The sequence below is a fragment of the Paraburkholderia sp. genome, from assembly GCF_026225065.1.
Classification (GTDB): domain Bacteria; phylum Pseudomonadota; class Gammaproteobacteria; order Burkholderiales; family Burkholderiaceae; genus Paraburkholderia.
Window position 1 is genome coordinate 1 of record NZ_JAMFSB010000149.1, and the last position, 41,525, is coordinate 41,525.

General features: G+C 62.4%; 36 protein-coding genes and 1 tRNA gene. 19 read left to right on the forward strand and 18 right to left on the reverse strand.

Annotation, left to right across the window (positions count from 1 at the left end):
- Together M0954_RS11455 and M0954_RS11460 are read left to right on the forward strand one after the other, a co-directional pair.
- Positions 1–2,194: 3'-5' exonuclease (locus tag M0954_RS11455; RefSeq protein ID WP_297353271.1), on the forward strand; the 2,194-nt coding region annotated here is incomplete at its 5' end.
- Positions 2,191–2,976 (forward strand): 5'-methylthioadenosine/adenosylhomocysteine nucleosidase, encoded by a 786-nt coding sequence (locus M0954_RS11460; RefSeq protein WP_297353274.1) that lies wholly within the window; start codon positions 2,191–2,193, stop codon positions 2,974–2,976. The genes M0954_RS11455 and M0954_RS11460, both read left to right, overlap by 4 nt.
- On the opposite strand, the gene M0954_RS11465 is transcribed toward M0954_RS11460, so the two are convergent.
- Both M0954_RS11465 and M0954_RS11470 read right to left on the reverse strand, forming a co-directional pair.
- Positions 2,973–4,883 (reverse strand): propionate--CoA ligase, encoded by a 1,911-nt coding sequence (locus tag M0954_RS11465; protein WP_297353276.1) that lies wholly within the window; start codon positions 4,881–4,883, stop codon positions 2,973–2,975. The two genes, M0954_RS11460 and M0954_RS11465, sit on opposite strands and share 4 nt — an antisense overlap.
- A gap of 174 nt (positions 4,884–5,057) precedes the next feature.
- Positions 5,058–6,308: an MFS transporter gene (locus tag M0954_RS11470; protein ID WP_297353278.1), complete on the reverse strand. Its 1,251-nt coding sequence runs from the start codon at positions 6,306–6,308 to the stop codon at positions 5,058–5,060.
- 434 nt (positions 6,309–6,742) lie between these two features.
- Between M0954_RS11470 and M0954_RS11475 the strand changes: the two genes are divergently transcribed.
- Positions 6,743–8,413 (forward strand): methyl-accepting chemotaxis protein, encoded by a 1,671-nt coding sequence (locus M0954_RS11475; RefSeq protein WP_297353280.1) that lies wholly within the window; start codon positions 6,743–6,745, stop codon positions 8,411–8,413.
- 169 nt (positions 8,414–8,582) lie between these two features.
- Here the strand turns inward: M0954_RS11475 and M0954_RS11480 are convergent, their stop codons facing one another.
- The 7 genes from M0954_RS11480 to M0954_RS11510 all read right to left on the reverse strand — a co-directional run bounded on the left by M0954_RS11480 (position 8,583) and on the right by M0954_RS11510 (position 16,104).
- On the reverse strand, positions 8,583–9,068 hold the full coding sequence (locus M0954_RS11480; RefSeq protein WP_297353282.1) for a hypothetical protein: 486 nt from the start codon (positions 9,066–9,068) through the stop codon (positions 8,583–8,585).
- Positions 9,065–9,739, reverse strand: coding sequence for a M35 family metallo-endopeptidase (locus M0954_RS11485; RefSeq protein ID WP_297353284.1), 675 nt, complete (start codon positions 9,737–9,739; stop codon positions 9,065–9,067). The genes M0954_RS11480 and M0954_RS11485 overlap by 4 nt, the downstream gene beginning before the upstream one ends.
- Positions 9,740–9,741: 2 nt before the next feature.
- Positions 9,742–10,254, reverse strand: coding sequence for a PAAR domain-containing protein (locus M0954_RS11490; protein WP_297353286.1), 513 nt, complete (start codon positions 10,252–10,254; stop codon positions 9,742–9,744).
- Positions 10,255–11,144: 890 nt separating this feature from the next.
- Positions 11,145–12,005: an HlyD family secretion protein gene (locus M0954_RS11495; RefSeq protein ID WP_297353288.1), complete on the reverse strand. Its 861-nt coding sequence runs from the start codon at positions 12,003–12,005 to the stop codon at positions 11,145–11,147.
- A 13-nt stretch (positions 12,006–12,018) separates the two neighbouring features.
- On the reverse strand, positions 12,019–12,219 hold the full coding sequence (locus tag M0954_RS11500; RefSeq protein ID WP_074263943.1) for a DUF1656 domain-containing protein: 201 nt from the start codon (positions 12,217–12,219) through the stop codon (positions 12,019–12,021).
- Entirely contained in the window at positions 12,209–14,413 is a 2,205-nt protein-coding gene (locus M0954_RS11505) for an FUSC family protein (RefSeq protein ID WP_297353290.1), read from the reverse strand. Before M0954_RS11505 ends, M0954_RS11500 begins: the two co-directional genes overlap by 11 nt.
- Before the next feature lie 14 nt (positions 14,414–14,427).
- A complete protein-coding gene (locus M0954_RS11510) occupies positions 14,428–16,104 on the reverse strand; it encodes an efflux transporter outer membrane subunit (RefSeq protein ID WP_297353292.1) in 1,677 nt (558 codons plus the stop codon).
- Between the two features lie 155 nt (positions 16,105–16,259).
- On the opposite strand from M0954_RS11510, the gene M0954_RS11515 reads away from it, so the two are divergent.
- Both M0954_RS11515 and M0954_RS11520 read left to right on the forward strand, forming a co-directional pair.
- Entirely contained in the window at positions 16,260–17,198 is a 939-nt protein-coding gene (locus M0954_RS11515; protein ID WP_297353294.1) for a LysR family transcriptional regulator, read from the forward strand.
- A 203-nt stretch (positions 17,199–17,401) separates the two neighbouring features.
- Entirely contained in the window at positions 17,402–17,557 is a 156-nt protein-coding gene (locus M0954_RS11520) for a hypothetical protein (RefSeq protein ID WP_166660749.1), read from the forward strand.
- A 48-nt stretch (positions 17,558–17,605) separates the two neighbouring features.
- On the opposite strand, the gene M0954_RS11525 is transcribed toward M0954_RS11520, so the two are convergent.
- The 4 genes from M0954_RS11525 to wrbA form a co-directional block, all read right to left on the reverse strand.
- Positions 17,606–18,427 (reverse strand): metallophosphoesterase, encoded by an 822-nt coding sequence (locus tag M0954_RS11525; RefSeq protein ID WP_122155384.1) that lies wholly within the window; start codon positions 18,425–18,427, stop codon positions 17,606–17,608.
- Between the two features lie 36 nt (positions 18,428–18,463).
- Positions 18,464–19,930 carry an FAD-binding oxidoreductase gene (locus tag M0954_RS11530; RefSeq protein ID WP_297353296.1) on the reverse strand — a complete coding sequence of 489 codons (1,467 nt, stop codon included), beginning with the start codon at positions 19,928–19,930 and terminating at the stop codon, positions 18,464–18,466.
- Between the two features lie 112 nt (positions 19,931–20,042).
- Complete coding sequence (locus M0954_RS11535) at positions 20,043–20,438, reverse strand: DUF2069 domain-containing protein (RefSeq protein WP_123388535.1); 396 nt, start codon at positions 20,436–20,438, stop codon at positions 20,043–20,045.
- Positions 20,435–21,037: an NAD(P)H:quinone oxidoreductase gene (gene wrbA / locus M0954_RS11540; RefSeq protein ID WP_297353298.1), complete on the reverse strand. Its 603-nt coding sequence runs from the start codon at positions 21,035–21,037 to the stop codon at positions 20,435–20,437. The genes M0954_RS11535 and wrbA overlap by 4 nt, the downstream gene beginning before the upstream one ends.
- Before the next feature lie 107 nt (positions 21,038–21,144).
- On the opposite strand from wrbA, the gene M0954_RS11545 reads away from it, so the two are divergent.
- Positions 21,145–22,461 (forward strand): YihY family inner membrane protein, encoded by a 1,317-nt coding sequence (locus M0954_RS11545; RefSeq protein ID WP_122151906.1) that lies wholly within the window; start codon positions 21,145–21,147, stop codon positions 22,459–22,461.
- A gap of 16 nt (positions 22,462–22,477) precedes the next feature.
- Here the strand turns inward: M0954_RS11545 and M0954_RS11550 are convergent, their stop codons facing one another.
- The 3 genes from M0954_RS11550 to M0954_RS11560 all read right to left on the reverse strand — a co-directional run bounded on the left by M0954_RS11550 (position 22,478) and on the right by M0954_RS11560 (position 25,228).
- Positions 22,478–22,798, reverse strand: coding sequence for an Mpo1-like protein (locus M0954_RS11550; protein WP_123388533.1), 321 nt, complete (start codon positions 22,796–22,798; stop codon positions 22,478–22,480).
- 232 nt (positions 22,799–23,030) lie between these two features.
- Positions 23,031–23,864, reverse strand: coding sequence for an alpha/beta hydrolase (locus M0954_RS11555; RefSeq protein WP_297353300.1), 834 nt, complete (start codon positions 23,862–23,864; stop codon positions 23,031–23,033).
- Positions 23,861–25,228 carry an O-acetylhomoserine aminocarboxypropyltransferase gene (locus M0954_RS11560; RefSeq protein WP_133892126.1) on the reverse strand — a complete coding sequence of 456 codons (1,368 nt, stop codon included), beginning with the start codon at positions 25,226–25,228 and terminating at the stop codon, positions 23,861–23,863. The genes M0954_RS11555 and M0954_RS11560 overlap by 4 nt, the downstream gene beginning before the upstream one ends.
- A gap of 270 nt (positions 25,229–25,498) precedes the next feature.
- Here M0954_RS11560 and M0954_RS11565 point away from each other — a divergent pair, with 270 nt between their 5' ends.
- From M0954_RS11565 to M0954_RS11580, 4 genes are all read left to right on the forward strand, one after another.
- A complete protein-coding gene (locus M0954_RS11565) occupies positions 25,499–25,954 on the forward strand; it encodes a CBS domain-containing protein (protein ID WP_074263954.1) in 456 nt (151 codons plus the stop codon).
- 143 nt (positions 25,955–26,097) lie between these two features.
- The gene (locus M0954_RS11570) at positions 26,098–28,035 is read left to right on the forward strand and encodes an MFS transporter (protein ID WP_297353301.1); all 1,938 of its coding nucleotides are present in this window, start codon (positions 26,098–26,100) and stop codon (positions 28,033–28,035) included.
- A gap of 158 nt (positions 28,036–28,193) precedes the next feature.
- Positions 28,194–29,294, forward strand: coding sequence for a chorismate synthase (gene aroC / locus M0954_RS11575; RefSeq protein ID WP_297353303.1), 1,101 nt, complete (start codon positions 28,194–28,196; stop codon positions 29,292–29,294).
- Between the two features lie 42 nt (positions 29,295–29,336).
- Positions 29,337–30,812 (forward strand): tetratricopeptide repeat protein, encoded by a 1,476-nt coding sequence (locus M0954_RS11580; protein ID WP_297353305.1) that lies wholly within the window; start codon positions 29,337–29,339, stop codon positions 30,810–30,812.
- Between the two features lie 158 nt (positions 30,813–30,970).
- On the opposite strand, the gene M0954_RS11585 is transcribed toward M0954_RS11580, so the two are convergent.
- The gene (locus M0954_RS11585) at positions 30,971–32,644 is read right to left on the reverse strand and encodes an electron transfer flavoprotein-ubiquinone oxidoreductase (protein WP_297353307.1); all 1,674 of its coding nucleotides are present in this window, start codon (positions 32,642–32,644) and stop codon (positions 30,971–30,973) included.
- Positions 32,645–32,854: 210 nt separating this feature from the next.
- On the opposite strand from M0954_RS11585, the gene M0954_RS11590 reads away from it, so the two are divergent.
- Together M0954_RS11590 and M0954_RS11595 are read left to right on the forward strand one after the other, a co-directional pair.
- On the forward strand, positions 32,855–33,631 hold the full coding sequence (locus M0954_RS11590) for an SDR family oxidoreductase (protein ID WP_074263959.1): 777 nt from the start codon (positions 32,855–32,857) through the stop codon (positions 33,629–33,631).
- 57 nt (positions 33,632–33,688) lie between these two features.
- Positions 33,689–34,120 (forward strand): thioesterase family protein, encoded by a 432-nt coding sequence (locus M0954_RS11595; protein WP_122151898.1) that lies wholly within the window; start codon positions 33,689–33,691, stop codon positions 34,118–34,120.
- Positions 34,121–34,222: 102 nt separating this feature from the next.
- On the opposite strand, the gene M0954_RS11600 is transcribed toward M0954_RS11595, so the two are convergent.
- The gene (locus M0954_RS11600; RefSeq protein ID WP_122151897.1) at positions 34,223–34,768 is read right to left on the reverse strand and encodes a LuxR C-terminal-related transcriptional regulator; all 546 of its coding nucleotides are present in this window, start codon (positions 34,766–34,768) and stop codon (positions 34,223–34,225) included.
- A 277-nt stretch (positions 34,769–35,045) separates the two neighbouring features.
- On the opposite strand from M0954_RS11600, the gene M0954_RS11605 reads away from it, so the two are divergent.
- The 7 genes from M0954_RS11605 to M0954_RS11635 form a co-directional block, all read left to right on the forward strand.
- Positions 35,046–35,750, forward strand: a complete 705-nt coding sequence (locus tag M0954_RS11605) for a CoA transferase subunit A (protein WP_122151896.1) — start codon at positions 35,046–35,048, stop codon at positions 35,748–35,750.
- 2 nt (positions 35,751–35,752) lie between these two features.
- The gene (locus tag M0954_RS11610; RefSeq protein ID WP_297353309.1) at positions 35,753–36,394 is read left to right on the forward strand and encodes a CoA transferase subunit B; all 642 of its coding nucleotides are present in this window, start codon (positions 35,753–35,755) and stop codon (positions 36,392–36,394) included.
- Positions 36,395–36,623: 229 nt separating this feature from the next.
- Positions 36,624–37,544: an alpha/beta hydrolase gene (locus tag M0954_RS11615; protein WP_122151894.1), complete on the forward strand. Its 921-nt coding sequence runs from the start codon at positions 36,624–36,626 to the stop codon at positions 37,542–37,544.
- 96 nt (positions 37,545–37,640) lie between these two features.
- The gene (locus M0954_RS11620) at positions 37,641–37,994 is read left to right on the forward strand and encodes a RidA family protein (RefSeq protein WP_297353311.1); all 354 of its coding nucleotides are present in this window, start codon (positions 37,641–37,643) and stop codon (positions 37,992–37,994) included.
- Between the two features lie 63 nt (positions 37,995–38,057).
- Positions 38,058–40,301 carry a bifunctional (p)ppGpp synthetase/guanosine-3',5'-bis(diphosphate) 3'-pyrophosphohydrolase gene (locus tag M0954_RS11625; RefSeq protein WP_297353313.1) on the forward strand — a complete coding sequence of 748 codons (2,244 nt, stop codon included), beginning with the start codon at positions 38,058–38,060 and terminating at the stop codon, positions 40,299–40,301.
- Positions 40,302–40,432: 131 nt separating this feature from the next.
- A tRNA-Val gene (locus M0954_RS11630) sits at positions 40,433–40,509 on the forward strand.
- Positions 40,510–40,759: 250 nt separating this feature from the next.
- The coding region (locus tag M0954_RS11635; RefSeq protein WP_297353315.1) for a TGS domain-containing protein at positions 40,760–41,525 on the forward strand (766 nt) is incomplete at its 3' end.

The following is a 41,525-nucleotide window of genomic DNA, read 5'->3' on the forward strand; positions in this document are numbered from 1 at the left end:
AACGATCCTCGCGGTAACGTTCACCAACAAAGCCGCCCGCGAAATGATGACGCGCCTGCAAGCGCTCCTGCCCATCGACACTAGAGGCATGTGGATCGGCACCTTCCACGGCCTCTGTAACCGCATGCTGCGCGCCCATCATCGCGACGCCGCCTTGCCCGCTACCTTCCAGATTCTCGACACCGCCGATCAGCTCTCCGCGATCAAGCGTCTGATGAAGGGCCTGAACATCGACGATGAAAAGTACCCGGCGAAAAATCTCCAGTACTTCATCAACAACGCCAAAGAGCAGGGCCTGCGCCCCAAAGACGTCGACGCTACCGATAACTTCAACCGCAAATTCGTCGAGCTCTACGAGGCCTACGACCAGCAATGCCAACGCGAAGGCGTCGTCGATTTCCCCGAACTGCTGCTGCGTTGCTTCGAACTGCTCGCGCACAATCCGCCCTTGCGCGCCCACTATCAGGCGCGCTTTCGGCACGTCCTTGTCGACGAGTTTCAGGACACCAACAAGCTCCAGTATGCGTGGCTGAAACTGCTGGCCGGGCAGACCAATTCGATCTTTGCCGTCGGTGACGACGATCAGTCCATCTACGCGTTTCGCGGTGCAAACGTTGGCAACATGCGCGACTTCGAACAGGAGTTCAACGTCCAGCATCTGATCAAGCTCGAGCAGAACTACCGCTCGCACGGGCACATCCTCGATGCGGCCAATCAGTTGATCGCCAATAACTCGCGGCGTCTGGGCAAGAACCTGCGTACCGATGCGGGTCACGGCGAGCCGGTGCGCGTCTATGAAGCCGCCACCGATACGCAAGAGGCTGGCTGGATCGTCGAGGAGATCAAGGCGCTCATCAGCACCGGCACCTCGCGCAGCGAAGTCGCCGTGCTGTACCGGAGCAACGCCCAGTCGCGCACCATCGAACACACGCTGGTGAACGCGGGCATCGCCTACCGCGTGTATGGCGGTCTGCGCTTCTTCGAGCGTCAGGAAATCAAGCACGCGCTCGCCTATCTGCGCCTGATCGACAACCCCAACGACGACACCGCGCTTTCGCGGGTCGTCAACTTTCCGACTCGTGGAATCGGCGCGCGCTCGATCGAGCAGCTCGCGGACGCCGCGCGTCTCTACAACTGTTCCATGGCCGCGGCGGTTCCGTACGTCGCCGGCAAGGCGGGGTCGAGTCTCGCCAGCTTCGCCAATCTGATCGGCAAGATGCGCGCGGAAACGCAGCAGATGAGCTTGCCGGAAACGGTCGAATATGTCGTGCGTGCGAGCGGTCTGTCGGAGTTCTATCAGTCCGAGCGCGAAGGTCAGGATCGCCTCGAAAACTTGCAGGAACTGGTCAACGCGGCCGCAGCGTTCGTCAGTGAAGAAGGCTACGGTCTCGATACGCCCGCGCGCTCCATCCCGCTGCGCCCGGGTGCGACGTCCGCGCCGGAGCTCGTGTCGGAGGCGGATGATCCCAATACCGTCGTCCTCGATGCGCCGGACGTCACCGACCCCGCGCAAAACCCCGACACGATGACACCGCTCGCCGGCTTCCTGTCGCACGCGTCGCTGGAGGCGGGCGACAACCAGGCGCAGGCCGGCCAGGAAGCCGTGCAGCTGATGACGGTCCACGCGGCGAAGGGGCTCGAGTTCACCGCGGTGTTCATCACGGGCCTCGAAGAAGGTCTGTTCCCGCACGAGAACAGCGCGATGGAAACCGATGGCCTCGAAGAAGAGCGCCGCCTGATGTATGTCGCGATTACGCGTGCGAAGGAGCGCTTGTACCTGTCGTTCGCGCAGAGCCGGATGCTGCATGGCCAGACGCGCTACAACATCCGTTCGCGTTTCTTCGACGAGTTGCCGCAGGAAACGCTCAAGTGGCTTACGCCGAAGGTCGAGGCGGGTTCACGCTGGGGCGGCCGTTCCGATAACGCTGGCTATGGCCGCGACTGGTTTGCGCGGCCGGGTTACACGGGTCCGTCGTCGTCGACCTCGGCGCCGCTGCCGGCTTTCGCCAATGAAACACGCGCAGCCGAAAGCGGTTTCCGGGTCGGCCAGCAGGTGTTCCACACCAAGTTCGGCGAAGGCACGATCATCGCGCTCGAAGGTGGCGGCGCCGATGCGAAAGCACAGGTCAAATTCAAGCGGCACGGCGAAAAGTGGCTGGCGCTCGCCGTCGCCAAACTGCAGGCGGTCGAATGAGCACGACGCAAACCGGAGCGGCAGGCGGTCGTCGTCCGCTTGGGGTGATGGCGGCGTTGCCGCAGGAACTCGGCGATCTGGTCGATGCGATGCGTGCAGAGTCTGGTGTCCGTACGGTCACGCATGGCCGCCGCGATTATCACCTCGGCACTGTGCACGGCGCGCCGTGTGTCGTGACGCTGGCACGTATCGGCAAGGTGGCCGCCGCGGCGACGGTCAGCGCGCTGATTCATGTGTTCGATGTCGACGCGGTGGTGTTTACCGGGGTCGCCGGTGGCGTGGGGCGTGAAGTGCGGATTGGCGATGTGGTCGTCGCCGATACCCTGGTGCAGCACGATCTTGATGCGTCGCCGTTGTTTCCGCGTTTCGAGGTGCCGTTGCTTGGCATCGCACGTTTCGCTGCGGATCAGGTGCTGGCGGATCAACTCGCAGCGGCGACTGAACGCTTTGTCGCGGAAGAGGGCGAGGCGGTAGCGGCACGCTTCGGCACGCAATTGCCACAGGTGCACCGGGGCCTCATCATCAGCGGGGATCAGTTCGTTGCCAGCGCGGCGGCCGTCGAGGCGCTGCGCGAGGCGTTGCCGGATGCACTCGCGGTCGAAATGGAAGGCGCGGCGATCGCGCAGGTCTGTCACGAGTACGGCGTGCCGTGTGCGATCGTGCGCACGGTGTCCGATACGGCGGACGCGCATGCGCCCGCGTCGTTTGCTTCGTTTTTGACCGAGATCGCCGGGACCTATTCGAACGGCATTCTCAAGCGGTTCTTGCAGGCGCGAGCCTAGGTCTTGCCACCCGCGGCCGCCGCCAGCGCATCGCGCACCTGCTGCAACGCGCTCGCATCCTCGATGGTCGGCAGGTCACCCGGATCGCGGCCTTCCGCCAGCGCCGCGATCGCGCGGCGCAGTAGCTTGCCGGAACGCGTCTTCGGCAGCATCGCCACGAAATGCACCCGCGCCGGCCGTGCAATCGCACCGAGTTGGCGGTCGACCGTCGAAACCAGTTCGGCCTCGAGTTTCAGGCGCGCCTTGTCCGCCGCATAACGGTCCGCATCGCGCAGCACCACGAACGCCAGCGCGACCTGGCCCTTCAGCGGATCAGCAACACCCACCACCGCGACCTCGGCCACGGCCTTGTGGCTCGATATTGCTTCCTCGATCTCCCGCGTGCCGAGCCGGTGACCCGCAACGTTGATCACGTCGTCGGTGCGTCCGAGGATCGTCACGTAGCCGTCGTCATCCTGGATGCCCCAGTCGAAAGTCGAATAGAGCTGCTGGTCCGGCACGCTCGACCAATACGTACTGACGAAACGCCGGTCGTCGCCCCACACCGTCGACATGCAACCCGGCGGCAGCGGATAGCCGAGCGTGATCACGCCTTTCTCGCCCGCCGCGCACACCTCGCCGGTCTGCTCGTTGCGCAGCGTCAGGTCGTAGCCGTACACGGGCACGCCCGGCGAGCCGAGCTTGGCCGGTAACGCTTCGACGCCGCGCTGGATTGCGAGCATCGGCCAGCCGGTCTCGGTCTGCCAGTAGTTGTCTACGATTGGCTTGCCGAGCGCGTCGGAGATCCAAGAGGCTGTGGGTTCGTCCAGCGGCTCACCAGCGAGAAACAGAGTCCGCAAGCTGGACAGGTTGTACTTCTTCAGTAGCGCTGGATCCTGCTTCTTGAGCACACGCAAGCCGGTCGGCGCGGTGAACATCAGGTTGATCCGATGCTGCTCGACGAGTCGCCACCAGATGCCGCCGTCCGGACGGATCGGCGTGCCTTCGTACATGACCGTGGTCAGGCCCGCGATCAACGGTGCGTAGATGATGTAGCTGTGGCCGACCACCCAGCCGATATCCGACGCGGTGAACATCGTGTCGCCCGCGCGGCCCTCGTAGATGTACTCCATGGATGCCGCCAGAGCCACCGCATAGCCGCCCACGTCGCGCACGACGCCTTTCGGACGGCCGGTGGTGCCTGACGTGTAAAGGACATACGAAGGCTCGTTCGACTCCAGCCATTCGCATGGCACATGCGCGTCGAAGAACTGTTCGCGCAGCGGCTCGTAGTCGACCAGGTAGCTGGCGTTCAGCCGCTCGGGCGCGAGCTGCCGGTCAATCCGCAGCACATGCGGCGGCTTGTGCTTGGCGCGGGCGAGCGCCTCGTCGACGAGCGGCGTGTAGTCGATTACCTTGCCGCCGCGCGCGCCGGCGTCGGCGGTCACGATCAGCGCCGGGGTTGCGTCGTCGATGCGCGCCGCGAGACTCGGCGCCGCAAAACCGCCGAACACGACAGAGTGAATCGCGCCGAGCCGCGCGCAGGCGAGCATCGCAAACACCGCCTCGGGGATCATCGGCAGGTAGATCAGCACGCGGTCGCCCCGCTTGACGCCGAGCGAGCGCATGACCGCGGCCATCCGGTTGATTTCGGCGTACAACTCGGCGTACGTGTAGCGCCGTTCGATGCCAGTCTCCGTCGATACGTAGACGAGTGCGTTCTGCTGGGCGCGTTCGGCGAGATGCCGGTCCACCGCGTTATGGCACAGGTTGGTCCTACCGCCGACGAACCAGCGCGCAAACGGGGGATTCGAGCGGTCGAGCACCGTCTCGAACGGCGTCTCCCAATGGATGCGCCGCGCTTCGTCGCGCCAGAAGTCTTCAGGGGCTTCGATGGAACGGCGGTGGAACTCGCGGTAACGGGTCATCGGCGGCGATCCTTCCTGCGATATGTTGTGAGCGTGACGGTGCGCGTCCGCACAGCATAGAGCACGCGTGCCAGCGCGGACAACGCGGGTTCACCATAGGCTGCCCGGCTCGCCCCGCAAAACGAAAAAGGCGCCGCAGCGCCTTTCTCCGTCCATCTTCACGTCACACGAAACTCACGCCTTCGCGCGCTTTCCCTCGACATCCGGCAAGAACACCGTCAGCACGCCGATCAGCGGCAGGAACGAGCAGACCTTGTACACATAAGCGATGCTGGTCGCGTCCGCCAACTGGCCCAGCACCGCCGCACCGATCCCGCCCATGCCGAACGCGAGGCCGAAGAACAGGCCCGCGACCATCCCGACCTTGCCTGGAATCAGCTCCTGCGCATAGACGAGGATCGCCGAGAACGCCGACGCCAGCACCACGCCGATCACGACAGTGAGGACGCCGGTCCAGAACAGGTTGGCATACGGCATCAGCAGCGTGAAGGGCGCAACGCCGAGGATCGACACCCAGATCACATACTTGCGGCCAATCCGGTCACCCACCGGTCCACCGATCATCGTGCCTGCCGCGACGGCCGCGAGGAACACGAACAGGTGGATCTGCGCGGCCTGCACCGGCAGATGGAACTTGTCGATCAGATAGAACGTGAAGTAGCTGTTGATGCTGGCGAGATAGAAGTACTTCGAGAACACCAGTAACATCAGCACGCTCATCGCGAACAGCACCTTGTTGCGCGACAGCGTTGCATGGCCGGCCTGCGCGCCCTTGGCCTTTTTCGTGGCCGGATGATGCTTGTACCAGCGGCCGATCTGCGTGAGCACGACGATCGCGACCAGTGCCGCCACCGACACCCACGCAATGCTGCGCTGGCCGTGCGGAATGATGATCAGCGCGGCGAGCAGCGGCCCTAGCGACGAACCGGCGTTGCCGCCCACCTGGAACAGCGACTGCGCGAGACCATGCTGGCCGCCCGAGGCCATCCGCGCGACCCGCGACGATTCCGGATGAAACACCGACGAACCGCAGCCGACGAGTGCCGCGGCCACCAGCAGAATGCCGAAACTCGGCGCAACCGACATCAGCAGCAGGCCGGAAAGCGTAAAGCCCATACCGACGGGCAGGGAATACGGCTTCGGATGCTTGTCGGTGTAGATGCCAATCAGCGGTTGCAGCAGCGATGCCGTGATCTGGTAGGTCAGCGTGATCAGGCCGATCTGCCCAAACGACAGCGAAAAGTTGTCCTTCAGCATCGGATAGATCGCGAGGATCAGCGACTGGATCATGTCGTTGATCAGATGCGTGAAGCTGATTGCGCCGAGCACCGAGTACACCGTGCGTTGGGCCTTGGCGGCCAGAGGGGCAGCGGCGGTGCTGCTTGAGACGCCGGCGAGGGTGTTTTTATCGAGGCTCGTTTCCATGCGCGTGAGAGAAGGAGAGAAAGTGAGCGGGGCCGGATCCGCTGGGTGACGATACCGTCTGCGCCATATCGTCACACTACCCGGAACTATCTGACGTTTCACGAAGTGTAATGTGGCTTGCGTGAAATGTTCGGACAAGTTTTGTCGCGAATCAGACATCAAATAGGGTAATGCCGGCACCACGGAGGGGCGATCAGCCAAACGTCGGTCACAAAGACCGACTATTTGCGATGCCTCGGTGCCTTCTGTCAGGGGAATTTTGGCTGTGTATAAAGCCGTCGCGGGCGCGCTATTCACACGGTGGATGCGCGTTGGGGGCGGAACACTGCACGACGGCTGTACTAAAGATTGCTGCCACTGATGCCGTAGACCCGAAGAGATAACAAGGAATGCCGGAACCGACCTTTCCGGCTGGTCATACGTGAGGACCAAATATGAAAGCAGTTTCGCTGGGCAGCCAGCCGGGTGTGGGCTTCGTGGCGAGTGATGAACCGGCGGGCGGCCCGTCGGGTTCGCGCGCGCCGGTTGGGCGGCTCAAGGGTTTGTCCGTGAAGGCGACGCTCCGACTGGCTTTCGCCGCGGTGCTGATCGGCACGCTGGTGATCGGGGTGTTTTCGCTGACGCAGATCAGCCGGCTCAACGGTTCGGCGCAATCGATCTACGACCAGGGCCACGTTGCGAGCCGGGCGGCAGAAGAAGCACGAGGTTATGTACTGCGGGCGAGCCGTGCGCAGAAGATGCTGCTGACCGCGACGACGGCCAAGGAGCGCGACGAACTCGGCTCGGACATCGACAAGGGTCTCGCCGGCCTGTCGGCGCAGATGAACACGCTGCAGCAGTATGTCGACCCCGCCGATGCGGATCAGGTCTCGCAGCAGAAGAAATTCACCGCGGCGGTCGGGACATGGAGCGGTCATCTGCGCGATTTTGTGAAGCTGGTGAAGGCACAGCCGCTCGATCTGTCGCAGATGAACTGGCAGGTGGGCATGCAGGATGTGTCCTTGCTGGTGGAGACCGAAAAGCTCGAGAAGATGGTGGACGCGCTGGTGGAGCAACGCAGCGTGGCCGCAAAGGCGACCATCGACGCCTCGGCGTTCATTTACCGCTCGTCGTACGTGACGATGGCGGCGATGACGATTGGCCTGATCGTGCTGGCGTTTGTGATCAGCGAATGGGTGGTGCGACGGCTGGCGCGTCAACTGGGAGGCGAGCCGGTGTACGCAAAGGAGATTGCGAGCCGGATTGCGGCGGGGGATCTGTCGAACCAGATTGCGCTGGCACGCAACGATCATTCGAGTATGCTATCGGCGCTGCATGACATGCAGAGCGGGCTCTCGACGACGGTATCGGACATCGCGGCGAGCGCTGACGCGATTGCGACGGCATCGGGCGAGATTTCGATGGGCAACCAGGACCTGTCGCAACGCACCGAGCAACAGGCGATGGCGCTGGAGCGCACGGCGAGCAGCATGGAGCAGTTGACCTCGACGGTACGGCAGAACGCTGACAACGCGAAGCAGGCGAGCACGCTGGCGAATAATGCTTCGGAGATTGCGGAGAAGGGGGGCGCGGTGGTGAGCCGCGTGGTGTCGACGATGAACGAGATCAACGACAGCGCGAAGAGCATTGGCGACATCATTGGGGTGATTGAAGGGATTGCATTCCAGACGAACATTCTGGCGTTGAACGCGGCCGTTGAGGCGGCGCGCGCGGGGGAAGAGGGGCGTGGGTTTTCAGTGGTGGCGGCTGAGGTGCGGAATTTGGCGCAGCGCAGTGCTGGCGCGGCCAAGGAGATCAAGGGGTTGATCAGCACGTCGGTGGAGCGGGTGGGGAATGGCTCGGCGCTCGCTCAGGATGCCGGGAATACGATGGAGGAGGTGGTGAAAGCTGTGAAGCGCGTCACTGACATCATGGGGGAGATCTCGGCTGCTTCTGCTGAGCAGAGTTCTGGCATCGAGGAGGTTAACCTCGCGGTTACGCAGATGGATGCCGGGACTCAGCAGAATGCAGCGCTTGTTGAGCAGGCTACGGCTGCTGCTCGCGCGCTTGATGATCAGGCTAAGGCTTTGAAGGGGATGGTGGGGAGGTTTAGGTTGCAGGGGTGATGGCAGACAAACGAAGCCCCGCTGAAGCGGGGCTCGTTTAGTGCTGCTGGTTTGGTTCACTAGTGCCACACGGATTCTCGCGCCCATTGGGACCGCACGATCCGATTCCATGTTCCTCATTGACCTCGCAGCCCTGTCGAAGCTGGGCCGGAATCAAGCTGGTTTGGGCTTACTGGATTACCTTGCTCGTAGGCGTCACCCGCGGATCATTGCAAAGCCGCGCGCAACTACCCTCACATATCGGTGTCAACTCGACCACGATTTGATTGACAGTGAGTGAGCCGCCGGGGATTTTTACCACCATATCGTCTGTGAACGTCTTTTTGTCAGTTATTATATTTCCGCTCTTAATGCCAAGCTGCTGTAAATACGCTCTAACGTTCGCGGCTCGGGCATCCTTCAGCCTATCCAGGTCATCTTCGCCTTTATATGCGCCCGCAATCACAACTGCTTGTATTTGTACATCGGGCCACTTTTTGGCTTCAATGACAATGTCTGCAATTGCAAGCCTGTCCGCGTTAGAGATCTCGGTAGCGTTGAACGGCAACTGAGTCTGCATCTCCTCGCCGATAGTACATGCACGTGCTGCTCCAGAAAGCCAAGGCATAACGGCTGTTGTCGTGAAGAATAATAACGCAAAGAGTTTATTTTTCATCTGGCAACGGCTTTATCAAAGGTTGCAATATACCCCGCAATGCTATCGGCGTTTCGTATAGCCTTGTCTGGGTTGCCTAACGCAAATGCGTGCATTCCGCTGTCAGTATTGCCATACGCAATATCATCCGAATTAAAAGTGTCTGTATAATGTGTACATTCATGAATCAGCGTTTTCACCTTCGCTGCGTGCCACAATTCGCCATTAGAGTCTGTGCAGAATGCGGTATAGATCGCAATAATTCGCTTTGCTGAATCAGGTTTACACACGCTAGCGCGATTCTGCCCGCTATCGGGCGTGAGCGCGCACGTAAGATTTCTGTTCAAAGCATTATCCCATCGAACAATCTTCTCAGGCACAAGCTCCTGAAGTGCCGACAGCAATCTGGGCAGACCTGCCGCAAGCGCACCTCTAATTTCTTCGTCGGCTCGTCCAAAGTAATAGATGACGCGTGCTCTTTCCTGATCGTCCCATTTTGAGAATGCCGCAATACGTTCTTTCACTAGCAAAACTGCGGCGTCTCTGACTTTCATGACGATCTGCCTAAACTCCTGATTAGTCACATTTTGGCAGATCGGCGTCGTATTGATTGTGACATGCACCATTGAGTCGGGATTCGTGTTTGCCACCGCTGAGTCATGCACGGTTTCCCATTCCGTATTGTCGGACACTCTTATTTCCCCAATTGAAGTTTTAGACTTGATGCTGTGGGTGTAGCGACGCGCTCGATTTTCCCGTTCGCATCCGTAAGCCCCGCTATTACCCGTTCGCCGCCAACCACGATGCGGTATCGCACATTCTCGAGCGGCCGCCGTGCTTCATCGAGCAACGTAAATTGTTCGTCATATTGCGTGACTATCGGCGATTCGCGCGATGGCTCTGCCATGCTCGTCTTCGATGCGTCAGGGTGCTTGTGAATAAAGTATCGAGCGTCTGCACTGGCGATAACGCGGTTCTCGCCACACGGACATAGCACGTCATCACCGTCGATTACTACCTGAGTCCCTTGGTTGCTTATCCCGTTGCCGGTCCCAAACATCGGCCACGAACCTTTGCAGTTGCCGCACGTCGCATGCTCGCCGTCAAGCGCAAGTTTCTTGCCTTTGTCGTGCAGGCGCGCTTTGAACGCCAGTACCTCTCCTCCCGTAGTGGTGGAGTCGCCAAATTTGACTACAGGAATACGCATCAATAGCCTCCGATGATTTCGAGTGTTAGGCGGCGTGCGTCCTCGGTGGCGATGAGTTCTGTTTGGCCCCGCGAGTCTGTTACGCCGCTTGCAAGAACATCGCCGCCCATGCTTACCCGTTAGCGGACATTCCCGAGCGGTGAGCCGTCGCTATCTGTCAGCGTGTATTGCTGATCGTAGGTGAGAGTGTCGAACGGCAGCGCAGGCGTTGCCTGTACTTCGCTATCCCGTCGAGGTGATACGCCTGTCGCCCCGGTAGGGCTTGAAGTGCACCCAGCAGGTTTGCCATTGACCTCGCCTCCTTGCGATTGTTTGAGAGGTGCGGCCTGATTCAGCAGGACTACAAAGATTAGGAGGCCGCGATGCGGAGCTTATTATTTAGCTCCTGAAGGTTTTTACCCCGCATGCCATCCCAATTCGTGCGGAAGAGTCTGAAAATTGGTCGTAGAAAGTCGAGGCACAATTCGGCTGGCGAACAAACCACGCCTCCATGCAGACCGTGTGCGCAAAAACATCCGCAATGTCCACACTTCTGTTGGGATGCAGCGACTCTGGAACCCATCTGACGGGCTTCGCCGGTTCGAGGTGCGAACTGCTGACCCCGTTGCAGCCCCTCGGCCACGGCCACTTCGCGCTTATTCGCGTCCGCATGGGAACGGTCACGGGAAGAACCCGGACCTCTTGCGCAGGAGGCAACCGGTTTGCAGAGGGGGGGCATCTTCGGAGCTACGCCCGCGGCAGCTGCCAACAAGTACGAGGTGCAAAGTGCAAAGACCTTTTGGTCCCTCTGGCCAGGAAAACGTCGCGGTGCCGCCTCGCACGGGGGAGAAGCTAATAGACCGATAACAAATCAGGGAAAGGCCAACGGCGCGGGCATGCAGGCAAAAAAATCACCCAGCCTTAACAACAACAGTACAAGTAGTCCCAGCCGACAAAACAACCCCATCAGGGACGTGATCGATCTGAATCCTCACAGGCACCCGCTGTGCCAACCTGACCCAGTTAAAAGTTGGATTCACATCAGCCAGCAATTCGCGGCTCTGCGGATTATCGCGGTCATAAATCCCCCGCGAAATGCTCTCCACGTGACCCTGCAACACGCCACCACTCATCAACCGCATCTCGGCCTTATCGCCAACATTCACGTGCGGTAGCTTCGTCTCCTCAAAATACCCATACACCCAGAAGGAGTGACTATCCACAATAGCGAGCTTCGCCGAGCCCGCAATAGCAAAGTCCCCCTGGAACACGCTCAGATTCGTCACATAACCATCCACCGGCGACACCACGCGCGTGCGCTCCAGATTCAATTTCGCCGCATCTAGCGCGGCCAGCGCCTGCTCATAACCCGCTTCCGCAGCAGACGCCGTATGCGTCGCGTTTTCCTGGCTCTCCTTCGATACCACCTGGCTGTCCATGTCCGCGCGGCGTTGTGCGTCGTCGCGGCGCATCTGCAACTCGGCCTTGCGTGCTGCGACGGCAGCCTGTGCCTGCTCGACCGCGATCTGGTAATGCGAGGGGTCGATCTGCATCAGCAAATCGCCCTTCTTCACCAACTCGTTGTCGTGCACCGGCAGTGCCACCACCGCGCCCGAGACGTCCGGCGCAATGTTCACGACGTCCGCGCGCACCCGCCCGTCGCGTGTCCACGGCTCGTCCATGTAGTGAACCCATAAGGCACGGCCTATCAACAGCGCAACAATGAAGACGACGGCTGTTGCCACAAAACCCAGAATATTTCGGATGGTCATGATTCGACTCTGATCAACGATAAACGGCGAGACCCAGCACGCCGCACACACATACGAGCAAGCTGGCCCGGAACAGGTTCGGATGCCACACCACGCGATACAGTCCCGTATAGGCAATCGCACGATCCAACACCCATGTAAGCACAGCGCCGGCAATAAACATCAACACAATGGCCGGCACGTAAGCGTCAAGCACAGCAACTTCACGTGGCATGGCGAACTCCTTCTTGTCTCTCGATCCGCGTGCCCACCAGCGTCTCCAGCGGCGATTGCGGATCGAGCAGCGCAGTACGAATGAAATGCAAATGACTCAAGATGCGTTGCAGTTGATGACGCTCCTCACGCGGTGGTGTGAACGTCGACAGCAATTGCTGGACGGCGGCAGTGGCGTCGATCGTCGCTGCGAGCGCGGTGTCCATCCGTTGTACGCTCGGCCGGTCGAAGAGCGCCGCGAGCGCGTCGCGCATCTTGCGTTCGGCAACGCGCCACGGCATCGTTTTGGCGTAGTGGGCCTGCGGCGGTAACGTGGCGATTTCTCGCCGCATATCGATGATCGCGTTACCCACTTCGAGCACGGCGAACAGCCAGCGCAGGCTGTCGCGCTTGACCTCGGGTTCTGTCTCGGCGAGCGCGTTGATCTGGAACATCAGGTCGCGTGCGCCGCTTTCGAAGCGGGAGCGCAGCCGCGCCAGACGTGAGCTGCAGGCCGTCACGACATGGCGGCGCAGGTCGATCAACAGGCGGTTGCGCATCCACGGCAGCGACGGCGGCAGGAGCAGCGCGAATGCGACCGAACACGCGAGCATCGACAGAAACAGCGCCAGCCCATCGTTGATCACGCCGGTCGGATCGTAGTGAATCACGTTGTCCGGACCCGCGAGGAAGCAAAAGAAAATGCAGTACCCCACGCCGTAGCCGGCCAGCTTCGGGCGCGTCGTCATGAATACGCCGAGCAGCAGGAACGGCGCGAGTACGACGCAAAGCAAAGGAAAACCGTCGACGTGCGGATATAGCCCGAACACCACGACCATCCCCATCAGCGATGACAGGAGCGTGCCGCCCGCCATCTGGAATGCCATGCGGGTTGGGTTCGGCGATGTGGATGCCAGCGCGCAGGTCGCCGCGCCGACAGGCAGCAGCGTGACGCCGCTCGGCCACGCGCTCGCGATCCAGAACACGCCCAATAGCGCGATCACGATCGTCGCGCGCACGCCGGCGACACCTGCAAACAACGCGTTAGTCCTCGGCTCGTAGCGGTCGATCCAGCGCTCGCGCTCGTGCGTATCGCTCGCCAGCGATGCGTACGTGGCCGCATACGCGTGCAGATCGTCGATGAAGCGGTAGAGCAGTTCGGCGGCGGTGTCGAAATCGAGCAGCGGCACTTCGGGCCGGGCTTCCAGCGCTTCGCGCGTTGCACGCAGCCGGTTGGGCAACTCGGTCTTGTAGGCGTCCAGTTGCTCGGTTACGCGCACGGCATCGGCGGCGCTCAGAACCGGCTCGCCGGATTTGTCGAGGAGCGGCGCGATCTCCTTGAAGTACGGTTCGATGGCTTCGATAGCAGCGGAGGCGCCGGCTTCGTGCAGCCGGTTCATCAACTGATGCAAGGCGTGAAAGCGCGTCGACGCAGTCATGAACTCGCTGTTCAATCGCGACAGGCGGCCGCCTCTCATCCGCGAGGCGGGGGTTTCGAACACGGCGACACTGCGGATCGCTTCGAAGCCGACGATGTCAGCGACAAAGCGCGCATTGGTGGCCTCGATCTGCGCGCGATCGACCTGGCCTGACAGCGACGCCGAAACGTATTCGACAAACGCACTAAAACGGCGGCGTATCGTGGTGCGCATCTGTTCGCCGGTGAACTGCGGGAACACCAGCCCGCTCACCGCGCCAGAACAGACAATGCCGACCACGATTTCCGCGACGCGGGTCATTGCGGAAATGAACGCGCCGTCCGGATGTTGTGCTGCAGGAAATCCGATCAACGCGGCGGTGTAGCCGGCCAGCACGAAGCCATACGTGCGGAAATTGCGGTTGCGCGCGGCGCCCGCAGTGCAGATGCCGACCCAGATCGCCGTCGACGCGATGAAGAGTTCCGGTTGCTGGGCAAACAGCCCAATCAGAGCCAGCATGACGACGAGCCCGACCACCGTGCCGCAGATCCGGTAGAAGCTCTTGGCGAACACCATGCCGCTTTGCGGCTGCATCACGATGAAGACGGTCGTCATCGCAGTACGCGGCTGCGGCAGGTCGAGCTTCATTGCTACGTACAGGGAAAGAAACGCGGCAGCCAGCGCTTTGAAGAGATAGATCCAGGTAAGGCCGTCGGTGCGGGCCCAGTCGGCGGCTGCCGTGTAGAAGGCCGCCGGCGTGAGCGGCTGGCGCGGGGCGGAGGAAGGGGAGGCGGACATGGTCGGTTCGGCCCTTACTGCACTGCGGGCGCGTAGGCCGAGGCCTGAGCGCCTGCCGCTACCTTAGCGGTCGGAGGCATCGTCTTTGCCGTTTTGCTGTCATCAGCTGCCGCCCGTTCCGTCGTGCCACTGGCACTCGCCGGTGCCGCTGAGTTCGCCCCCTTGCCGTTGCTAGCTGTCTCGCCACCCGAGGACACCGTTTTGCCCTTCTCATGCGCCGGAAGCGTTTCATCAGTCTTCGGACCGTCGGCCGGATCGGCGAGTCCGCCACCCAGCGCCGTCATCAGAGAAGCATGCGCACCAAGCCGCTCGGCCTGCACGCGCGCGACGCCTTCCTGTGCGCGCAGCAACTGGTTCTGCGCCACCAGCACATTCAGATAGTCCGTCAGACCGCGCCGGTAGCCTTCCTTCGCAAGGTCATAGTTCTTGTGTGCCGCAGTGACCGAGCGATCGGCATCGTTGGCCTGCGTCTCCAGAGAACGGATCCGCACGACCTGGTCCGCCACGTCCTTCAGCGCGCTGACAATGGTCTGGTTGTACTGCTCGACCGCCGTGTCATAACCGGCATCCGCGGCGCCCAGTTGCGAGCGCAGCCGGCCGCCGTCGAAGATCGGCAGCGACATCGCCGGGCCGGCGATCCAGCCGCCGTTGGTCGATTTGAGGAACTGGAATAGCGGGCCTGCCGCGGCATAGCCGCCCAGCGATGCCAGCAGGTTGATGTCCGGATAGAAGTTGGCTTTGGCGACGTCGATACCGCGTGCCTGCGCCGCCACGGTCCAGCGCGCCGCGACGATGTCGGGCCGATGGCCAAGCAGCTCGGCAGGCAGCGTCGAAGGCAGGCCAGCGGGGGCGTTGAGAGACAGCGTCGGCCGCGTAATCGAATCGCCTGCGCCCGGACCCTTGCCGGCCAATGCCGCAAGCTGATTGCGGCCCAGCGCGATCAGCTCCTCTAGCGCGTCGATCTGGCGTTCGTACTCGGGCACCGGCGTTTCGGCCTGGCTCACTTCGAGCTGTGTGCCGAGACCGCCTTTGAGGCGGCGCGTGGCGAGATCGACGATCTGCTGTTGCTGTTGCAGCGTCGCCTGGGCGATGTCGAGCAGCGCGTAATTCATCGACATGCCGATATACGCACGCACTACGTTCGCTTCGAGTTCGAGCTGCGCGGCGCGTTCGTCGGCTGCGCTGGCGTGGGCGGCGTCGAGCGCTTGCTCGGCGGCGTTCTTGTCCTTGCCCCACAGATCGAGGTGATAGGACAGGCCGAGCGTGCCGGTGTTGTCGTAGGACGTGGTGTTGGAGAGGGGGCCCGGGCCGTAATAGATATTGTCCGGCCAGTGCTGACGCTCGAGCGACAGATTCCCGTTGACCTGCGGCGAGAGCGCCGCGTGCGCCACCCCGGCTAGCGACTGCGCCTCGCGCACCCGCGCCTGCGCAACGGCGAGCGCCGGATTGTCGGCCTGCGCCGCGTCGATCCACGCATTGAGCTGCGGATCGTTATTGATACGCCACCAGTCGGCAGCGGGCCACTGCGCCTCGGCATTGGCGGCACGAATCGCCGCGCCGGCATCGAGCGAGGACGGATTCACTCCACGTGCCTGAGGCGCGATGCCTCCGGTACTGGCGCAGCCGGCGATTATCATGGAGATCGTAAGAACCGCGATCGCGGCGATCCCTTTTTGTACCGGAGGCTGCACGATTTACTCCTTTATTGACTAAAGTACGCTGTGCGCCATTATATTTTTCGATGTATTCACGAATAACCCGTAAAGATGCAAGGCATTTTTACGGGAATTGAGATAATCGCTCTTGCGAAGCGTGTAACAATCGCTTCGTCTCAGTGAGGATAGGTATGGATACGCTTCAAAACATGCGTGTTTTCACCCGCGTCGTCGAAGCGGGCAGCTTCACCGGTGCCGCGCAGCACCTCAATACCACCACGGCGTACGCGTCGCGCGCGGTCTCCGATCTCGAGGCGCATCTGCGCACGCGTTTGCTCAATCGCACTACGCGCCGCATCGCGCTGACCGAAGCCGGCGAGCGTTATCTGCAGCGTTGCGAACAGATTCTGGCCTACGTCGATCAGGCGGAAGCCGAAGCCAGTGACGCTCACGCCAAGCCGTCCGGCAAGTTGAAAGTCCACGCCATGACGAGTTTCGGTCAGCACTATGTGGTGCCAGCCATCGGGCGTTATCAGCAGCGCTATCCGGAAGTGCAGGTTGAATTGACGCTGGCGCAACGGATGCCCGACCTGCTCGACGAGGGCTACGACGTGGCGCTCGTGCTGGCCCAGGATCTGCCCGACTCGGGCCTCGTGTCGCAGCGCCTGGGGAGTGCCTTTAGCGTTGCGTGCGCGTCGCCTGCTTACCTCGAGCGCAACGGCGTGCCGCAGACGCCATCGGATCTCAGCCGCCACACCTGTCTGCAGATGGTCATGCCGGTATTTCCGAAAAACGAATGGACTTTCGATGGCCCTAATGGTCAGGAGACCTTGGCGCTAGGCGCGGCGACGTTTCAGGTGAATGTCGCGGAAGCGCTGGCGGTGGCGGTGCGCGAGGGTATGGGTATCGGCCTCATTCCGATCTATTCGGCGATCAGCGGCCTGCGCAGCGGTCAGTTGATGTGGGTGTTGCCGGAATACACGTCGCAGGAAATGAACATATACGCGCTGTACCCGTCGCGCCAGTATCTCGATGCGAAGATCCGTACCTGGGTTGAATTTCTGCGTGACGAACTACCCTCGACGCTCGCCACCGATCAGGCCGAACTGCGCAAATTCGCCCGCACGTGAGCGCGGGTTCCGGCGGACGCCGTCCGCCGGTTCGCGTTGACACATCGTTCCCGGCGCGCATCACAGGCTGTTACAGATCTACGGCATCGCAACATTTCCTTACTTCTCCCGCCGATTTGATTTGATAACGTTGGGTCAACGCGCTGGCCGACCGAGCTGGGTTGCAGTCAGGAATCTGAATTTACTGGAACGAAGAGGGACTCATGGATACGCATCTGCTGATCGGCGTGGCCGTCATGCTGGGACTGATTGGAATTGCCGCCTCGCGCGACCTGCTTCGCAATCTGCGCGCACAGCCGCAACTGGTGCCGATCCGCGCCGAGCGTCGCGACGCAGCTGGATATCCGCGCCGCCGCTGAGCGCGTGCGGGTAGCGTCAATGACGCTGCCCGTGTCGGTTCAAACATCCTATATTTCGACCACCCTGTCCCACGCAAACTGCGGATTTTCCGGCTGCCCGGTGCGACGGTCGAGATAGCCGCGCGGGTTGCATATGACCCGCGTGCCATCGACGGCGTAATCGAACGCCGTGTGCGTATGGCCGTGAATCCACAGTGCAACCGGTGAGCGCACCAGCGTCGGCAGATGGCTAATGAAGCCGGCCGAGACGCGGTCATCCGCATAGCGCTCGGCGAGACTCAACCGGTGCGGCGCGTGATGCGTGACCACGATGGTTTTCCCCGCGAATGGCTTGCTCAATTCCTGCTCTAGCCACGCGCGCGCCTGCGCGTGCAGCGCGAGGGAGTCAGCAGGGGTGAAATCGCGTGTAGCAGCGGTGTTCGCTGCGGCTGAGCCGTCGTGCGGCCACGTGAGCTGAATCAGCCCTTTGAAGTCGAGCATGACGCGCTGGGCTGCGGCCGTCGAGATAGCGAGGGCTTCTTCGTCGGCGCCATAGAGCGTGAAGTCGGTCCACAAGGTGGTGCCGAGCACGCGCCACTCGCCGGCGGGATCCACCAGCGCCGCGTTATTCAGAAAGTGCACGTTCTCGACCGATGCCGCCGCATCACGCATGGCCGCTTCCAGCGCGCCGAATTCGCCGTCGTAGTATTCGTGATTGCCCGGTACGTAGACGACGGGCGCAGCCCCGTCGAACGTCTCAGCGGCCCAGCGAGGAGCGGCGGCGTGATTGTGGATATCGCCGGCAAGCACGATCAGATCCGCTTGCGCATGCGGAATCACTTCCGGCTCGTGGCACTCCAGATGCAGGTCGGACAGCACACGGATCTTCACGAACGGCACTCCTCGGTGGATGGAAAGCCCGTACTCCTAGCGTAGCACCTTGCCGGGATTCATCAGGTTAAGCGGGTCGAGCGCGCGTTTGACAGCGCGCATCAATTCCACTTCCACGTCCTGCTTGTAGTGCATCGCCTCGTCGATCTTCAACTGGCCGAGCCCGTGTTCCGCGCTGATGCTGCCGCGATGCCGATGCACGTTGTCGTAGACGATCTGGTTGATCGGACTCTGGTACTGCGCGAGAAACGCTTTCGCATCGACGCCTTCTGGGGCTTGCACGTTGTAGTGCAGATTGCCGTCCCCGAGGTGGCCGAACGTCACCATGCGTACGCCCGGCATGGCTTGCGCAATCGCTGCGTCCGTTTCGGTGATGAAGTGTCCGATGCGCGAGATCGGCACGGCGATGTCGTGCTTGATGTTGAGACCTTCTTCAGCCTGTGCAAGCGGAATGTGTTCGCGCAGATTCCAGAAAGCCTGCGATTGCGCGAGGTTTTCCGCCACTACCGCGTCTTCCACCAGTCCTTCCTCGAGCGCTGTTTCCATCAGTCGTTCGAAGAGGGCGCGTGCGTGTTCTTCGCTTTCGCTGTCCGATAGTTCGAGCAGCACGACCTGCGCGTGAGACTCGGCGAACGGATAGCGCATCTGCGCGAAATGCCGGTTGACGAGCCGCAAGCAGAAATCGGACATCAACTCGAAACCGGTCAGAAGCGGACCGGCAAAGCGCTGCGTGAGCGTGAGAAAGTCGAGCGCCGCGTGCGGCGAGGCGAGCGCGGCAAGCGCCGTGACGCGCGCCGCGGGCTGCGGATGCAGTTTCAGCACAGCCGCGGTGATGATGCCGAGCGTGCCTTCCGCGCCGATGAACAGGTCGCGCAGATCGTAGCCGGTGTTGTCCTTGCGCAGGCCACGCAGGCCGTCCCACAACTCGCCCTGCGGGGTCACCACTTCGAGACCGAGGCAGAGTTCGCGCGTATTGCCATAGCGCAGCACACCCGTGCCGCCGGCGTTGGCAGCGAGATTGCCGCCGATCGTGCAACTTCCTTCGGCGGCCAGACTCAGCGGGAACAGGCGGCCGGCTTCTTCTGCGCGGGCCTGAACGTCGGCGAGGATAACGCCAGCTTCGACGGTGATCGTGTTGTTGTGCGGGTCGATATCGCGGACGCGGTTTAGACGGCGCAGACTGAGCACCGCTTGCGTGCCACTGGCATCCGGCGTGGCGCCGCCGACCAGCCCCGTGTTGCCGCCTTGCGGCACTAGCGCGATGCGGTACTCCACCGCCAGTTTCACCAGAGCGGCAACTTCGTCGGGTGTCGCCGGACACAGCACCGCGCAGGCCGCACCGGTGTAACGGCGGCGCCAGTCGGTGAGGTAGGAAGCGGTGTCGTGGGAATCGGTCAGAACGTGTGCTGCACCGATAGCATCGCGGCAAGCCGCAATAAAGGCGGCGCTTGGGGCCACGTTCGATGCCGGTTGAGAAGCGGGTTGAGAAGCGGGTTGGGTCATGATGGTCGGTCAGAAGAGGGAGGCGAACACGTGACGGCGCCTCGTCTACGGTTGATCTGTGGGAGCTGCGCGTTGCGAGCCGCAATCCGACAGGCGGCATAAGCGCATAACTTCACGCGGCCCGCTTCGCGCGCCGTGCCGCGCGCTTGAACGGGCCGACATACGCCAGTGCGCAGACGAAGAAAACGACAGCAAGCAGTGTTTCGAGCCAGCCGAGCTGCGCGGACAGGCCGCGATCGCTCCAGCCGCGCACAATGCCTTCGGCGAAATACAGCAGGATCAGCATCGACGCCCATTGCAGCGTATAGAGCCGTTGGCGCAGCACGCCGGGCAGGGCGAGCAGCAGCGGCACGGCTTTGAGAACGAGCGCGGTGCCGCCCGGACGCAGCGGCGCGAGCCACCACTCCCAGACAACCGAGAGCACGATCAGCGCGATCAGCGCCGCGGCTGCGCCGAGCGCGGCGCCGCGTCGTCGTGGGGGCGACGAAACCGAATCGGGCGTGCTCACGGACGTTCGCTCATGGCGGCAGCCGTGCGTGCGACGCGTGCGCCGAGCGCGACGGCAAGTGTCTTCTCATCTGCGGAAATACCCTGTTCCGCAGAATCGGCCCGCGCGAAATGCGATGCTCCGTAAGGCGTGCCGCCTGTCAGCGTGGTAGTCAGCGTGGTCTCGGTGTACGGGATGCCGACGATCAGCATGCCGTGATGCAGGAGCGGCAGCATCATCGACAGCAGCGTGGATTCCTGGCCGCCGTGCAGGCTGCCGGTGGACGTGAACACGCAAGCCGGCTTGCCGGCGAGCGCGCCGGACAGCCACTGCGGCGTGGTGCCGTCGAGAAAGTATTTGAGCGCAGCGGCCATGTTGCCGAAGCGGGTCGGCGAACCGAGCGCCAGGCCCACGCATTCTTCCAGATCGCGCAGCTCGACGTAGGGCGGTCCTTCCGCCGGAATATCGGGCTGGGTCGCCTCGCAGACGGTCGAGACGGGCGGCACGGTGCGCACACGCGCCTGCATGCCGGGGACGCTGTCGACACCGTGCGCGATCGCCAGCGCGAGCTCCCGCGTGGCGCCGTAACGGCTGTAGTAGAGCACGAGAATGTCTTTCATAGGCCTGATCGAGTGAGCAGGTATTATAGGGGTTGGGTCCGCAGCACAGGCGGCTCGCGGGCAACTGGCGCGAGCCCTACACGGTTCATGAAGCAAGGAGGCAGGGTTTGTTGTCCAGGGTGCGTTTCGACCTCGATACGCTTAAACGTCTCGCGCAATTCGCCGCGAAGCGCAGCAGCGAAGATCGCATTCCCCAGGTGGCCGGCAGTCTGACGTTCACCACCATGCTCTCGCTCGTGCCGCTTGCGACGGTGGCGTTCGCCTTGTTCACCGCGTTCCCGATCTTCGGTTCGTTCCAGATGTCGCTACAGGGTTTTCTGGCCGACCATCTGATGCCGTCGCAGATCAACGACCAGATTTTCAAATACCTGAACGAGTTCGCGGCCAAGGCCAAAGGCCTGACGACGATGGGCATGATCGTCCTGTTCGTCACCTCGGTGATGACGATGATGACCGTCGAATCTGCGTTCAATGTGATCTGGCGGGTGCGCAAGCCGCGACCCTTCGCGCAGCGCGTGCTGGTCTATTGGGCCATCATCACGCTGGGACCGATTCTGATCGGCGTCAGCCTGTCGATTTCTTCGTATCTGTTCACACGCTCGATGGCGTTCAGCGCCGCGCAGCACATCACGCCGGTGATCGATTGGGCGCTGACCGGCGCGGCGCTGCCGCTCACGGCGCTCGCTTTCACGATGCTCTACGTGTATCTGCCGAATTGCCGGGTGGAGTGGCGCGATGCGGTAGTGGGCGGCGTGGGCGCGGCCATTGCGTTCGAACTGGCGAAACGCGGCTTCGGCTATTACATCCGGCGCATTCCGACTTATACGGCGGTGTACGGCGCGTTTGCGGCGGTGCCGATGTTCCTGCTGTGGATGTACTTGAGCTGGTTTATCACGCTGGCGGGCGCGATGGTGGCTTCGGCGTTGCCAGCGATCCGCATAGGGCAGTTTCACCGGCCGCGCTTTGCGGGCAGCAATCTGTTCGATGCACTCGAAATGCTCGCGCGCCTCTCCGAGGCACGCGAAGCGGGCAAGCCTGGGTACACGCTGCAGGATCTCGCGCGCATGTTGCGCCGGGATATGGATACGACCACTCACTTGCTTGATACGCTCGAGGAGATCGAGTGGATCGCGCGTCTGCAGGAAGACGGCTCGCGCCCGCGTTTCCTGCTGCTGGCCAATCCTGCCCAGGTGACGGTGGAGCGGCTCTTCGACCTGTTCGTGATCGACCGCGCGGAGCTCGAATATCAGCTCAATCTGGAGTCCACCCGGGTCGACGGCGCGACGTTGCTGGCGGCGCTCGAGAACGACAAGCTGAGTGTCTCGCTCGCGTCGCTGCTCGCCCTGCGGGCGTCGGCGCGTGCCATGCGGGCGGCGGCCGAAGCCGAGGGACGCAGTTCGGCAATGCCGCCTCAGACGGCGTGAGCGGCGTGCCTTCGCGCTAGAGGGAAATCTTCCCGACGCAGATATCCTTGAACATCACCCAGTCACCCATCAAGCTATAGACGGGGTGCCGGAATGTGGCGGGGCGGTTCTTCTCGAAGAAGAAATGCCCGATCCACGCACACCCATAGCCACTGACAAGCGCAGCCGGCAGCCACAGCCAGTCGCCGGTGGCGAGCGCCATGGCCAGACAGCCAATCACGCCCAGCGAGCCGACAAAGTGCAGCCGCCGCGACACAACGTTGCGATGCTCTTCGAGGTAAAACGGATAAAACTCCGCGAAACTCGCGAAGCGTTCGGTATGAGCGGGTTGAGACATCTTGGCCTCCGTTTCGCAGCTCTCTTGTGGTCCATCCCCCGCCATGCCCATTTGTGCTGCATGGCGAACCCGGTCGGGGACAAGTGCTTCTATCAGTGTCTGAAACCGGATGGGCCTGAACCATTGTGCGGCCATCGGCGGATGCGCGCAACCTGGCCATTCGGCCGATGGTGCGCGCCGCCGGGCGGCGCTATTGTTGAGCTTACAGAAGCGATTGCGCGGACTGCGCGACTTATGCGGATTGAGCGCCAAGACCCGACGCAAAACTGAACAGTGCGTCCAGCGTGGCATCCGGTTGCTCGGTCATCAGCGCGTGGCCGGCGTCGAGCATCACCGTGTCGACTGTTGCGCCGGCTTGTGCGAACGCTTGGGCGAGCGCTTTCGTGGCGCGCGGCGGCGTCATGGCGTCACGCCGTCCCACGATCAGCTGGACGGGGCAGCGCACCTGGGCTGCGCGGGCAAGCCCATCGGCGTAGGCGTTGCAGGCCGTGAAGTCGGTGTGGAAGAGGCCCGGTTCACCTTTGGCCGAGACCCGCTCCATCAGCCGCTGGTTCATGCCATGCAGCCAGAAGCCCGGGCCGGGGCACGATGGTTTCGCGGCCAGCGTCGAATGCGACCATTGATTGACCATACCGATCGCCTCCGGCTCGCGGTTGAGCGCGGCGTCGAGCAGGGCGTCGGAGACGGCCATCGGCACGGCAGTGGCGACCAGCGCGACGCCGCTCGCACGCTCCGGGTAGCGCGCGGCAAACTCAAGCGCGACAAGCGAGCCCATGCTGTGGCCAATCACGCAAGCGCGCGCCACGCCAGGAGCGTCCAGCAGCGCGGCCAGCCAGTCGGCCATGGAGGCGATGTCGGTGAGCGCTGGACCGGCGCTCCGATGATGGCCGGGTAAGTCGACGGCCAGCACGCTGAAGCCGTGATGCGCGAAGTAGCGGGTTTGCAACGCCCAGACGCTGTGGTCGTGCTCGGCGCCATGGATGAACGCGGCGCAAGGCAGGCTGGGGTCAAACGGTTTGCCGCCGGTGTAAGCGTAGGCTGCCTTGTTCTGGGCCTCGAGGATCATGCGGACTCCTTGGGTGCGCTGCCGCTGGGGTTGCCCGAGCCCTCGGGAGTGTCCTTCGGTTTGGCGGCGCTCCCGCCGGCCGGCTTCTGCGCGGCCTTGAGCGCGCGTTTGAGGTCGTCGATCAGATCGTCCGGATCCTCGAGACCGATCGACAGGCGGATGGTGCCCTCGGCAATGCCCGCCGCGGCGAGTGCGGCGGCGTCCATGCGGAAATGGGTGGTCGAGGCGGGATGGATCACCAGCGAACGGGCGTCGCCGACGTTCGCCAGATGCGAGAACAGCGAGAGTGCCTCGATGAAGCGCCGTCCGGCGGCACGGTCGCCGCGCAGGTTGAAGCTGAACACGGCCCCGGCGCCGCGCGGCAGCAGGCGCATGGCGAGCGCGTGATCCGGGTGCGAGTCCAGTTCGGGATACGCGACAGACTCAACCGCGGCGTGGGCAGCGAGAAACTCGACTACCTTGCGGGTGTTCGAAACGTGCCGGTCCATGCGCAGCGGCAGGGTTTCGATCCCCTGCAGCAGTTGCCACGCGGCTTGCGGATGAAGGCACGCGCCAAAGTCGCGCAGTCCCTCGCGGCGGGCGCGCAGCAGGAAGGGTGCAACGGTGCTTTCCTCGGCGAACACCATGCCGTGAAAACCCTCATACGGCTCGGTGAACTCGGGAAAGCGCCCGGACGCGACGAAGTCGAAGGTCCCGCCGTCGACCAGCACGCCGCCGATGGTGGTGCCGTGACCGCCGAGGAACTTGGTCGCCGAGTGGTAGACGAAATCCGCGCCATGCTCGAAGGGCCTGAGCAGGTACGGCGTCGTGAAGGTCGAATCGACCAGCAGCGGTACGCGGTGGCTATGCGCGATTCCGGCGACCGCAGCAATATCCAGCACGTCGAGCCCGGGATTGCCGAGCGTTTCGCCGAACAGCAGGCGGGTGTTCGGGCGTAGCGCAGCGCGCCAGGCGTCGAGATCGCCGGGTTTGACGAAGGTCGTCTCAATGCCGAAGCGGCGCAGCGTGTAATTCAGCAGATTGTGCGAGCCGCCATACAGGGCGCCAGACGCGACGATATGGGAGCCGGCCCCCATCAGCGTGGCGATCGCCAGATGCAGCGCGGCCTGGCCGCTGGCCGTGCCGATCGCGCCGGCGCCGTTCTCCAGTGCGGCGACGCGCTCTTCGAAGACGGCCACGGTCGGGTTCGAAATCCGCGAATACACGTGGCCGGCGCGTTCCATGTTGAACAGGGCGGCGGCGTGGTCGGTGTCGCGAAACGAGAAAGAGGTGGTCTGGTAGATCGGCGTGGCGCGCGCGCCGGTCGTGGGATCGGGGGCTGCGCCGGCATGCAGCGCGAGCGTATCGAAACGGTTGGCGGACATCCTGGGCGGCGGAGCCACGGGCAGCTCCGCGAAGGGTGAAGGTGGAGGCATCGTATCATCGGGACTATCGGCTTCAAGTCCGGTTTTCCCGGTGTCGGGCGCTGCCACGCCCGTCCCGCCTTGGTGCGGCGCCCGCTTTCCTTTTACAGGCCTTTCCGCTAGGATCGAAATCAGTCATGTATTAACGGCTTCACCAGATTCTGCAATCACCATGCATGGGACCGCGAGTCGGCGCCACAGCGCGAACCCCGGTCGACAAAGGAGACAATCATGCGAGTCAGCGACATTCTCAAGGTCAAGGGCAATACCCTGTTTACCGTCACGCCGGACACGCCGCTGCTCGACGCAGTCAATGCGATGGCCGAGCACGACATCGGCTCGCTGGTTGTCATGGAATATGGCGATCTGGTCGGCATGCTGACGTTCCGGGAAATCATCCTGACGCTCAGCAAACATCACGGCAGCGTGGGTACGGCAACCATCCGTAAGGTCATGGACGACCACCCGCTCACGTGCACGCCGGAAACGGACGTGAACGAAGTGCGCCGCATGATGCTCGAGCACCACGTGCGCTATCTGCCGGTCATGGAGAGCCGCACGCTGATGGGCGTGATCTCGTTCTACGACGTGGCAAAGGCCGTGGTCGAGGAGCAGGGCTTCGAAAACCGCATGCTCAAGGCCTATATCCGCGACTGGCCGGAAGAGCGGGAGCAGCAAACGGGCTAATTGTCCGGCGATGCCCATGTTGGCCGGGTCGGACTGCAGCGGCCATCAAGTTGCCACAAGCCTGAGGTATTGATCCAGGGGCGTGCGCGAAAGCGTGCGCCTTTTTTGTATCCGCGCGGTCCTTTCTCCTATTTCCCAACTACATGAGCGATCGTCCGATACCCGCCGCGCGCCGCGCACCTCGCACTAGCGACGCGCACGAATCCCAGTTTCGCCTGCTCAGCGAGCGCCGTTTTGCACCGTTTTTCTGGACCCAGTTCCTGGGCGCCATGAACGACAACGTGTTCAAGATCGGCTTTACGTCGCTCGTGACGTATCAGACCGCGCGTTTCTCCGGCGTCGATGCGAAGACCGCGGCGTTCCTGATCTCGGCAATCTTCATCCTGCCGTTCGTGCTGCTCTCGGCTACCTCCGGCCAGATTGCGGACAAATACGACAAGGCGATGCTGACGCGCTTTGTGAAGACCTTCGAAATCGCCGTCATGCTGATCGGCGGCACGGGCTTCTGGCTGCACAGCGCGCCGCTTCTGTATCTGTGCACCTTTCTGATGGGTGTCCATTCCACCGTGTTCGGCCCGGTCAAGTATTCGTACCTGCCCCAGCATCTGGCGAAAACCGAGCTGGTCGGCGGCAACGGCATGGTCGAAATGGGCACCTTCGTCGCGATCCTGATCGGCACGATTATCGGCGGGGAAGCAGCGGGTTTCGTCGAACACGGCGCCGTGGTGCTGGCCTGCGCCTGCGTCGGGATAGCACTGGTGGGGCGCGCCGTGTCCGTGTTCGTGCCCGCTACGCCGGCGCCGCAGCCCGATCTGCAGATCAACTGGAATCCGGTCAGCGAAACGTGGCGCAATCTGAAGATCGCGCACGAAAACCGTACGGTGTTTCTGAGCCTGCTCGGGATTTCATGGCTGTGGTTTGTCGGCGCGACGTTTCTGTCGTCGTTTTTCAACTTTGCGAAGGACGTGCTGTCGGCCAATCCCGATGTCGTGACCGTGCTGCTCGGCACGTTTTCGATCGGCATTGGATTCGGTTCGCTGATGTGCGAACGGCTCTCGAAACGACGCATTGAAATCGGGCTCGTACCGCTCGGGTCGATTGGTATGAGCGTGTTTGCAATCGACCTGTTCTTCGCGAGTCACGCGCTGCCGCCAGCGGGGCATTTGCTGAGCGTCGGCGAATTCCTCACAATGCCCGCCAACTGGCGCGTGCTTGCCGATCTGTTCCTGCTCGCCATGTTCGGCGGCCTCTATAGCGTGCCGCTGTATGCACTGATCCAGAGCCGCAGCCGGCCGAGCCACCGCGCGCGCATCATCGCGGCAAACAATATCCTCAATTCGCTGTTCATGATCGTCTCGGCGCTGATGGCGATCGCCTTGACCTCCGCGGGCGTCAGCATTCCGGGTCTATTCCTCGTGACCGCGCTGCTCAACATCGTGGTGGCCACCTATATCTATTCGCTGGTGCCCGAATTCCTGCTGCGCTTTATCGCATGGATGCTGGTGCACACGTTCTACCGGATCCGGCTCGTGCATGCCGAGCACATTCCGGAAGAGGGCGCGGCGGTGCTCGTCTGCAATCACGTGAGCTACGTGGATGCGATCGTCATCATGGCCGAAAGCCCGCGTCCGATCCGTTTCGTGATGGATCACCACATCTTCAAGTCGCCGTTCGCCGGGTGGGTGTTCCGTCACGCGAAGGCGATTCCGATCGCACCGTCGCACGAGAACCCCGAAATGCTGACGCGGGCCTATGAAACCTGTGCGCGGGCGCTCGCTGAGGGCGACCTGGTGTGCATTTTCCCCGAAGGCAAGCTGACCAGGACCGGTGATCTGAACCCGTTCCGTCACGGTGTGACCGAGATCATTCGCCGCACGCCGGCGCCGGTGGTGCCGATGGCCCTGCGCGGGCTGTGGGGCAGTGTCTTTTCACGTGCCGGCGAGACGCGCTGGCCGCGACCGGTGCAAAAAGGTGTGATGAGCCGGCTGACGCTGGCGGTTGGCGAGCCGCTCGATCCGTCACAGGCGACGCCAGAAGGGCTGCAGCAGATCGTGACGGAGTTGCGCGGGGCGCGGAAGTAGCGGGGTTGCCGCTCGCTGTACCTCGCCTCGCTAGCGCGCGGCGACCTGCGAGGGCCAAACGCGACTTGTCCGTTCGGCCAACGCCTGTCGGGCGTGGCCCTCGCCGTGAGGCGGGCTGGCATAATAGCGGCTTCCCCGCATCTCTTTGGACGACGCTCATGTCCGGCAATACGCTTGGTACGCTTTTCACTGTCACGACCTTCGGCGAATCTCATGGTCCCGCTATCGGTTGTGTGATCGACGGTTGCCCGCCGGGAATGACGCTCGTTGAAGACGATATCCAGCTTGAACTGGACCGTCGCAAGCCGGGCACCTCGCGCCACGTGACGCAGCGCAAGGAAGAGGACAAGGTCGAGATCCTGTCGGGCGTGTTCGAAGGCGTGACGACCGGCGCGCCGATTGCGCTCCTGATCCGCAACACGGACCAGCGCAGCAAGGATTACGGCAACATCGCGGATACGTTCCGTCCGGGCCATGCCGATTACACCTACTGGCAGAAATTCGGTATTCGCGACTATCGCGGCGGCGGCCGTTCGTCGGCGCGTCTGACGGCGCCTACCGTCGCCGCTGGCGCGGTAGCCAAGAAGTGGCTGCGCGAGCACTTCGGCACCGAGATTCGCGGCTATATGGCGACGCTCGGTGAGATCGAGGTGCCGTTCGTCGACTGGTCGCACGTGCGCGAAAACCCGTTCTTCGCGGCGAATGTCGAAGTGGTGCCGCAGCTCGAAGAGTACATGGACGCGCTGCGCAAGGATGGCGATTCGATCGGCGCGCGTATCAACGTGGTCGCCTCGGGCGTGCCGGTCGGGCTTGGCGAGCCACTGTTCGACCGTCTCGATGCCGATATTGCGCATGCCATGATGGGCATCAATGCGGTGAAGGCCGTCGAGATCGGCGCGGGCTTTGCCAGCGTCGCTCAACGCGGCTCTGTGCATGGCGACGAGCTGACCCCTGAAGGCTTTGTCGGCAATCACGCGGGCGGCGTGCTCGGCGGGATTTCGACGGGGCAGGACATTACGGTGTCGATCGCCATTAAGCCGACCTCGAGCATACGCACACCGCGGCGCTCCATCGACAAGGCTGGGCAACCGGCCATTGTCGAGACCTTTGGGCGCCACGATCCGTGCGTCGGCATTCGTGCCACGCCGATTGCTGAGTCGATGCTGGCGCTAGTGCTGATCGATCATGCGCTGCGCCATCGCGCGCAGTGTGGCGATGTGGTCGTCACTACGCCGAAGATCGCGGCGAGCGCGCCGTAAGTCGCGTTCCGCGCAGCTTGCCGCCTCTGTCTGAATCCCCCGATGATCGACCCGAATCTCCCGGCAGCTGACGGCGCGGACGCGCTGTCGCCGTTACGCGCGCGAGTCGCCATGCCGCAGGCCCACGCCACGGACTGGCTCGCGTTCGGCCAGGCCTTGCTGCAGACGGCGGGGCGTAACCGGGACCAGCAGCGCGAAGCCCTTGCCGCACTGGTGCAGGCCTATCAACTCGATCCCGCTTGCGATCCGACGCTGCTTCACACCATTGCTCAAACCGGATTTATGGTGCGCGACTGGCCTCTGGTCGACTCGGCCACGTCGTTGCTGCTTGCGCGCAACGCCGAAGATGCCAACGCGCTCGTCTGGCGCGCCGCCGCCATCCAGCAACGCGACGATTTCGATGAAGCCGAGCGTCTGTTGTGCGAGGCCGTGCGGGTGGTGCCGGGCAATCCGGTCGCGCTGCACAAGCTCGCGTTGTGCATCAAGGAACAGGCTCGCTTTGCCGAAGCCGAAGCCCTGTTGCGGCATGTGCTTGAGCTGTCGCCGAACAACGCACATGCGACGTTCGATCTGTCGGAGCTGGAAATACGCTCCAGCCGCTATGCCGATGGTTGGGTGAATTACGAATCGCGCGTCGCATTTGGGGACGACCTGAACGACGCCCACCTGGCGCTCGCCGAGGCCAGCCGCTACTGGCAGGGCGAGTCGCTCGCCGGCAAGACGTTGGTCGTCTACGGCGAGCAAGGCAACGGCGATTGCCTCTGGGCCGTGCGCTTTTTGCCGCTGCTCGCTGAGCGGGCGCGACGCGAGGGCGGCCGGGTGATCTTCGGTCACGACGGGCCGCTGCGGCATCTGTTCGAACGGATGCTGCCCGCCGACGTGGCGCTCGAAACCAGCCTTGTCACCCAGCCCGATTTCCACTGTGGGCTGATGAGCGTGCCGTTGCGGCTCGGTGTCTTCGATCCGTCAGGATGGGGCCGCCCCTATCTGAATGCCGATCCGGCGCGCGCCCAGCTGTGGCGCACGCGCATCGCACAGACGGCGGTGAATAGTGGGCCAAAAGTCGGGTTGGTGTGGAACGGCAATCCGCAGCACATTCGTGACGCCCGGCGCTCCGTGCCGGTCGACCAACTGGAGCCGCTTCTGACGGTACCAGGCATCACCTGGTTCGCGCTGTCGCCGGGGCGATCTGCTACGGTCGAGCAATGGCGCGCGCAGGGCATCCAGATGGTCGATCCCACGGCGCATTTCGAGGCCGGTTTCGATGACGTCGCTGCGCTGCTTGCCAATCTGGATCTCGTCGTGACTATCGACAGCGGCCCCGCTCATCTAGCCGGCGCGCTTGGTGTGCCGACGTGTCTGATGATCGATCATGTGTCGGCGTGGTTCTGGGGCGATCAAACCCAGCGCACACCTTGGTATGACTCGGTCGAGCTGTTTCGTCAGCCGGCGATCGGTGCGTGGGCGCCTGTGCTGGCGAGCGTGCGCGAGAGACTGGCGGGGCTGGCAGGGCGTTGAGCCAATGCGGCAACGTCGCGGCGTTTCAGCAAAACCCAATCCCGACAGACGAAAAAAAGCGCCGCTCATCCATCATGGAGAGCGGCGCTTTCGCGTCCTGTGACCCTGCGCTAATGTGCTAACACCCGGCGCGACCACCCCAGCGCCAACACCCCGCGTCACATATTCGGATAGTTCGGCCCACCGCCACCTTCCGGCGTGACCCACACGATATTCTGCGTCGGGTCCTTGATATCGCAGGTCTTGCAGTGCACGCAGTTCTGCGCATTGATCACCAGACGTTCGCTGCCGTCGTCGTTCTTCACGAACTCATACACCGCTGCCGGGCAATATCGCGATTCCGGCCCCGCATACGTGCTCAGGTTCACGTTCACCGGTACGCTCGGATCTTTCAGCGTCAGGTGAGCCGGCTGGTTCTCCTCGTGATTGGTGTTCGAGATGAACACCGAGGACAGCCGGTCGAACGTCAGCTTGCCATCTGGCTTCGGGTACACGATCGGCTTGCACTGCGACGCCGGTTTCAGCATCTCGTGGTCCCAATGCTGGTGGTGCAGCGTCCACGGCACATTGCCGCTCAGCAGCTTCTGCTCGATGCCCACCATCAGTGTGCCAAGGTAAAGGCCCTTGCTCATCCACTGCTTGAAGTTGCGTGCGCGGTACAACTCGTTGTGCAGCCACGAGGTCTTGAACGCTTCCGGATACGCCGTGAGTTCATCGCTCGTGCGGCCGGCTTGCACGGCATCGAACGCGGCATCGGCGGCCAGCATGCCGGTCTTGATCGCGGCGTGCGAACCCTTGATGCGCGAGGCGTTCAGGAAGCCCGCGTCGTCGCCTACCAGCGCGCCGCCAGGGAACACCAGCTTCGGCAGCGACAGCAGGCCGCCGGCGGTGATCGCACGAGCGCCATACGACACACGCTTGCCGCCGTCGAGGAACGCGCGGATCGACGGGTGCGTCTTGTAGCGCTGGAATTCCTCGAACGGCGACAGGTAGGGATTGGTATAACCGAGACCCACCACGAAGCCGACCATCACCTGGTTGTTGTCCAGGTGATAGAGGAACGAGCCGCCGTAGGTGTCCGACTCCAGCGGCCAGCCGGCCGTATGGATCACCAGACCTGGCTTGTGCTTCGCTGGATCGATTTCCCACAGTTCCTTGATGCCGATACCGTAGACCTGCGGATCGGCGCCGTCGCGCAGTTTGAATTTATCGCTCAGCTGGCGGCCCAGGTGGCCGCGCGCGCCTTCGCAGAACAAGGTGTATTTGGCATGTAGTTCCATGCCGAGCTGGAAGTTCTCGGTCGGCTGGCCGTCCTTGCCGATGCCCAGGTTGCCGGTGGCGACACCCTTGACCGAGCCGTCGTCGTTATACAGGACCTCGGCTGCCGGAAAGCCCGGGAAAATCTCGACGCCCAGCGCCTCGGCCTGCTGGCCCAGCCAGCGCGTGACGTTCGCAAGGCTGATGACGTAGTTGCCGTGATTCTTGAAGTTGTCAGGCAGCGCCCAGTTCGGCACGTTCTTCGAGCCGGTCGCGGAGAGGAACAGGAAGCGGTCCTCAGTCACCTCAACGTCTAAAGGCGCGCCTTTTTCCTTCCAGTCGGGGATCAGTTCGTTCAGCGCGCGAGGGTCCATGACCGCGCCGGAGAGGATGTGCGCCCCGATCTCCGAGCCCTTTTCCAGTACGCAGACGCCGATTTCGACGCCTTTCTCCGCTGCCAGCTGCTTCAGACGGATCGCCGCGGACAGGCCGGCGGGGCCGCCGCCGACGATCACCACGTCGTATTCCATCGACTCGCGCGGGCCATACTGCTCAATGAGACTTGCGGGGGTCATTGATGCTCCTCTTACCGTTAGAATGCTTTTTTCGGGATCGTATTGTGGGCGAACGGTTCCGGCGCCGCAACCCAATGAATAAAGATTAGCACGATCGTTCTATTTATGTGATACGGTAGCGACCCGGGGTTTCATCGGGTATGCCCCAGGTATTCACGAACTTTCGCGGCCTCGCCGCGCGTGTAACCCCAACCGAACAAGGTAAACACAATGGGCCGTTCGATCAATCTGGAAGGCAAGGTTGCGCTGATTACGGGCGCCTCGAGCGGGCTGGGCAAACGCTTCGCTCAGGTGCTGTCGCAGGCCGGCGCGAAGGTCGTGCTGGCCAGCCGCCGCACCGAACGCCTGAAAGAATTGCGCGCCGAAATCGAAGCCTCCGGCGGTGCTGCGCACGTGGTGTCGCTCGACGTGACCGATTACCAGAGCATCAAGTCCGCCGTGGCGCATGCCGAGACGGAAGCGGGCACCATCGATATTCTGGTGAACAACTCGGGCGTGTCGACCACGCAGAAGCTCGCGGAAGTCACGCCCGCCGATTTCGAATACGTGTTCGACACGAACACCCGCGGCGCGTTCTTCGTGGCCCAGGAAGTCGCCAAGCGCATGATCATGCGCGGCAACGGCGGCCAGAAGCCGTCGTACCGCATCATCAATATCGCGTCGGTGGCGGGTCTGCGTGTGTTGCCGCAGATCGGCCTGTACTCCATGAGCAAGGCCGCGGTCGTTCATATGACGAAGGCGATGGCGCAGGAATGGGGGCGTCACGGTATCAATGTGAACGCGATCTGTCCGGGCTATATCGACACCGAAATCAATCATCACCACTGGTCGACTGACCAGGGGCAGAAGCTGGTTTCGATGTTGCCGCGTCACCGTGTCGGTCAACCTGAAGATCTCGACGGCTTGCTGCTGTTGCTGGCCGCTGACGAATCGCAATTCATCAACGGCTCGATCATTTCCGCGGACGACGGCTTTGGACTTTCCTGATTGAGCCTGAGTTGAGCCTAAAAACGGCGCGCCGTTTCAACCTGTAGAAGAAGTACGATGAGCGAACACCACCCAGTTTTTGAAATGTCCATGCCGATCCGTTGGGGCGACATGGACGCATTCGGCCATGTGAACAACACGGTCTATTTCCGTTACATGGAGCAGGTACGGATTTCGTGGTTCGAGCAACTGGGTATTCTCGGCGGCAATGAAGAAGGGCAGGGACCGGTAATCGTCAACGCGTCGATGGAATTCCTCAAGCAACTCCATTACCCCGGCGACGTGATTGGCCGGATGTCGGTCGGCACGCCCGGCCGCAGCAGTTTCGATACCGGCTTCGAACTGACGCGGGCCGACGATCCGTCGACCGTCTATGCACGGGGCGCCGCGCGTTGCGTGTGGATCGACTACGCGGCGGGCAAGTCGGCGCCGATTCCCGACCTGCTGCGCTCGACTATCGAAAACGCGGTGCTCGTCAAGCCGGCTTGAGGTGGTCCTGCCGTCGACCAGCGTTCGCGCTTTAGTGAATTACTCTGGTTCCATGGAGTGCGACTCTATGCAGCGAACTTGCCGCAAGCTCTTTCGCAATCGTCAATGCCCGAGCAGCCTCTGCAGCAGCTCCGTCGCATTGCCCGTACCGTATTTACGCATCAGTCGCGCCCGGTAGACATCCACCGTGCGTGAGCTGATGTCCAGCACCCGGCCGATCTGCTTGCTGGTCTTGCCAGTCACGAGTTGGGCTGCGATTTCCCGCTCGCGCGGCGTCAGCTCGATAGCGACCCGCCGCGTCGCGCTCAGGTCCTCAAAAGTCCACACGCCCGCAGCATGCGGGTTAGCGCGCTCGAGCGAGCGGCCCGTCACGTGACACCAGAATAATTCTCCATTGGCGCGCCTCATGATCCGGTCGTCGGCGTAGCTGCCGTGCGCGGTCATGATGGGCGGAATGCGTGTGCCGATCCGCTCGAACTCGTCCGCCGATGGGTACAGCACCTGAAACGACTGCCCCAGCAGCGACTCGCGCGGACAGCCGAAGATCGACGCCAACTGGTCGTTGCAGTCTTCAATGAAGCGCTCGCGCGACAGCACGAGGCCGATCGGCGCAAGATGGAAGGCGGTTTGGTAATCCAGTGCGGGCATGAAAGGTGCGAAAGCAGGTGCGAAAGCGGACAATCACTTATGTATTTTTGCGTATTGTGCCGTATGGCGCGAGCATCGTACCCTTTCGGGCAAATCACACGGCTGCAGCGAAGCCGCGGGTGAAGGGTCTGCCGCGTCGGCTGGGCAATGTCGACGCAAGGCCGGCTGCGGATGACTAGAATGACGTTCTGGGCTCGCCCCGCATCACCACGCATCGCACCGATCCGGCGGCCGGTGTACCGGATTTTCGGGTTTCCATAAAGGAAGGGACACACTGATGAACAAGGTCTATCCAGACGCGGCTACCGCGCTCAAGGACATCGTCAAGGACGGCCAGACGTTCGCCGTCGGCGGCTTTGGCCTGTGCGGCATCCCTGAGGCGCTGATCGCGGCGCTGCGCGATTCGGCGGTCAAAGGCATCACCTGCATCAGCAACAACGCCGGTGTCGACGGTTTCGGCCTTGGCCTGCTGCTCGAAACACGCCAGGTCAAGAAGATGATCTCGTCGTATGTGGGCGAAAACAAGGAGTTCGAACGCCAGTACCTGGCCGGCGAACTCGAGCTCGAATTCACGCCGCAAGGCACGCTCGCCGAAAAGCTGCGCGCGGGCGGCTCGGGCATTCCGGCGTTCTTCACCAATACGGGCTACGGGACGCTGATCGCCGAAGGCAAGGAAACCCGCCAGTTCGGCGAGAACCATTACGTGCTCGAACATTCGCTGACGGCCGACGTCGCGCTCGTCAAGGCGTGGAAGGCCGACAAGTCGGGCAACCTGATCTATCGCCGCACCGCGCGCAACTTCAACCCGATGTGCGCGATGGCGGGCAAGATCACGGTGGTGGAGGTCGAGGAAATCGTGGAAGTGGGCGAGCTCGATCCGGACGCCATCCATACGCCGGGCATCTTCGTGCAGCGCATTGTGCTCAATGCGCATCCGGAGAAACGCATCGAACAACGCATCGTCCGCGCGAAAGGAGCGTAATCATGGCATGGACTCGTGACGAAATGGCCGCGCGCGCGGCGAAGGAACTGCAGGACGGCTTCTATGTGAACCTCGGCATCGGCTTGCCGACGCTGGTGGCGAACCACGTGCCGGCAGGCGTCGAAGTGTGGCTGCAGTCGGAAAACGGCCTGCTCGGCATTGGCCCGTCGCCGACCGAAGAGGAGGTGGATGCCGATCTGATCAACGCCGGCAAGCAGACGGTGACGACGTTGCCGGGTTCGTCGATTTTCTCGTCGGCGGACTCGTTTGCGATGATTCGTGGCGGCCACATCAACCTCGCCATTCTGGGCGCCATGCAGATCAGCAAGACGGGCGATCTGGCGAACTGGATGATCCCGGGCAAGATGATCAAGGGCATGGGCGGTGCGATGGATCTGGTGGCGGGCGTCAAGCGCGTCGTCGTGCTGATGGAACACGTCGCGAAGGGCGACCAGCACAAGATCCTCGAAGAATGCACGTTGCCATTGACGGGCGTGGGCGTGGTTGATCAGATCATTACCGACCTCGGCGTGATCGAAGTGACAGCGGATGGTCTGAAGCTGACGGAACTGGCGCCGGGCGTGACGGCGGATGAGATCAAGGCCAAGACCGGTGCGCCGCTCGATGTGAGCGCTGTGAGCTGATGGGACGGGGTGTAAGGCACGGTTGAGCGGAAGCGGCGGCGTAGTTGAGGGCCGCTGCAGCTCGACCGGTGCGAAGAATGCCGCAAAGCGGGCGAGACTGGTTGAGTCTTCGCCCGCTTTGTTTTGGGCCTTGGTTTGAGCATTTGCCTATGTCTTCCGGATGATCCTTGGCACACGGCAAAGCGGTTTACAATCGTCTTCACTAGTTCGTGCTCGCCAAGGAAATCTGATGACTGTCACGTCTCCCGCTTTGCATACTGCCGCCGGCACGGCCACGCCCCGTCAACGTTTCGTGCAGTGCGCGAGCCCCGGAGGCTTGCATCGCGTCGCCTACACGGAATGGGGGGACCCCGCGAATCCGCGGGTGCTGGTGTGCGTGCATGGTCTCACGCGCTCAGGGCGCGACTTCGACCGGCTGGCGGCTTCGTTCGCGGACACGTACCGCGTCATTTGTCCGGATGTGGTCGGCCGCGGTCTTTCATCGTGGCTGAACGTCCCCAACTACTACTCCGTGCCACACTACGTTGCGGACATGGTCACGCTGATCGCGCGGCTCGACGTGGAAAAGGTGGACTGGTTCGGCACCTCAATGGGTGGTCTGATCGGGCTGGGTCTCGGAGGCCTGCCGGGATCGCCGATCGAGAAGCTGTTGCTGAACGACGTCGGGCCACACCTCGAGCCGGCCGCGGTGAAGCGAATCGGCGATTATCTCGGCAAGCCCGTGCAGTTCGAAACGCTGCAGCAGGGCATCGATTACGCTGCGTTGCTGGCGCAATCGTTCGGACCGCTGACCCCGGAAGAATGGCGCGAGATCAACACGCCGCTGCTGCAGGAGCGCGACGGCGCCTGGTATTTCCGCTACGACCCCCGCATCGCCCAGCCGTTCGCTGCCATTACAGACGAAATGGCCGCGGCCGGGGAGGTTGCGTTGTGGGGCGCGCTAAAGGCGATTCAAGGGCCGGTGCTGGTGGTGCGCGGAGAAAAATCGGACCTGCTGTCGCGTGAAACGGTCGAGAAGATGGTTGCCGAGGGCAACGCGGTGTCGAGCGTGGAAATCCCCGGTGTGGGCCATGCGCCAGCGTTTCTCAGTGCCGAGCAGATCGGGATTGCGCGCCGCTTCTTTATCGGGCCTGGCGCTGACGCGTCATAATATGGGGTTGTGCGGCGCGCCTCTTCGAGGGACGTGTCGCGGAACGTGTGATCGTTCAACCGCATTGTTCAATCTTAACCATCATCAGGAATCTTCATGGCAGTCATCCGTCACCACGTCGGCAAGCGGCTCTCCGAAATCGCCGTGCATAACGGCACCGTGTACCTCGCCGGCCAGATCGCCGAGGACGCAGATCAGGACATCACCGGCCAGACCCGTGAAGTGCTTGGCCATATCGACCGTCTGCTCGCTGAAGTGAATAGCGACAAGTCGCATCTGCTGTCGGTGCAGATTTACATCTCGGACATGGTTCACTTCGCCGGCATGAACGCGGTGTGGGACGAGTGGGTTGAGCAGGACGCCACGCCGCCGCGCGCGACGGTCGAAGCGAAGCTTGCGAACCCGAAGTGCCTCGTTGAAGTGGTTGTCGTGGCCGCGCAGCGCGGCTAAGTCTGCACCCGGAACCGTTGTTGAATCCCTGTTGATCCGTCTGGCCCGTTGGGCTGTCGCACCATGAATACCGATACCGTTACGACCGTGCCGATTCCGCTGCCTTCCTTCGAAGAGGCAATGGCGTTCGTGCGGGAGCACGCGGGCGAAGTGCGGCTGTCGTCGGGCGAATTGCTGGCCGATCACGCAGCAGGCACTGCGGCGATCATGCGTACGCTCAATGTCGACCCACCGGCGGTGCTGGCGGCGGCTCTGTTCGCACTGACACCGCATCTGCAGGATCCGGAGCGCGTGATTGCCGACAACTTCGGCGAAGAGGTTGCGCAACTCGTAAGCGACGTGCGCAAGCTGCTGCGTCTGGGCACCGTCAGTCTGCGCGCGGCGCAGAACGCCATTCCCGAAGCGGGGCGCGACGCTCAGGCGGCGCGGCGTGCGCAGGTCGAGGCACTGCGTAAGATGCTGCTCGCATTCGCGCAGGACATTCGTGTCGTACTGATCCGGCTCGCGTCGCGATTGCAGTCAATGCGTTACTACGCAGCGAACAAGATGACGCCATCGCCTGACGTGGCGCGCGAGACGCTCGATATTTACGCGCCGCTCGCGAACCGTCTCGGTATCTGGCAAGTGAAGTGGGAGCTCGAAGACCTCGCGCTGCGCTTCGAAGAGCCTGCTACGTACAAGCGTATCGCGAAGCTGCTCGACGAGAAACGCGTGGAGCGTGAAAGCTATGTGGCCGCTGCCATCGCACGCTTGCAGGAGGAATTGGCTGCCGCACATATTCGCGCCGAAGTCAGCGGGCGGCCAAAGCACATCTACAGCATCTGGCGCAAGATGCGCGGCAAGGATCTCGATTTCTCCGAGCTCTACGATGTGCGCGCGTTTCGCGTGATCGTACCGGACATCAAGGACTGCTACACCGTGCTCGGTATGGTGCACAACCTGTGGCAACCGGTGCCGAAGGAATTCGACGATTACATCTCGCGTCCGAAGCCGAACGGCTACAAGTCGTTGCATACGGTGGTTGTCGGCGATGACGGGCGTGCGTTCGAAGTGCAGATCCGTACCCAGGAGATGCATCAGTTTGCCGAATACGGCGTAGCGGCCCACTGGCGCTACAAGGAAGCCGGCGCGCGCGGTTATGGCGGCCAGGTCACGGCGAGCGAGAAGTACGACGAGAAGATTGCGTGGTTGCGTCAGTTGCTGGCGTGGAAGGACGAAGTGTCCGAGGGCGAGCATGGCGAAAAGCGCGCGGCGCAGCCGTGGGAACAACTGCGTCAGGCCACTTTCGACGACGACCACATCTATGTGCTGACGCCGCAGGCACGCGTGATTCCGTTGCCGCAAGGCGCGACTCCGCTCGACTTTGCTTATCACCTGCATAGCGAGTTGGGCCATCGTTGCCGCGGTGCGCGCGTCGATGGCGCGATGGTGCCGCTCAACACGGCATTGCAGAACGGTCAGACGGTTGAGATCGTCGCGGTGAAAGAGGGCGGTCCGTCACGCGACTGGCTCAACCCGCAGCTTGGCTATCTGCATAGCCCGCGTGCACGGCAGAAGGTGCGCGCATGGTTCAACGCGGTCGAGTATCAGGAGACCATCGCCACCGGTCGGGCGATGGTCGAAAAGACGTTGCAGCGCGAAGGCAAGACCTCGGTCAATCTCGATCAGCTTGCGGCGAAGCTCGGCTTCAAGGCCACTGAAGACCTGTTCTCGGTGGTCGGCAAGGAAGAGTTCAGCCTGCGTCATGTCGAGCAGGCACTGCAGGATGCGCCACCGCCCGAACCGGAGGTCGAAGTACCCGAGCAGTTCGAGAAGCGCAGCAGCGGCTCGAGCGTGGCGCATGGTGCATCGACGGGCGTACTGGTGGTCGGTGTCGACGCGTTGCTCACGCAGCTTGCACGTTGCTGCCGTCCGGCGCCGCCTGATGGCATCAGTGGTTTTGTCACGCGCGGCAAGGGCATGTCGATCCACCGCAGCGATTGCCCGACGTTCCTGCGCATGGCCGAGCGCGCGCCCGAACGTGTACTTGAAACTGCGTGGTCCGCCGACGTGATGAACGGTCGCGGACAGTCGGTGTACCCAGTGGACCTGACGATCGACGCGACGGATCGTCAAGGTCTGCTGCGCGATATCTCCGAAGTGTTTGCGCGCGAGAAGATGAACGTGATCGGCGTGAAGACACAGACGCGTCGTAACGCCGCTTTCATGCAATTCACGGTCGAGGTGTCGAGCGCTGCGCAGATTCAGCGTGCTTGTTCGCTGCTTGGCGAGGTCACAGGCGTGTTGAGGGCGGGTCGCAAAAGTTGACGCAAGGTTTGATGCCCGCGGGGCCGCGTGCCGTCATTCACACGCGCGGAAACGGCCGCAGGGGTTTTTCAGTGTCGGTGTACAAAAGTACTTGCCAAGTGATGTGGCGCTCCATATAATCTCGTTTCTTCAGGCTCGTAGCTCAGCTGGTTAGAGCACCACCTTGACATGGTGGGGGTCGTTGGTTCGAGTCCAATCGAGCCTACCAACGAAAGAGAAATTCCGGTTTGCCGGGGTTTCGCAAGCTGCAGTAAGCGCCTTGGCGCAAAAGGCGAATACGGTTATGACACCGCGAACGTTGACCGAAACCACTTCGGAGCGACGCTAGTCGAGGACCACTTTCGCCAATGTAGTTTGCAGGAAATGTGAATGCGGCCCCTCGAAAGCGGGGCCGCATTTTTTTTGGGCTTATTTGATGGTTGTATGTGCCGCCGCCGGTCGGCATTTCGGAGAACGCAATGGTTTCGATACGTCTGCCTGACGGTTCTGTTCGTCAATACGAGCATCCGGTGACGGTCGCGGAAGTGGCCGCGTCGATCGGTCCTGGCCTCGCGAAAGCCGCGCTCGGCGGCAAGATCGATGGTGAGCTGGTCGATACTTCCGCGCTGATCGATCACGATGCGTCGCTCGCGATCGTCACGGAAAAAGACGCCGATGGCCTCGACATCATTCGCCACTCCACGGCGCACTTGCTCGCGTACGCGGTGAAAGACCTGTACCCGGAAGCTCAGGTGACGATCGGCCCGGTGATCGACAACGGCTTCTACTACGACTTCGCGTACAACCGTCCTTTCACGCCGGAAGATCTCGAGAAGATCGAAAAGCGCATGCAGGAACTGGCGAAGAAAGACGAGCCGGTTTCGCGTCGCGTGGTGTCGCGCGACGAAGCGGTGGACTACTTCAAGAGCATCGGCGAAAAGTACAAGGCCGAGATCATCGAGTCGATTCCCTCGACCGACGAAATCAAGCTGTACTCGCACGGCGGCTTCACGGATCTGTGCCGCGGCCCGCACGTGCCGTCCACCGGCAAGCTGAAGGTCTTCAAGCTGATGAAAGTCGCGGGCGCCTATTGGCGCGGCGACTCGAAGAACGAACAGCTGCAGCGTATCTACGGCACGGCCTGGACCAAGAAGGAAGACCAGGAAGCGTACCTGCACATGCTCGAGGAAGCCGAGAAGCGCGATCACCGCAAGCTCGCCAAGCAACTCGACCTGTTCCATCTGC

Coding starts and splice junctions, on each gene's coding strand:
- M0954_RS11505 (WP_297353290.1), bottom strand. CDS start 14,413: ATGTCCGCCTCCCCTTCCTCCGCCCCGCGCCAGCCGCTCACGCCGGCG.
- M0954_RS11475 (WP_297353280.1), top strand. CDS start 6,743: ATGAAAGCAGTTTCGCTGGGCAGCCAGCCGGGTGTGGGCTTCGTGGCG.
- M0954_RS11620 (WP_297353311.1), top strand. CDS start 37,641: ATGGCAGTCATCCGTCACCACGTCGGCAAGCGGCTCTCCGAAATCGCC.
- M0954_RS11480 (WP_297353282.1), bottom strand. CDS start 9,068: ATGAAAAATAAACTCTTTGCGTTATTATTCTTCACGACAACAGCCGTT.
- M0954_RS11520 (WP_166660749.1), top strand. CDS start 17,402: ATGGATACGCATCTGCTGATCGGCGTGGCCGTCATGCTGGGACTGATT.
- M0954_RS11560 (WP_133892126.1), bottom strand. CDS start 25,228: ATGTCCGCCAACCGTTTCGATACGCTCGCGCTGCATGCCGGCGCAGCC.
- M0954_RS11600 (WP_122151897.1), bottom strand. CDS start 34,768: ATGCCCGCACTGGATTACCAAACCGCCTTCCATCTTGCGCCGATCGGC.
- M0954_RS11565 (WP_074263954.1), top strand. CDS start 25,499: ATGCGAGTCAGCGACATTCTCAAGGTCAAGGGCAATACCCTGTTTACC.
- M0954_RS11570 (WP_297353301.1), top strand. CDS start 26,098: ATGAGCGATCGTCCGATACCCGCCGCGCGCCGCGCACCTCGCACTAGC.
- M0954_RS11605 (WP_122151896.1), top strand. CDS start 35,046: ATGAACAAGGTCTATCCAGACGCGGCTACCGCGCTCAAGGACATCGTC.
- M0954_RS11550 (WP_123388533.1), bottom strand. CDS start 22,798: ATGTCTCAACCCGCTCATACCGAACGCTTCGCGAGTTTCGCGGAGTTT.
- M0954_RS11580 (WP_297353305.1), top strand. CDS start 29,337: ATGATCGACCCGAATCTCCCGGCAGCTGACGGCGCGGACGCGCTGTCG.
- M0954_RS11590 (WP_074263959.1), top strand. CDS start 32,855: ATGGGCCGTTCGATCAATCTGGAAGGCAAGGTTGCGCTGATTACGGGC.
- M0954_RS11625 (WP_297353313.1), top strand. CDS start 38,058: ATGAATACCGATACCGTTACGACCGTGCCGATTCCGCTGCCTTCCTTC.
- M0954_RS11585 (WP_297353307.1), bottom strand. CDS start 32,644: ATGACCCCCGCAAGTCTCATTGAGCAGTATGGCCCGCGCGAGTCGATG.
- M0954_RS11615 (WP_122151894.1), top strand. CDS start 36,624: ATGACTGTCACGTCTCCCGCTTTGCATACTGCCGCCGGCACGGCCACG.
- M0954_RS11555 (WP_297353300.1), bottom strand. CDS start 23,864: ATGATCCTCGAGGCCCAGAACAAGGCAGCCTACGCTTACACCGGCGGC.
- M0954_RS11610 (WP_297353309.1), top strand. CDS start 35,753: ATGGCATGGACTCGTGACGAAATGGCCGCGCGCGCGGCGAAGGAACTG.
- aroC (WP_297353303.1), top strand. CDS start 28,194: ATGTCCGGCAATACGCTTGGTACGCTTTTCACTGTCACGACCTTCGGC.
- M0954_RS11460 (WP_297353274.1), top strand. CDS start 2,191: ATGAGCACGACGCAAACCGGAGCGGCAGGCGGTCGTCGTCCGCTTGGG.
- wrbA (WP_297353298.1), bottom strand. CDS start 21,037: ATGAAAGACATTCTCGTGCTCTACTACAGCCGTTACGGCGCCACGCGG.
- M0954_RS11490 (WP_297353286.1), bottom strand. CDS start 10,254: ATGCGTATTCCTGTAGTCAAATTTGGCGACTCCACCACTACGGGAGGA.
- M0954_RS11495 (WP_297353288.1), bottom strand. CDS start 12,005: ATGACCATCCGAAATATTCTGGGTTTTGTGGCAACAGCCGTCGTCTTC.
- M0954_RS11470 (WP_297353278.1), bottom strand. CDS start 6,308: ATGGAAACGAGCCTCGATAAAAACACCCTCGCCGGCGTCTCAAGCAGC.
- M0954_RS11465 (WP_297353276.1), bottom strand. CDS start 4,883: ATGACCCGTTACCGCGAGTTCCACCGCCGTTCCATCGAAGCCCCTGAA.
- M0954_RS11595 (WP_122151898.1), top strand. CDS start 33,689: ATGAGCGAACACCACCCAGTTTTTGAAATGTCCATGCCGATCCGTTGG.
- M0954_RS11500 (WP_074263943.1), bottom strand. CDS start 12,219: ATGCCACGTGAAGTTGCTGTGCTTGACGCTTACGTGCCGGCCATTGTG.
- M0954_RS11515 (WP_297353294.1), top strand. CDS start 16,260: ATGGATACGCTTCAAAACATGCGTGTTTTCACCCGCGTCGTCGAAGCG.
- M0954_RS11530 (WP_297353296.1), bottom strand. CDS start 19,930: ATGACCCAACCCGCTTCTCAACCCGCTTCTCAACCGGCATCGAACGTG.